Origin of the sequence: Nocardiopsis sp. NPDC006139, from assembly GCF_040614155.1 — a bacterium.
Lineage (GTDB): Bacteria > Actinomycetota > Actinomycetes > Streptosporangiales > Streptosporangiaceae > Nocardiopsis > Nocardiopsis changdeensis.
In genome coordinates, this window is record NZ_JBEXTT010000010.1 from 57,672 (window position 1) to 115,342 (window position 57,671).

The 57,671-nt window shown below is 72.8% G+C and carries 48 protein-coding genes (2 of these 48 cut by a window edge); 27 read left to right on the forward strand and 21 right to left on the reverse strand.

Translation table 11 applies throughout. The features are described from left to right. The 3 genes from ABZ249_RS15250 to ABZ249_RS15260 form a co-directional block, all read right to left on the reverse strand. Positions 1 to 687, reverse strand: partial view of a PrsW family intramembrane metalloprotease gene (locus tag ABZ249_RS15250; RefSeq protein WP_355262570.1) — the beginning only. 1,464 nt of this gene lie to the left of the window's left edge; the window shows 687 of its 2,151 coding nt (coding positions 1–687); the start codon lies at positions 685 to 687; the stop codon falls past the left edge of the window. A gap of 111 nt (positions 688 to 798) precedes the next feature. After that, positions 799 to 2,082 carry a methyltransferase gene (locus ABZ249_RS15255; RefSeq protein WP_355262573.1) on the reverse strand — a complete coding sequence of 428 codons (1,284 nt, stop codon included), beginning with the start codon at positions 2,080 to 2,082 and terminating at the stop codon, positions 799 to 801. Then, positions 2,082 to 3,044, reverse strand: coding sequence for a hypothetical protein (locus tag ABZ249_RS15260; RefSeq protein ID WP_355262945.1), 963 nt, complete (start codon positions 3,042 to 3,044; stop codon positions 2,082 to 2,084). The genes ABZ249_RS15255 and ABZ249_RS15260 overlap by 1 nt, the downstream gene beginning before the upstream one ends. 89 nt (positions 3,045 to 3,133) lie before the next feature. Here ABZ249_RS15260 and ABZ249_RS15265 point away from each other — a divergent pair, with 89 nt between their 5' ends. Continuing rightward, on the forward strand, positions 3,134 to 3,829 hold the full coding sequence (locus ABZ249_RS15265; RefSeq protein WP_355262576.1) for a TetR family transcriptional regulator: 696 nt from the start codon (positions 3,134 to 3,136) through the stop codon (positions 3,827 to 3,829). A 326-nt stretch (positions 3,830 to 4,155) separates the two neighbouring features. Then, complete coding sequence (locus ABZ249_RS15270; protein WP_220563328.1) at positions 4,156 to 4,653, forward strand: NUDIX domain-containing protein; 498 nt, start codon at positions 4,156 to 4,158, stop codon at positions 4,651 to 4,653. A gap of 402 nt (positions 4,654 to 5,055) precedes the next feature. Here the strand turns inward: ABZ249_RS15270 and ABZ249_RS15275 are convergent, their stop codons facing one another. From ABZ249_RS15275 to ABZ249_RS15285, 3 genes are all read right to left on the reverse strand, one after another. Then, complete coding sequence (locus ABZ249_RS15275) at positions 5,056 to 6,072, reverse strand: DUF3592 domain-containing protein (RefSeq protein ID WP_355262581.1); 1,017 nt, start codon at positions 6,070 to 6,072, stop codon at positions 5,056 to 5,058. A 205-nt stretch (positions 6,073 to 6,277) separates the two neighbouring features. Then, complete coding sequence (locus ABZ249_RS15280) at positions 6,278 to 7,123, reverse strand: hypothetical protein (protein ID WP_355262584.1); 846 nt, start codon at positions 7,121 to 7,123, stop codon at positions 6,278 to 6,280. Between the two features lie 105 nt (positions 7,124 to 7,228). Then, positions 7,229 to 8,710 (reverse strand): NAD(P)H-hydrate dehydratase, encoded by a 1,482-nt coding sequence (locus ABZ249_RS15285; protein WP_355262586.1) that lies wholly within the window; start codon positions 8,708 to 8,710, stop codon positions 7,229 to 7,231. Positions 8,711 to 8,853: 143 nt separating this feature from the next. Here ABZ249_RS15285 and ABZ249_RS15290 point away from each other — a divergent pair, with 143 nt between their 5' ends. Together ABZ249_RS15290 and ABZ249_RS15295 are read left to right on the forward strand one after the other, a co-directional pair. After that, the gene (locus ABZ249_RS15290) at positions 8,854 to 10,803 is read left to right on the forward strand and encodes an N-acetylmuramoyl-L-alanine amidase (protein ID WP_355262589.1); all 1,950 of its coding nucleotides are present in this window, start codon (positions 8,854 to 8,856) and stop codon (positions 10,801 to 10,803) included. A gap of 79 nt (positions 10,804 to 10,882) precedes the next feature. Further along, on the forward strand, positions 10,883 to 11,281 hold the full coding sequence (locus ABZ249_RS15295; protein WP_355262592.1) for a hypothetical protein: 399 nt from the start codon (positions 10,883 to 10,885) through the stop codon (positions 11,279 to 11,281). A gap of 267 nt (positions 11,282 to 11,548) precedes the next feature. On the opposite strand, the gene ABZ249_RS15300 is transcribed toward ABZ249_RS15295, so the two are convergent. Further along, on the reverse strand, positions 11,549 to 12,913 hold the full coding sequence (locus ABZ249_RS15300) for an aspartate aminotransferase family protein (RefSeq protein WP_355262595.1): 1,365 nt from the start codon (positions 12,911 to 12,913) through the stop codon (positions 11,549 to 11,551). 214 nt (positions 12,914 to 13,127) lie between these two features. Here ABZ249_RS15300 and ABZ249_RS15305 point away from each other — a divergent pair, with 214 nt between their 5' ends. The 6 genes from ABZ249_RS15305 to ABZ249_RS15330 all read left to right on the forward strand — a co-directional run bounded on the left by ABZ249_RS15305 (position 13,128) and on the right by ABZ249_RS15330 (position 20,490). After that, a complete protein-coding gene (locus ABZ249_RS15305; RefSeq protein ID WP_355262598.1) occupies positions 13,128 to 14,627 on the forward strand; it encodes a gamma-aminobutyraldehyde dehydrogenase in 1,500 nt (499 codons plus the stop codon). Between the two features lie 78 nt (positions 14,628 to 14,705). Next, positions 14,706 to 15,878 carry an ABC transporter ATP-binding protein gene (locus tag ABZ249_RS15310; RefSeq protein WP_355262601.1) on the forward strand — a complete coding sequence of 391 codons (1,173 nt, stop codon included), beginning with the start codon at positions 14,706 to 14,708 and terminating at the stop codon, positions 15,876 to 15,878. Positions 15,879 to 15,982: 104 nt separating this feature from the next. Further along, entirely contained in the window at positions 15,983 to 17,248 is a 1,266-nt protein-coding gene (locus ABZ249_RS15315; RefSeq protein ID WP_355262604.1) for a spermidine/putrescine ABC transporter substrate-binding protein, read from the forward strand. Positions 17,249 to 17,272: 24 nt separating this feature from the next. Continuing rightward, positions 17,273 to 18,130 carry an ABC transporter permease gene (locus tag ABZ249_RS15320; protein WP_355262607.1) on the forward strand — a complete coding sequence of 286 codons (858 nt, stop codon included), beginning with the start codon at positions 17,273 to 17,275 and terminating at the stop codon, positions 18,128 to 18,130. 101 nt (positions 18,131 to 18,231) lie between these two features. Beyond that, on the forward strand, positions 18,232 to 18,966 hold the full coding sequence (locus ABZ249_RS15325) for an ABC transporter permease subunit (protein WP_305082824.1): 735 nt from the start codon (positions 18,232 to 18,234) through the stop codon (positions 18,964 to 18,966). Positions 18,967 to 19,065: 99 nt separating this feature from the next. Then, positions 19,066 to 20,490, forward strand: coding sequence for an FAD-dependent oxidoreductase (locus ABZ249_RS15330; protein WP_355262610.1), 1,425 nt, complete (start codon positions 19,066 to 19,068; stop codon positions 20,488 to 20,490). Positions 20,491 to 20,879: 389 nt separating this feature from the next. Here ABZ249_RS15330 and ABZ249_RS15335 read toward each other — a convergent pair whose 3' ends face one another. The 8 genes from ABZ249_RS15335 to ABZ249_RS15370 form a co-directional block, all read right to left on the reverse strand. Further along, a complete protein-coding gene (locus tag ABZ249_RS15335) occupies positions 20,880 to 22,448 on the reverse strand; it encodes a polyamine aminopropyltransferase (protein ID WP_355262613.1) in 1,569 nt (522 codons plus the stop codon). Between the two features lie 62 nt (positions 22,449 to 22,510). Beyond that, positions 22,511 to 22,939 (reverse strand): DUF350 domain-containing protein, encoded by a 429-nt coding sequence (locus ABZ249_RS15340; RefSeq protein WP_355262616.1) that lies wholly within the window; start codon positions 22,937 to 22,939, stop codon positions 22,511 to 22,513. A 47-nt stretch (positions 22,940 to 22,986) separates the two neighbouring features. Further along, positions 22,987 to 23,322, reverse strand: coding sequence for a hypothetical protein (locus tag ABZ249_RS15345; protein WP_220563341.1), 336 nt, complete (start codon positions 23,320 to 23,322; stop codon positions 22,987 to 22,989). After that, positions 23,319 to 23,855 (reverse strand): DUF2617 family protein, encoded by a 537-nt coding sequence (locus ABZ249_RS15350; protein ID WP_355262619.1) that lies wholly within the window; start codon positions 23,853 to 23,855, stop codon positions 23,319 to 23,321. Before ABZ249_RS15350 ends, ABZ249_RS15345 begins: the two co-directional genes overlap by 4 nt. A gap of 8 nt (positions 23,856 to 23,863) precedes the next feature. After that, positions 23,864 to 24,472 carry a DUF4178 domain-containing protein gene (locus ABZ249_RS15355; protein WP_355262622.1) on the reverse strand — a complete coding sequence of 203 codons (609 nt, stop codon included), beginning with the start codon at positions 24,470 to 24,472 and terminating at the stop codon, positions 23,864 to 23,866. A 170-nt stretch (positions 24,473 to 24,642) separates the two neighbouring features. Further along, positions 24,643 to 25,497 (reverse strand): sulfurtransferase, encoded by an 855-nt coding sequence (locus tag ABZ249_RS15360; protein ID WP_355262624.1) that lies wholly within the window; start codon positions 25,495 to 25,497, stop codon positions 24,643 to 24,645. A gap of 49 nt (positions 25,498 to 25,546) precedes the next feature. Then, positions 25,547 to 25,975, reverse strand: a complete 429-nt coding sequence (locus ABZ249_RS15365; protein ID WP_220563345.1) for a hypothetical protein — start codon at positions 25,973 to 25,975, stop codon at positions 25,547 to 25,549. Further along, positions 25,968 to 26,330 carry a hypothetical protein gene (locus tag ABZ249_RS15370; protein WP_220563346.1) on the reverse strand — a complete coding sequence of 121 codons (363 nt, stop codon included), beginning with the start codon at positions 26,328 to 26,330 and terminating at the stop codon, positions 25,968 to 25,970. The genes ABZ249_RS15365 and ABZ249_RS15370 overlap by 8 nt, the downstream gene beginning before the upstream one ends. 139 nt (positions 26,331 to 26,469) lie before the next feature. Here ABZ249_RS15370 and ABZ249_RS15375 point away from each other — a divergent pair, with 139 nt between their 5' ends. Next, positions 26,470 to 26,655, forward strand: a complete 186-nt coding sequence (locus ABZ249_RS15375) for a hypothetical protein (RefSeq protein WP_355262628.1) — start codon at positions 26,470 to 26,472, stop codon at positions 26,653 to 26,655. Here the strand turns inward: ABZ249_RS15375 and ABZ249_RS15380 are convergent. Further along, complete coding sequence (locus tag ABZ249_RS15380; RefSeq protein ID WP_355262631.1) at positions 26,652 to 26,945, reverse strand: hypothetical protein; 294 nt, start codon at positions 26,943 to 26,945, stop codon at positions 26,652 to 26,654. The two genes, ABZ249_RS15375 and ABZ249_RS15380, sit on opposite strands and share 4 nt — an antisense overlap. Before the next feature lie 253 nt (positions 26,946 to 27,198). Here ABZ249_RS15380 and ABZ249_RS15385 point away from each other — a divergent pair, with 253 nt between their 5' ends. Further along, positions 27,199 to 28,026 carry a DUF4352 domain-containing protein gene (locus tag ABZ249_RS15385; protein WP_355262634.1) on the forward strand — a complete coding sequence of 276 codons (828 nt, stop codon included), beginning with the start codon at positions 27,199 to 27,201 and terminating at the stop codon, positions 28,024 to 28,026. A gap of 83 nt (positions 28,027 to 28,109) precedes the next feature. On the opposite strand, the gene ABZ249_RS15390 is transcribed toward ABZ249_RS15385, so the two are convergent. Beyond that, positions 28,110 to 28,565: a flavodoxin gene (locus ABZ249_RS15390; RefSeq protein WP_220563350.1), complete on the reverse strand. Its 456-nt coding sequence runs from the start codon at positions 28,563 to 28,565 to the stop codon at positions 28,110 to 28,112. A gap of 330 nt (positions 28,566 to 28,895) precedes the next feature. Here ABZ249_RS15390 and ABZ249_RS15395 point away from each other — a divergent pair, with 330 nt between their 5' ends. The 10 genes from ABZ249_RS15395 (at position 28,896) to ABZ249_RS15440 (ending at position 47,113) form a co-directional block, all read left to right on the forward strand. Next, positions 28,896 to 29,738: a nitrilase-related carbon-nitrogen hydrolase gene (locus ABZ249_RS15395; protein WP_355262637.1), complete on the forward strand. Its 843-nt coding sequence runs from the start codon at positions 28,896 to 28,898 to the stop codon at positions 29,736 to 29,738. Between the two features lie 8 nt (positions 29,739 to 29,746). After that, positions 29,747 to 31,153, forward strand: coding sequence for a dihydropyrimidinase (hydA, locus tag ABZ249_RS15400; protein ID WP_355262640.1), 1,407 nt, complete (start codon positions 29,747 to 29,749; stop codon positions 31,151 to 31,153). Positions 31,154 to 31,171: 18 nt separating this feature from the next. Next, the gene (locus tag ABZ249_RS15405) at positions 31,172 to 32,185 is read left to right on the forward strand and encodes a TIGR03842 family LLM class F420-dependent oxidoreductase (RefSeq protein WP_355262643.1); all 1,014 of its coding nucleotides are present in this window, start codon (positions 31,172 to 31,174) and stop codon (positions 32,183 to 32,185) included. 193 nt (positions 32,186 to 32,378) lie between these two features. Next, entirely contained in the window at positions 32,379 to 34,004 is a 1,626-nt protein-coding gene (locus tag ABZ249_RS15410) for an NCS1 family nucleobase:cation symporter-1 (protein ID WP_355262646.1), read from the forward strand. A gap of 462 nt (positions 34,005 to 34,466) precedes the next feature. After that, the gene (locus ABZ249_RS15415; protein WP_355262649.1) at positions 34,467 to 35,924 is read left to right on the forward strand and encodes a bifunctional cytidylyltransferase/SDR family oxidoreductase; all 1,458 of its coding nucleotides are present in this window, start codon (positions 34,467 to 34,469) and stop codon (positions 35,922 to 35,924) included. Next, positions 35,921 to 38,008 carry a glycerophosphotransferase gene (locus ABZ249_RS15420; RefSeq protein WP_355262652.1) on the forward strand — a complete coding sequence of 696 codons (2,088 nt, stop codon included), beginning with the start codon at positions 35,921 to 35,923 and terminating at the stop codon, positions 38,006 to 38,008. Before ABZ249_RS15415 ends, ABZ249_RS15420 begins: the two co-directional genes overlap by 4 nt. Before the next feature lie 337 nt (positions 38,009 to 38,345). Then, positions 38,346 to 39,758, forward strand: coding sequence for a bifunctional cytidylyltransferase/SDR family oxidoreductase (locus ABZ249_RS15425; protein ID WP_355262655.1), 1,413 nt, complete (start codon positions 38,346 to 38,348; stop codon positions 39,756 to 39,758). After that, entirely contained in the window at positions 39,755 to 41,740 is a 1,986-nt protein-coding gene (locus ABZ249_RS15430) for a glycerophosphotransferase (protein ID WP_355262658.1), read from the forward strand. Before ABZ249_RS15425 ends, ABZ249_RS15430 begins: the two co-directional genes overlap by 4 nt. Positions 41,741 to 41,765: 25 nt before the next feature. After that, the gene (locus tag ABZ249_RS15435; protein ID WP_355262661.1) at positions 41,766 to 44,459 is read left to right on the forward strand and encodes a CDP-glycerol glycerophosphotransferase family protein; all 2,694 of its coding nucleotides are present in this window, start codon (positions 41,766 to 41,768) and stop codon (positions 44,457 to 44,459) included. Between the two features lie 530 nt (positions 44,460 to 44,989). Beyond that, positions 44,990 to 47,113, forward strand: coding sequence for an acyltransferase family protein (locus tag ABZ249_RS15440; RefSeq protein WP_355262664.1), 2,124 nt, complete (start codon positions 44,990 to 44,992; stop codon positions 47,111 to 47,113). A gap of 60 nt (positions 47,114 to 47,173) precedes the next feature. Here ABZ249_RS15440 and ABZ249_RS15445 read toward each other — a convergent pair whose 3' ends face one another. Beyond that, on the reverse strand, positions 47,174 to 48,370 hold the full coding sequence (locus ABZ249_RS15445) for a DUF6716 putative glycosyltransferase (RefSeq protein WP_355262667.1): 1,197 nt from the start codon (positions 48,368 to 48,370) through the stop codon (positions 47,174 to 47,176). 241 nt (positions 48,371 to 48,611) lie between these two features. Here ABZ249_RS15445 and ABZ249_RS15450 point away from each other — a divergent pair, with 241 nt between their 5' ends. Next, complete coding sequence (locus tag ABZ249_RS15450) at positions 48,612 to 50,078, forward strand: DUF418 domain-containing protein (protein WP_355262670.1); 1,467 nt, start codon at positions 48,612 to 48,614, stop codon at positions 50,076 to 50,078. Positions 50,079 to 50,135: 57 nt separating this feature from the next. Here ABZ249_RS15450 and ABZ249_RS15455 read toward each other — a convergent pair whose 3' ends face one another. After that, positions 50,136 to 50,900, reverse strand: a complete 765-nt coding sequence (locus ABZ249_RS15455) for a crotonase/enoyl-CoA hydratase family protein (protein ID WP_355262673.1) — start codon at positions 50,898 to 50,900, stop codon at positions 50,136 to 50,138. 9 nt (positions 50,901 to 50,909) lie between these two features. Continuing rightward, complete coding sequence (locus tag ABZ249_RS15460) at positions 50,910 to 51,683, reverse strand: SDR family NAD(P)-dependent oxidoreductase (protein ID WP_220563367.1); 774 nt, start codon at positions 51,681 to 51,683, stop codon at positions 50,910 to 50,912. Positions 51,684 to 52,190: 507 nt separating this feature from the next. Between ABZ249_RS15460 and ABZ249_RS15465 the strand changes: the two genes are divergently transcribed. From ABZ249_RS15465 to ABZ249_RS15480, 4 genes are all read left to right on the forward strand, one after another. Continuing rightward, positions 52,191 to 53,396, forward strand: coding sequence for an acylneuraminate cytidylyltransferase (locus tag ABZ249_RS15465; RefSeq protein WP_355262676.1), 1,206 nt, complete (start codon positions 52,191 to 52,193; stop codon positions 53,394 to 53,396). Continuing rightward, positions 53,393 to 54,310 carry an N-acetylneuraminate synthase family protein gene (locus ABZ249_RS15470; protein ID WP_355262679.1) on the forward strand — a complete coding sequence of 306 codons (918 nt, stop codon included), beginning with the start codon at positions 53,393 to 53,395 and terminating at the stop codon, positions 54,308 to 54,310. Before ABZ249_RS15465 ends, ABZ249_RS15470 begins: the two co-directional genes overlap by 4 nt. Before the next feature lie 75 nt (positions 54,311 to 54,385). Beyond that, the gene (locus tag ABZ249_RS15475; RefSeq protein ID WP_355262682.1) at positions 54,386 to 55,363 is read left to right on the forward strand and encodes a glycosyltransferase family 2 protein; all 978 of its coding nucleotides are present in this window, start codon (positions 54,386 to 54,388) and stop codon (positions 55,361 to 55,363) included. Between the two features lie 45 nt (positions 55,364 to 55,408). Beyond that, positions 55,409 to 56,755, forward strand: coding sequence for an alpha-2,8-polysialyltransferase family protein (locus ABZ249_RS15480; RefSeq protein ID WP_355262685.1), 1,347 nt, complete (start codon positions 55,409 to 55,411; stop codon positions 56,753 to 56,755). Here the strand turns inward: ABZ249_RS15480 and ABZ249_RS15485 are convergent. Beyond that, positions 56,680 to 57,671: the 3' portion of a DUF6716 putative glycosyltransferase gene (locus tag ABZ249_RS15485; RefSeq protein ID WP_355262688.1), read on the reverse strand. The gene runs 259 nt beyond the window's last position; 992 of the gene's 1,251 nt are visible here — the last part of the coding sequence; the start codon falls outside the window, past its right edge — the gene reads right to left on this strand; the stop codon is at positions 56,680 to 56,682. The genes ABZ249_RS15480 and ABZ249_RS15485 overlap by 76 nt on opposite strands.

A 57,671-nucleotide genomic window follows, 5' to 3' on the forward strand; every position in this document is an offset into this window, starting at 1 on the left:
CACCGCCGGCAGGACCGGGGCCGCCACGGCGGAGACCGCCAGCGGTGCGATGGCCGCCACCGCCAGCGCCGTCCAGCCCGCCGCCCCGCGCAGCGCCCGCAGGCCGCGGGCGGCCCGCCCGCTCCGGACGCGGTCGGCCCCGGCGGCGACGCGTTCGTAGAGGTCGGGGCCCGGGGCGCGCCGGGGCCCCGCGCCGGAGCACCGGTACAGCGCCGCGGCCCGCACCAGGTCCGGGGTCTTCTCGATCTCCGCCCGCGACGCGAAGTGCGCCCGGGCCTGGGGGATGTCCGCCCCCACCAGTTCGCGCACGAAGTCCGCCGGGCCCGCCGCCACCGTCAGGTCGTCCGCGGTGATGAGCACCGCCGCCGAGAAGTCCTCCACGCACACCAGGAAGTCGGTGGGGTCGGGCCCCCACCCGCGCACCAGGTCGATGAGGGTGTCGGTGTGCAGCGGGATCTCGGTGACGGGCTCGTAGGAGAACTCGGGCCGGGTGCGGCACACCAGCAGCCGCTCCACCCCCATGGACCGGCCGGCGGCGATGACGGCGCGCACGAGGTTGCGGTCGCGCGGCACGAGGAACGGCGTGGTGACCTTGCCGTCGGCCCGGATCCACTGCGGGTCGAGCTCGGTCGCTCCGGCGCACACGCGCAGGACCAGGTCCCGCGCGAGCATGGCCTGTTCTTCCATCTGGGGATCCTCGGCCGTCTGGGGGTGGGGAGGTCGGGGCCGGGCGCCCGCGGGGCCCGCGGCCCCGCGGCGTTCCGGCCCGACCGAGCATAACGGCGGGACCCCGGCCCGTCAGGGGGCGGGCTCGGGCGCGGAGCCGGGCACCCGGGCGGGCCGCGGACCGGCCCCGAAGGCGTCGGCGGACAGCTGCGCGAAGTGCCGCACCCCGGGCAGGTCCAGCGCCCAGCCGGTGAACGCCCAGCCCAGGTGGAGGTGGTCGAGCGCGCGGGCCAGGGCGGGCACCCCGCTCCAGCGGACCCCCTCCGGGTTCTCGTAGGTGAGCCGGTACAGGACCTCGGAGTGTTCGTGCGCGTCCCGGATCCGGAGCGCCACCGGCGACCGCGCCTCGATCCACGCCCGCAGCCCCTGGCACAGCGAGCAGTCGGCGGCCACGTACAGGGTCCCGGCGGCCCGGTGCGGCCAGGGCCTCCAGCGGGGCAGCCAGGCCCGCACCCCGGAGCGGTAGCGGTCCCACTCGGGGCCGAAGGACTCGCGCAGCCGCTCGCCCTCGTGCCAGGCCGCGAACCCGGCGCCGTAGGCGAACGCGACGAGGGCCCCGTACAGTGGCCGCGGGTCGGCCAGGACAGCGGCCAGGACCAGGTAGACGGCGACGACGGTGGTCTGCATGGGGTTGCTCAGGTAGGCGTAGGGACCGCTGGTGACCAGGCGCTCGGGCGGGTCGTAGGGCAGCGGGGTGCCGCCGCCGACCCGGGCGAACTCGCGGGCGGCGGCCAGCCCGGGCAGGGCGGCGAACCCCAGCAGTTGCAGGGCCGCGGGGAGCCCCCCGGGTACGGCGAACCCGTCGCCGGGCAGGATGCCCAGGGCGGTGACCGGCAGCACCACCATCAGCCCGAAGGACAGCACCGCCTGCGCCCACATGCGCGCCCGCACGGCCTGGCCCCGGCGGGTCCAGTGCGCGAGCACCAGCGCGGGGATCAGGCACAGCGCCGACCCGGCGAACTCGCCGAGCAGCCAGGTGCCGTGGAGGACGACGACGGGCTCGGCCAGCGGCATGGCGATGATGTCCGCCCACACCAGCAGCGCGGTGAGCAGCGGCACCGGCAGGAACCGGAGCAGCACCGCGGGCAGGGCGCCCCACAGCAGCGCCCAGGCGAGCAGCAGGTCGACCGGGATGCCCGCCCACACGGCGCCCTCGGCGTGGAAGGACCACCAGCCCGCGTGCAGGGCGTAGAGGTTGAGCGGGATGAGGGTGAGCAGCGCCCAGGCGGTGGAGACGATCATGGCGGCGGTCTCGCGCGGCCGGGGCGGCCGCCACAGGCACAGGGCCACGAGCGGCAGGACGGGGACCGAGAGGCCGACGCCGCGGACGAGGAGGGCGGGGAGCTCGGGGCCCATCACCGGTCCTCCGCCGTGGACGCGGCGGCCCCCGCGCCGGCGGTGAAGGTCTCCGCGAGGTAGGACGCGGCCAGGTCGGTGGCGTAGGCCTGGATCGGCCCGAAGTACCAGGACGGCTCGTAGGTGCGGTCGTAGTCGATGGCCCAGTCCATGCGGGTGCCGTCCCCCTCGGCGGTCCAGGTGGCGGTGGCGCGGTGCATGTCCATCCACTTGGCGAACGCCGCGTCCTCGGTGACCTCGAACACGACCCGGCCGCCGTCGGCGCGGACCTCGCTCTCGACCACCTCCAGCTCCATGTGGCGGGGGGTGGGCTCGGAGCCGATCTGGAGGGTGGTGCGCGGGGTGAACTCGATGCGGCGGGTGTCGCCGACCTCCAGGCCGGTCCCGGTGGCGGCGACCGGCTCGGGGAAGGGGACGGCGCGCAGGAACACGGCCTCGAAGGGCCCGTAGGCGGGCGGGGCCGCCAGCGCGGCGGCGACCTCGGCGGGGTCCGCGCCGGTGGAGGCGCCGCCCTCCCCCCGGTCGGCGCGGGGCAGGAAGGAGATCCCGGCGACGCCCTCCAGGGTGAGGACGAACAGCAGCGGGACGGCGAAGAGGGCCTGGTGGGACCGGGGGCCGCCGCGGGCGATGGCGGTGGCGACCGCGGTGACGAGGGCGACCACCCCGTAGAGCAGGGGCGCGGCGATGACCAGGCAGACCATGCCCTCGCCGAGGATGACGGCGGACATGGCCAGGACCACGGTGAGGACCGCCATGGAGACGCCCATGGCGCTGCGGGGCCGGGCCGTGAACACCACGAGCAGGGCGATGCCGGTGGGCAGGCCGAGGTAGAAGAGGGCGGTCTGGTCGAGGGCTCCCCAGTGGGTCAGCCGGATCGCGACGACCGCCACCGGCAGGACCAGGACCAGGGCCGCGAGCAGCCAGCGGGACCCGCTGGCCAGGGGGTTCTCGGACACGGCGATCTCCTTCATCGTTCGGTTGAATCAACCGGTTTAATCACTTGATTAAACCGTATGATGAAGAGGATCGGCAACGGCGGAGGAGCGAGGGCATGGCCAGGAGCGGCGGCGCGGGGCGGCGGACCAGCGAGGAGACCCGGGAGAAACTGATCGCGGCGGCGGCGGAGACGCTCCGCGAGGAGGGGTACGCCGGGGCGTCGGCCCGGGCCATCGCCACGCGGGCCGAGGCCAACTCGGCGCTGGTCTTCTACCACTTCGGGGGCGTGGACCAGCTGCTGCTGGCCGCGCTGGACCGGTCCAGCGCCGAGCGCATGGCCATGTACCGGGAGCTCACCGCGCCCGCGCGCACCCTGGAGGAGCTGGTGGAGGCGGCCGTCCGGATCTACCGCACCGACCTGGAGCGGGGCTACATCACCGAGTTCTCCGAGCTGGTCGCGGCGGCGGTCACCAAGCCCGAGCTGCGCGATGAGATCCGAGACCGCGCCGAGCCGTGGATCGCGTTCATCGAGCAGGAGTGGGAGCGGGTGCTGGGCGGCTCCCCGCTGGCCCGGCTGCTGCCCGCCCGGGAGGTGGCCTACGGGGCGATCACGTTCTACCTGGGGGTCAACCTGTTCTCGGTGCTGGACGAGGACCACTCGCGCACCGAGGGGGTGTTCGAGCTGGCCGGGCGGCTCGCCCCGCGGGCGAAGCTGCTCACCCTGCGGCTGCCGCGCCGGGGGCGCGGCGCGGCGGAGCCCCCGGAGCCCGAGGGGGCCGGGGGCGGAGCCGAGGTCGACCGGATGGAGTGACCCGGGCCGCGGGGAGCGGACGCCGTCGGCTCCGGGGCCGAGGAGACCCGCGGGGACGCGGCGACCTCGCGAACGGGGACCGGACGGCCGGCGAAGGTGAACGTCCGAGCCGCCCGGGGGAAGCCGGAGGTCGGGAGGCCTCCGGTCAGGGCGGCACGGCCGAGCGCCCCGGGAAAGGGAGCGGCCAAGGGACGTTGCACGGCCGACCCGCCCTCCCCCGAAGGCGGGGGCGGCCGAAAGGCCGAGGGGGAAGATCATCCGGAAGGCCGAGGTCGGCGGCACCGGCGGACCATAGGGTGGAACCCACAGTCGAGCACGGGAGAGCCATGACGCACGGGATCGACGACATCGAGGTGGCGCCGGGGATCGTCTTCCCCGACACCTCCGACGGACGCACCCACGTGGCGGGCGCGATCATCGCCGCCCCGGACGGGCGGATCTTCGCCCAGCGGCGGTCCCCGCACCGCAAGGTGTTCCCGCACTGCTGGGACATCGTCGGCGGACACGTCGAGCCCGGCGAGACCATGCTGGCCGGCCTGGTCCGCGAGGTCGAGGAGGAGACCGGCTGGCGGCTGCGCCGGGTGGAGGCGGAGCTGTTCCGCCTCGACTGGGACCCGGGCGACGGGCTCACCCGGCACGAGGTGGACTACCTGGTGCGGGTGGACGGCGACCTGGAGGCGCCGCGGCTGGAGGCGGACAAGCACACCGAGTTCATGTGGGTGGACGAGGAGAAGGTGCCGCTGCTGCGCGACGCCCGCGACCCGGGCGACTACTTCATCACCGACATCGTCAAACTCGGCCTGGACGCCGCCCGCCCACGCTGACCCGGGCCCCCGGGCGGGCCCCCGCCCGGAGACGCGCCCCCTCGGTCGGCCACGACCCGCCGAGCACGGTGACCGGCCGGACGAAGTCACACCACGGGGAGGGACACGCCCGAGGGCCCCGGTTCGCGGTCGCTCGATGATCCGCACGCCGACGGGGCCCTCGGGTCCCGCTCGACGGGTACACCGCTCCGGACGTCAGGGCCCGGCGCCTTGGCCGGGAGGGATGCGCTCAGCGGCCGCGGGGGTGCCACAGCGGCAGGCCGCGTTCGCGCTTGAGACGTTCGAGGAGGTCGACCAGATCGGTCCGCTCCGCGGTCACCGCACCCACTCCACGTACTCGGGGGCGCCGACGGCCCACCGCACATCGATCTCACCCGCCGCTTCCAGCACCCGCAGGTCCGCTCACCGGCGGCCCTCCACGCGGACCAGGGTCGGGTCGTCGGCGTCCCAGGCCACCAGGGCCTCGTCGCCGGGGGAGAAGTCGAAGCCCACGTCGTCCGTGGTCTGGGTGTAGCGCAGGCCGTCGACCTCGTACTCCAGAGCGACCAGGTCCCGGCAGCCCCGGGAGTTGCCGATCACGTCGCCGCAGCCCGCGGCCACCACCCGGGCGGTGCCCTCCTCGGGGGTCTCCACGTCGGCCGCGACGGACACGAACACCAGCAGCACAATCGGTGCCGTGCAGGCCACGCCGAGAAGGCCCATGTACAGGCCGCCGCGGAACAGCCGGGGCGGGACCGGCTCGCGCCTGCCGGGAACGCGCTCCAGGTAGCGCAACCGCCCCTGGAAGAGCATGTCGAGGCCGGGCGGCAGCAGGGCCGCGCCGATCAGGCCGAGCACGGGGAACAGCTGGCCGTCGTCCCAGGTGTCGAACCCGTACAGGGAGGCCGCGATGAGGGCCAGGGCGCAAACCGTGAAGACGGTCCCGGAGACCGACCAGAGGACCACCGGCGGGCCGAACGCCCCCTCCGGCGGGCGGCCGTGTTGCCGGGCGCGGACCCGGGCCCGGTAGGCCCGGGCGCGGGGCCCGTTCGGGTGGCACAGGAAGAGGAGGACGGCGGCCGGGAGGAGGGGCAGCGCGAGGAAGAGCGGGGGCACCCACAGGGCGTCGCCGACCGTCGCCTCCCAGGGGTCGTGGGGCAGGTAGCGGACCGTGACTCCGAGGGGGTCGCCGCGCCGGTACTCGCCTCGCGCGGTGGCGGTCACCTCGGTCCCGTCCGCGGTGGTGAAGACCACGACGGGCCGTCCGCGTTCGACCTCCACGACGGTGCCGGAAGCGGTCGCCGAGGCGGTCTCGTAGTCCAAGCGGGTGAGCACGTCCCCGACACCGAGGGCGCCGAGGAGGGCGAGGGCGACGCCGAGGAACGGCATGAAGACGAAGATCCGCGCGAAGACCGCACCGGGCTTCGGGGTCTCTTCCACGGGGGCGGGGTGGGGGTTCAGGGGCGGGCCTCCTCGTCCACTCGACCGAAAGCAGGGGGCAATACATCCGTTTCGTCCTTATTCGTGGACGCACCGGCCATCGGAACGGTTTCCTTGTCGTTCGGGAACCCCGGCGCCCGGTGAGCACGGTGCTCCGAGGCCGAGCGCCGGAGCACTCCCCCTTCCGGGGCCGGGCCCCTGCGCCTCACCCCCCGAGGACGGCCAGGGCCACGAGGCCGGCTCCGGCCCAGGCGAGGGACAGGTCCAGCGGGAACCTGCGCTCCCGTTCGGGGCGGCGGCCGCCGATGCCCGCGGTGGCCGGGCGGGTGCGGGCGGCGAAGTCGCGCACCCGGTCGGCGGTCCACCGGCGGCGGCCCGGGGTGCGCGCCCAGGTGGTCGAGGAGACCTCGGTGCCGTCGGTGAGGTGCACGGTGATGCCGCGCCTCCCCGGTTCGACGCGGGCCACGTGCTCGACCGGGACGACCGCGGTCCCGCGACCCCCGTACAGGTAGAGGTGCGTGCCGTCCAGGAGGATGCGCGGGAGCAGCAGCCCCTGTGCGACCGCCCCGCCCGCGGCGGCCAGGACGACGATCGCCACCGCTGCGGGCCATCCGCCGACGAGGGCCCCGGCGACCGTGGCCGCGACCAGTACGGCGAGCAGGACGCTCCCGGCCACCCGGCGTCCGCGGTCGGCGAGCATGCGCGAGGGCAGCGGGCGGGGTTCGGGGCGGCCGCCCGGCCCGAGGCCGGAGCGCAGGCGGCGCAGCCGCCGGTCGACGGACGGGGAACCGAACGCCGCGAGGACCACGGGCACGGCCAGGGCCGGGTATCCGGGCACCGGCCCCAGGACCCACATCGCCGCCACCCCCAGGTAGAAGCGCGCGCAGGAACGCGGTAGCGACACGGATCTCAACAACAGGAGGCCCATCCGGCCCACGGGCAGACCGGAGAGCGCGCGGTCCCCACGGATGATCCACGCCTCCACCGCCAGGGCCGCCGCGAGCCCGAGAAGGAAGAGGGCGGCACCGATCAGGGTGGGGGCGGGAGGCATGGGGGATCCGTTCCGTCGGTCGTCGTCCCCCATCGTGCCAGGACGGGGCGGGCCGCCCGGAGCCGCGCGGTGCCGGTCCCCCGAGCCCCGTGCGCCGGGGCGGGGTCAGGGGGTGGCGGAGGCCCGGATGGCGAGGAGGGCGGCGGGGATGCCGTCGAGGAGGTCCGAGGCGCTGACGGGGGCGCCCGCGCGGACCAGGGTGGCGGCGCGCCCGTGCAGGTGGGCGCCGCAGACGGCGGCCTCCGTGGCGGGCAGGCCCGCCGCCATGAGCGCCCCGACGATCCCCGACAGGACGTCGCCGGAGCCCGCGGTGGCCAGCAGCGGGGTCCCCGTCGCGTTGACGGCGACCGGCGAGCCCGGGTGGGCGACGAGGGTCGTCGAGCCCTTGAGCAGCACCGTGCAGTCCAGTTCGCGCGCCGCCCGGGTGGCGTGCTCCAGGCGCCGCGCCTCCACCTCCTCGCGGTCGGTGCCCAGCAGCCGGGACAGCTCGCCCGCGTGCGGGGTGACCAGGGTCGGCGCCGTGCGCTCGCGCACCAGGTCCGCCAGGGCGTCATCGGCCAGGAGCGTGATGGCGTCGGCGTCCGCGAGGACCGGCAGGTCGCTCTCCAGCACCACGCGGAGCTCGTCGGCGTTGCCTGGCCGGGTCCCGCGCCCCGGGCCGATGACGGCCGCCGCGGCCCGGCCCGGGTCCAGGCGGGTGCTGCTCAGCGGGTCGTTGACCTCGGCGACGACCTCGGGCCAGCGGGCGAGCACCTGGTCGACGACCGGCTCGGCCCCCGCGTAGCGGACCATGCCCACCCCGGTGCGCAGCGCCCCGCCGACGGTGAGGACGGCGGCGCCCCGGTAGGGGGCCGAGCCCGCCCGGACGGCGAGGACGCCGCGCCGGTACTTGTCGGACTCCGGCCCCGGGGCGGGGAGCAGCGCGGCGACGTCGGCGTCGTCGAAGGACAGCAGGGCCGGGCCCGGCAGCTCGGGCCCCAGGCCGATGTCCACCGGGTGCACGCGCCCCGCGCGGGCGGCCCCCGGGTCGACGAGCAGGCCCGGCTTGTGGGTGCCGAACGTGACGGTGACGTCGGCGCGGACGGCGGCCCCGGCCACCTCGCCGGTGTCGGCGTCCACCCCGCTGGGCAGGTCGACGGCGACCACCGGCGCCGGGGCGTTGGCGGCCAGCACCGCGAGGGCGGCGAACGGGGGCCGCAGCCCGCCGCGGCCGCCGATACCGAGCAGGCCGTCGACGATGAGGTCGGCGTCGAACAGGGTGTCCTCGGCGCGGTCGGCCGGGACGACGCGCCCGCCCGCCGCCCGCAGGGCGGCCAGGCCCCCCTCGTGGGCGCGTCCGGCGGCCGGGACGGCGCGGACGGCGGCTCCCCGGGCGGCCAGGGCGGCGCCCGCGTAGAGGGCGTCTCCGCCGTTGTCGCCCGGGCCGACGAGCAGCACGACGCGCGACCCGTACACGCGCGGGAGGAGGCGGGCGCATTCCACCGCGAGGCCGGCGGCGGCGCGGCGCATGAGCGCCCCTCCGGGCAGCCGGGCCATGAGCGCGGCCTCGGCCTCGCGGACGACGCCGACGGTGTGTGCGTAGCGCACGGGCGGACCTCCCGGGAAGGTGGCGGAAGCACCATCGTGCCGTATGAGAGCGGTGGGGCACAGGGGGCGCCACGCGGGGGATTTTCCGACCGGATATCACCATTCCGCTACACAACGGAGTGTCTTCTTGACACACTGGAGTCATGCCACGACCGAGCAAGTACGTCTCCCGGTCCGACCTCGGCTGGGGTCCCTCTCCCGCCGGGCACGCCGATCCCAAGAGCGGCCTGGTCGTCCACTACGACAGCGTCGACCAGAACCTCGCGAACAGGGACCACTCGGCCTGCATCGCCTATTGGAAGAGCACCCGCCGCTTCCACACCGGCCCGAGCAGGGGCTGGGCGGACATCGGCTACTGCGTGGACGAGGACACGCAGATCCTCACCGAGGACGGGTGGCGCCCCTTCGACGCCATCGCCCCCGGCGACCTCGTCCTGACCCTGGACCACACCACCGGCCTGTCCCGCTGGCAGCCCCTGCTGGCGGTGAACGTCTTCCCCGCGGTGCCGCGCGAGCTCCTCCTCATGGAGGGCCGCGGCCACTCCTCCCTCAGCACCCCGGGCCACCGCTGGCCGGTGGAGCGCAGGGCCGGCAGACCGGGTCGCGACCCGCGGCCCGGCAGCGGGTTCGCCCCCGCCTGGACGACCAGCGGGGAGCTGACCGTCCGCGACCGCATCCGCACCGCCGCCCCCTGCGCGGACCTGCCCGGCCAGGCCAAGTGGTCCGACGCCCTGGTGGAGCTGGTGGCCTGGGCGTGGTCGGTGCCGGGTCCGGGAACGGTGATCCGGCGTCCGCTGCGGCGCGGCGCCGAGGACGCGGCCCGGGTGCGCGCCCTGCTGCACGGCCTGTTCGGCGCCGCGGCCGCGGGCGCCCCCGAGCGGCCGGACGCGGTGGCCTGGTGGGAGGAGCACACCTCGGCGGAGGCGGTGTTCCGGCTGTCGGCGGGCGCCGAGGGGGCGCTGGCCGAGCAGATGCCGGGGGGTGTGCCCTCGCACGGGTTCCTGAGGTCGCTGACGCGGGCCCAGCTCGACCTGTTCCTGCGGGTCGTCATGGCCTCGGCCGGCCGGGACGACCGGTTCCTGGACCTGCCGGACGAGGCGGGCGCCGAGGCGTTCCGGTTCGCGGCGGTCCTGGCCGGGCGGACGGCGTCGGTGCGCGGCATCCCGCTCGGGGGGTGGCGGGTGGAGCTGTCGGCGGAGCAGACCTTCAGCCCCAGGGCGGTGGCGGCCCGCACCGACGGGTTCACGGTCGAACGCGTCCGCCACACGGGCCGGATCTGGTGCCCCACCACCCCGGACGGCACCTGGCTGGCCCGGCGGGCGGGCACCGCCTACTTCACCGGGAACTCGTTCATGGCCTGCCCGCACGGCCATGTGCTGGAGGGCCGCGGGCTGTACCGCGTCCAGGCCGCCCAGCCCGGCGGCAACTCCTCGCACTACAGCGTCACCCTGGCCACCGGCCCCAAGGACCCCGTCACCCCGGAGCAGATCGAGGCGGTCCGGCAGCTGCGGCAGTGGCTGATGGAGCCGGACACCTCCATCTCCGGGAAGGTCCTGGGGCACCGGGACTTCATCGCCACCTCCTGCCCCGGAGACAAGGCCTACCGGATGGTCCGGGACGGCACCTTCAGCAAGCCCCCGAGCGGATCCGAAGGAGACGACGACATGCCCAGGCACCGCAGGTTCGAGAAGGACAGCGCCCAGGAGCTTCCCGCCGGGACGTGGACGTCCCTGAAGTTCGACCGGCTCCACGACGGGCGCACCGGGGAGCTGTACTCGCTGGTGGGTGTGGACGAGCCGGACGGTGCCCTGTACGACCTGTCGGTGGGGGTGGTGCTGGAGGACCTGCCGGCGGGCACCGAGGTGCAGCTGCGCGCCACCGAGTACGAGCAGGACGGGGACGGCGGCTGGAAGGTGGCCCGCAACCGGCCGATCGACTCCCCCCTCCAGGCGGCGGGGTTCGGGCACTTCACCTACACGTGGAAGGGGAACCTGGCGGCGGGCCGCCGGGTCCGGGTGCGCGTGGCCCAGTACGGCGAGCGGCCGGCGCGGATCAAGGAGGCCACCGCCGAGGTCTTCTACTGGCCCAAGTGACACGGGCGCGGGGTGGTTGATCGGTGACCCCGGGGGCCGGATGCTGGACCCGACCGGCGACCGGCCCCGAGGAGTCCGCATGCCCGAGCACCACCGTTTCACGAAGGACACCCGCGTCACCCTGGCCCCGGCGACCTGGCACGACATCGGGTTCGACCACCGCGGGGACGGGACGGCGGACGTCCGGGTGCTGGCGCTGGAGGGGCGCTACGACCTTTCGGTGGGGGTGACCCTGATGGGGGTCACCCCGGGTACCGAGGTGCAGCTGCGCGCGGTCGAGTTCGACGCGGGCGGCGGCGCGCTCTCCGAGCGGCCGGCGGGCAGCGCCGTGCACGCCATCGGCCGGGGCCGGTTCGCGTACTCGTGGAAGGGCACCGTCCCCGAGGGCGGCTGGGTGGGGGTGCGGGTGATCCAGTTCGGCCAGTCCGACGCCCACATGGTGTCCGCCGAGGCCGACGTCTTCACCTGGCCCGCCTGACCCCGGGCGCCACTCGCGGCCGCCCCGTCGTCGTCCCGGCCCGGGTGCCCCCTGGCCCGGGCCCCCGCGCCGGACGGGCACCGCGGTTCCGGTGGTACCCGGGGGCTCCGCACCAGGCACCCGCGGCCGCCCCGCACGGGAACACCCCCGCCGCCTGTCGGCGGACGGCCCCGCACGCGAAGGCCGCCGCTCCCCGCGCCGGTGGCGGGCACGGGGACGCCCCCCGCCCGAGGGGAACGGGGGGCGTCCGCGGGGAGGGGCGGGGGCCTACAGCCGGTCCCAGGCCTCGGTGAGGACCTTGCGCAGGATCGACTCGATCTCCACGAAGTGCTCCGGGCCGCAGGTGAGCGGCGGGGAGAGCTGGATGACCGGCTCGCCTCGGTCGTCGGCGCGGCAGATGAGCCCGGCGTCGAACAGCGCGCCCGACAGGAAGCCCTTGAGGAGGCGGTGCGACTCCTCGTCGCTGAACGTCTCCTTGGTCTCCTTGTCCTTCACCAGCTCGATGCCGTAGAAGTACCCGTCGCCGCGCACGTCGCCCACGATCGGCAGGTCCAGCAGCTTCTCCAGGGTCGCCCGGAACACCGGGGCGTTGCGGCGGACGTTGTCGAGGATGCCCTCGCTCTCGAACAGGTCGAGGTTGGCCAGCGCCGCCGCGGCCGCCACCGGGTGGCCGGCGAAGGTGATGCCGTGCAGGAAGGAGGACCCCTTCTCCTTGAACGGCTCCATGAGCTTCTCGCGGGCGATCATGCCGCCCAGCGGGACGTACCCGCTGGTGGCGCCCTTGGCGAAGGTGATCATGTCCGGCACGTAGCCGTACCTGGTGGCGCCGAAGTACTCGCCCAGGCGGCCGAACGCGCAGATGACCTCGTCGGACACCATGAGCACGCCGTACCGGTCGCAAATCTCGCGGACCCGCCGGAGGTACCCGGGCGGCGGCGGGAAGCAGCCGCCGGAGTTCTGGACGGGCTCCACGTAGACCGCGGCGATGGTGTCCGGGTCGTTCTGGACGATCGCCTCCTCGATCTGGTCGGCGGCCCAGCGGCCGAACGCCTCGATGTCGTCGCCGTGCCGGGGCGCCCGGTAGAAGTTGGTGTTCGGCACCTGGAGGGTGCTGGGGACCAGCGGCTCGAACGGGGTCTTGATGCCCTGGAGGCCGGTGATGGACAGGGCGCCCATGCTGGTGCCGTGGTAGGCGATGCGCCGGCTGATCACCTTGTGCCGGGTGGGTTCGCCGATCGCCTTGAAGTACTGGCGGGCCAGCTTCCAGGCGGACTCCACGGCCTCGGAGCCGCTGGTGGTGAAGAAGACGCGGTTCAGGTCGCCGGGCGCCAGGGAGGCGATCCGCTCGGCGAGCTCGACGGCCTTGGGGTGCGCGTACGTCCAGATGGGGAAGTACGCCAGTTCGCGGGCCTGCTCGGCGATGGCGTCGGCGATCTCGGCGCGGCCGTGGCCGACCTGGCTGACGAAGAGTCCCGCGAGCCCGTCGAGGTACCGCTTGCCCTTGTCGTCGTAGACGTACACGCCCTCGCCGCGGCTGATGACGGGGACGTCGGCGTCGTTGTAGGCGGCCATCTCCGTGAAGTGCATCCACAGGTGGTCCTTGGCGGCCTGCTGGAGGTGCTCAGGACTCATGTGCGCTGCCACTTGATGCTCCAAGCTCGTCGGTAACGCGGGGACCACGCTCGGGTCGACCCGGGGGTCACATGCTCGACCCTCTCAATAGAAATAGTCGCACCGTTCCATGTTCTGTCAAGTATCCGTTGGGAAATCTAATCTTTACAACGGAATCCATTGGCAGATCTTGATCTCGCCGTTGCCGGATGGCAGTGTGACAGATCACAGCGCTATGCGCGCGCGCATCAACAGCCAGTCGGCGCACCGACGCGCCCGACCGACCCGGGAGCAGAGCACCGTGACCCAAGACCTGCGCAACTTCGTCAACGGCGAGTACGTGGACACGGCCGACGGGATCCGCAGCGACCTCGTCGACCCGGCCACCGGGAAGGTCTTCGCCACCGCCCCGGTCTCCACCGCCGAGGACGTCGACGCGGCGTTCCAGGCCGCCCGCACCGCCTTCGAGAAGGGCTGGCGCGACTGGACCCCCGCCGAACGGCAGATCGCCCTCAACAGGTTCGCGGACCGGGTGGAGGAGCGCGCGGACGAACTCGTCGCCGCCGAGGTCCGGAACTGCGGCAAGCCCGTCGAGCTCACCAAGAGCGAGGAGATCGCGCAGGTGCTGGACGCCCTGCGCTTCTTCGCGGGCGCCACCCGCAACCTGGAGGGCCGCGCCGCCGGGGAGTACCTCGCCGACCACACCTCCTGGATCCGCCGCGAGCCCATCGGCGTCGTCGGCCAGATCACCCCGTGGAACTACCCGATGGCCATGGCGGCCTGGAAGATCGGCCCCGCCCTGGCCGCGGGCAACACCATCGTCCTCAAGCCCTCCGACACCACCCCGGTCTCCACCCTGCTGCTGGCGGAGATCGCCGCCGAGTTCCTGCCGCCGGGAGTGTTCAACGTGGTCGCGGGCGACCGCGACACCGGCCGCGCCCTGGTCGAGCACCCGGTCCCGGGCCTGATCTCCCTCACCGGCTCCACCCGGGCCGGGTACGAGGTGGCGCAGTCCGGGTCCAAGGACCTCAAGCGCCTGCACCTGGAGCTGGGCGGCAAGGCCCCGGTCATCGTCTTCGACGACGCCGACATCGAGCGGGCCGCCGCGGGCATCGCCGAGGCGGGGTACTTCAACGCCGGCCAGGACTGCACCGCCGCCACCCGGGTGCTGGCCGCGCCGGGCGTCCACGACGACCTGGCCGCCGCCCTGGCCGAGCAGGCCCGCAACACCGTCACCGGCCCGCCGAGCAACGCCGACGCCGCGTTCGGCCCGGTCAACAACGCCAACCAGCTGGCGCGGGTGAGCGGCTTCCTGGACCGGGCGCCCGACCACGCCGAGGTGCTGGCGGGCGGCTCCCGGGTGGGCGACGAGGGCTACTTCTACGCCCCGACCGTCGTCTCGGGCCTGCGCCAGGGCGACGAGCTGGTCACCGACGAGATCTTCGGACCGGTCATCACGGTGCAAAGGTTCACCGATGAGGACACCGCGGTCGCGTGGGCCAACTCGGTGGAGTACGGGCTCGCCTCCAGTGTGTGGACCAGGGACCACGCCCGGGCCCTGCGGGTCTCCCGCCGCCTCGACTTCGGGTGCGTGTGGATCAACACCCACATCCCGATCACCGCCGAGATGCCGCACGGCGGCTTCAAGCACTCGGGGTACGGCAAGGACCTGTCCATGTACTCCTTCGACGAGTACACCCGCGTCAAGCACGTCATGAGCTACATCGGCGAGTGACACGCCCCGGCCGGTCCGCCCGGGCGGACCGGCCGCCTCCCGGTACGGCAACGAGCAAGCGACAGGACCACCCCCACCATGGCCACTACCAGCACCACAGCACCGGAGACGCCCGACGTGGAGACCGCAGCCGCGCGGCAGCCCGCGATCAGCCTGGAGGGGGTGTCCAAGTCCTTCCGCTCCGGCTCCGAGACCGTGAACGCCGTCGACGGCGTCGACCTGGCCATCGAACAGGGCGAGTTCTTCTCCCTGTTGGGCCCCTCCGGCTGCGGCAAGACCACCACCATGAGGATGATCGCGGGTTTCGAGGAGCCCACCCGGGGCGTCGTCCGGCTCAACGGGCAGGACGTCACCGGGGTCCCCGCCAACCGCCGCGACGTCAACATGGTCTTCCAGAGCTACGCGCTGTTCCCGCACATGAGCGTCGCGGACAACGTCGCCTTCGGCCTCAGGCGCAGGGGCGTCGCCAAGGACGAGATCAGGCGGCGCGTCGGCGAGATGCTCGAACTGGTCGAACTCGGGCACCGGGCCAAGCACCGGCCGTCCCAGCTCTCCGGCGGGCAGCAGCAGCGGGTGGCCCTGGCCCGCGCCCTGGTCAACCAGCCCGCCGCCCTGCTGCTCGACGAGCCCCTGGGCGCCCTGGACCTCAAGCTCCGCCAGGCGATGCAGGTGGAGCTCAAGCGCATCCAGCGCGAGGTCGGCATCACCTTCGTCTACGTCACCCACGACCAGGGGGAGGCGCTGACCATGTCCGACCGGATCGCGGTGATGAACCACGGCCGGGTCGAGCAGCTGGGCACCCCGGCGCAGGTGTACGAGCGGCCGGCCACCCGGTTCGTGGCCGACTTCATCGGCACCAGCAACCTCATCAAGGGCACGGTGCTCGGCGGGGCCGACGGCGCGTGGCGGGTGGAGGTCGCCGACGGCGCCACCGCCCTGCTCGCGGAGCTGCCCGCGGCGCTGGCCGCGCAGGGGTCGGAGGCGGCCGGATCCGCGGTCTGCCTGACCGTGCGCCCGGAGAAGATCCGCATCGGCGCCGAACGGCCGGACGAGGGTGTCAGCGCCGTTCCCGGCACCGTCACCGAGACCGTCTACCTGGGGTCGGCCACCCACTACCAGGTGGACATCGGCGGCGGCGAGACCGTCACGGTGTACCTGCAGAACTCCTCCGACTCCACCCTGGCCGCCGACCGCGGCGACCGCGTGTGGCTGTCCTGGCCCGCCCACCACTCCTACCCCCTGCTGGCCTGACCTCTGCGGCCCCCACTCCCCCGAGGCGCCGACCGGGACCGGCGCCACCGGCCACGAACCCCCCGCTCTCCCCGGCGGAACACCGGAAGACCAAGGAACGACCCATGAACAACCGCTCGCGCGCCGGCATCGACCCCGCACTCCTCCGCGGCCTCACCCGGGCACGCCGCAGCCCCCTCGGGCCGCCCGGCCTGACCCGGCGGCGCACCCTCCAGGCCGGCGGAGCGGCGGCCGCCGCCCTCGCCCTGTCCGCGTGCGGGGTCGGGGGCCAGCAGCGCGACCCCGCCGCCGACGCGAACTTCTGGGAGGGCAAGGAGCGCACCGGCAACCTGCGCTGGGCCAACTGGCCGCTGTACATGGACTCCGAGCGCACCCAGATCCAGCAGTTCACCGAGGCCACCGGCATCGAGGTCGAGTACAAGGAGGACGTGCAGGAGGCGGCCTCGTTCTTCGGCCAGATCCAGCCCAAGCTCGCCAGCGAGGACGACCTCGGCTACGACCTGATCGTGCTGCCCAACGGGTTCGAGCTGGCCAAGCTCATCGAGCTGGGGTACCTGATCCAGCTCGACCACTCGCAGCTGCCGAACTTCGCCGAGTACGCGGGCGAGATCTACAAGAACAGCGCCTTCGACCCGGGCAACAAGTACACGGTCCCCTACGCCTCCGGCATCACCGGCATCGCGTACAACCCCGAGTTCATCGACCGGGAGATCACCAGCGTCCAGGACCTGTGGGACCCGGCCTTCGAGGGCAAGGTCGGCATGTTCTCCGACCCCCAGGAGATCGCCAACTTCGGTCTGCTGGCCACCGGCGTCACACCGGCCGACTCCACCTCCGCGGACTGGGAGGCGGCCGCCGACAGGCTCCGCGAGCAGCGCGACTCCGGCATCGTGCGCGCCTACTACGACCAGGACTTCATCCAGCCGCTCACCAACGGCGACCTGTGGATCACCATGGCCTGGTCCGGCGACATCTACCAGCAGAACTCCGAGGAGGGGACGAACCTGAAGTTCGTCATCCCCGAGGAGGGCGCCACCCTGTGGACCGACAACCTCATGATCCCGTACACCACCCAGGCCCCGGTGGACGCGATCGAGCTGATGAACTTCCTGTACGAGCCGGAGATCGCCACCGGCCTCACCGAGTACATCGCCTACATCTCCCCGGTCCCCCACGCCCAGGAGGTCATGCTGGAGTGGGCGGCGGCCGAGGGCGACAGCGACCGCGGCGCGGCGCTGACCGAGATGGCCGAGAGCCCCCTGGTGTTCCCCACCGAGGAGGACTACCAGAGGCTGCACAACTTCGTCGTCCTGCCGACCGAGGAGCAGGACGGGTTCTCGTCCCTGTTCCAGGCCGTCACGCAGAGCTGACACCGAGCGATCCCGAGTCTCCCCATGAGAAACCGCAAGCTGACGCCCTACGTGCTGGTGCTCCCGGCGTGGACCTGGTTGGCGCTGTTCTTCGTGGTCCCCATCGGCGGGATGCTGTCGCTGTCGCTGACCACGGGCAACGTGATCACCGGCTTCCAGCAGACCTTCGAGGTGGGCAACTACGCCGAAGCCATCGGGACCTACTGGGAGCAGATCCTGCGCTCCCTGTTCTACGGCGGCTGCGCCACCCTGGTGTGCATCGCCGTCGGCTACCCGATGGCCTACTGGATCGCCTTCCGCGGCGGTGCCTACAAGTCCACGTACCTGCTACTGCTCCTGCTGCCGTTCTTCGTGTCGTTCGTGCTGCGGACGATCTCGTGGCGGTTCTTCCTGTCCGACAACGGCGTGGTGCTGGGGCCCCTCAAGGACCTGGGGCTGCTCCCGGACGGGTTCGCGGTGCTCAACACGGCGCCCGCCGTGATCCTGGGGCTGGCCTACAACTTCCTGCCGTTCATGGTGCTGCCGATCTACGCCGTGCTGGAGCGGATGGACCCGCACCTGGTGGAGGCGGCGCACGACCTGTACTCGAACCGGCTGCGGGCGTTCGCGCACGTGATCCTGCCGGTGTCGCTGCCGGGCGTGTTCGCCGGCGTGCTGATGACCTTCATCCCGACCAGCGCCGACTACGTCAACGCGTCGGTGCTGGGCGGCACGCACAACACGATGATCGGCAACGTCATCCGGACCCAGTACCTGGTCAACAACAACTACCCGATCGCCGCGTCGATCACCTTCGTGCTCATGGGGCTGCTGCTCGTCGGCATCTTCAGCTACGCCAGGGCCCTGGGCACCGAACGGGTCATGGAGGTGCACACGTCGTGAGCGCCACGTTCGAGACCGAGGGCCGGACCGGCTCCGCGCCGCGGCCCCCCGCACCCGCGGTCCGGCGCCGGACCGACTGGGGCCGCTGGTACACGTGGGCCGTGCTGGCCTGGCTGTTCGCGCCGATCCTGTTCATGATCGTGTTCAGCTTCAACGACCCGGCCGGCCGGCACAACATCACCTGGCAGGGGTTCACCCTGGAGTGGTACGCGAACGCGTTCGCCTACCCCGACCTCAACGAGGCGATGTTCAACTCGGTGACCATCGCGCTGCTGACGATGGTCATCGCCGGGGCGCTGGGCACCCTGCTGGGGATCGCGCTGGGGCGGTTCACGTTCCGCGGCAAGCAGCTCACCAACCTGGTGATGTTCGCGGCGATCAGCGCGCCCGAGGTGGTGCTGGGCGCGGCCCTGCTGTCCACGTTCCTGATGCTGAACATCACCACCGGGTACTGGACGACGGTCATCGCGCACGTGATGTTCTGCGTGTCGTTCGTCGCCATCACGGTGCGGGCGCGGGTGATCACCCTGGACCCGAGCCTGGAGGAGGCCGCTCGCGACCTGGGCGCCGGGCCGTGGGAGACGTTCCGGCTGGTGACGCTGCCGATGCTGTTCCCCGCGGTGATGGCGGGCGGGCTGCTGGCGTTCGCCCTGTCCATCGACGACTACATCATCACCACGTTCGTGAGCGGCGACGTGAACACGTTCCCCCTGTGGATCTGGGGCGCCACGCGCGTCGGAATCCCCCCGCAGGTGAACGTCATGGGCACGCTGTTGTTCGCGGTCGGGCTCACCATGGCCGTCATCAACATCATCGCGGCCAGGCGCCGGGCCTGACGTCCGTCCCCGGGGCACCGGTCGGGCGCTCTCGCCCGGCCGGTGCCCCGTTCCGTATCCGAGTCCTTTCCCACGACCGACGAAAAGTGTGTGATACCCATGGCCGACGCGGTCACCGCAGGGGCCCGCGAGGCGCTGAAGGGCGCCCGCCCCCGGGTCTTCTGGCTCGATCCCGACGTGCCCGGGCACGATGTGCCCGAGGCCGCCCCGGCGCTGGAGGGCGACGCCTTCGCCGACCTGGCCGTGGTCGGCGGCGGGTTCAGCGGGCTGTGGACGGCGCTCATCGCCAAGGAGCGCGACCCCGGCCGGGACGTGGTCCTGGTGGAGGCGCGCACCGCCGGGTGGGCGGCCTCCGGGCGCAACGGCGGGTTCTGCGCCGCCAGCCTCACCCACGGGTACGACAACGGCGCCGAGCGGTGGCCGGAGGAGATCGCGGAGCTGGAGCGCCAGGGGTACGCCAACCTGGACGCCATCGGCGAGGCGGTGGAGAAGTACGGGATCGACTGCGAGTTCGAGCGCACCGGCGAGCTGCTGGTGGCCACCGCGCCCTGGCAGGCCGAGGGGTTCGCGGAGTCCGCCGCGGCGATCACCGCCCTGGGGCACCGGGCCGAGGTGTGGGACGCCGCGCGGACCCGGGCCGAGATCGACTCCCCCACCTACGTGGGGGCGCTGTACGAGCCCGACGGGGTGGCGATGCTGCACCCCGCCAAGCTGGCCTGGGGGCTGCGGGCGGCGTGCCTGCGACTGGGGGTGCGGATCTTCGAGAACACCCCCGTGCGGGCGATCCGGTCCACCCCGGCGGGGCTGCGGCTGGAGGCGCGCGGCGGGTCGGTGCACGCGCCCCGGGTGGCCTGGGGCACCGGTGCCTTCCCCGGGCCGCTGCGGCGGCTCAAGCACTACCTGGCCCCGGTGTACGACTACGCGCTGATGACCGAGCCGCTGAACGGGGCGCAGATGGAGTCGCTGGGGTGGAGGGGGCGCCAGGGGGTGGGGGACGCGGCGAACTTCTTCCACTACTACCGGCTGACCGCGGACGACCGGATCCTGTGGGGCGGGTACGACGCGGTCCACCACTACGGCGGGAAGGTGCGGCCGGAGTACGACCAGCGGCCGGAGACGTTCCGGACGCTCGCCGAGCACTTCTTCGAGACGTTCCCGCAGCTGGCGGGGGTGCGCTTCACCCATTCCTGGGGCGGGGTGATCGACACGTGCAGCCGGTTCTCGGCGTTCTTCGGGACCGGGTACGGGGGCAGGCTGGCCTACGCCGCCGGGTACACCGGGCTGGGCGTGGGGGCGACGCGGTTCGGCGCCCAGGTGATGCTGGACCGGCTCGACGGGCTGGACACCGAGCGGACCCGGCTGCGGATGGTGCGGGAGAAGCCGCTGCCGTTCCCGCCCGAGCCGGTGCGCTCGATCGGCATCGGCCTGACGCTGCGGGCCACCGCCGCCGCCGACCGCAACGAGGGCAGGCGCAACCTGTGGCTGCGGACCCTGGACGCGCTGGGCATGGGCTTCGACAGCTGACGTTATGCGGCGGTTCGTGCGGTGTGTCGGGAAAAGGGTCGGTAGGGCGGGGTAAGGGATTGCCCGGGGCGGCGCGGCGTACGCGCCCCCATCCCGCGGTGGGACAGGATGGGTCCGGTCACGGGACGTCTCCCGTGCCCGCCCCCGCAGACCACCGCGCGGCCGCCCACCGGCCCGACACGTGAGGCTGCGCGGTGTCGGTCCGCTCCGGCCCGGGTGCGCCCGGGCCGGAGCGCCGGACCGGCACACGGGCCCCTGGGCACCGGCCGCCCGTGGGAGGCCCGTCGGCCGCAGGCCGTCCGTCGAGGGTGGTGGCGGGTGACCGGTGGGTGATGGCGGGTGACGGGCGGGCGGTGGAAGGCACCGGAGCACCAGCCCGGAAGGGACGGCTAGTAGCCGCGCCAGGCGCCCTGGTGGTAGGCGATGATGCGCGGGTGCATGAGCGTGGACGCCTCGACCTCCCCGTCCTCGCGGCGGTCCCGCGGGAAGACCTGGGCGGCCTCCAGCAGGGCCTCGTCCAGGAAGCGCAGCGGCGGCGCGTCCTCGGGGATGTCCAGTTCCGGGGCGCTCCGCACGGACGTCAGGTAGAAGCCCCAGTTCCCGAACGAGGGCACGTCCACGTTGTAGGGGGTGCCGAACAGGCCCGCCTCCTCCAGGGAGCGGCCCACGCTCCAGTAGGCGTCCGGGGCGAAGAACGGCGACCCGGCCTGCACCACCATCCGCCCGCCGTCGGCCAGGGAGTGGCGGGCCAGGGAGTAGAACTCCACCGAGTACAGCTTGGACGGGCCCACGTCCTGGCCGTCGGGCAGGTCGGCGACGATCACGTCGAAGTCGCCGCGGTTTTCGCGCAGCCACTGGAAGGCGTCGGCGTTGACCACCTCCACCCGCGGGTCCCGGAAGGAGTCCTCGTTGAGCTCGGTGATGACCGGCTCGCTGGAGGCCAGCTCGATCACCGCCGGGTCCAGGTCCACCAGGGTCACCGACTCCACGTCCTCGTAGGCGAGGATCTCGCGCAGCGCCAGCCCGTCGCCGCCGCCCAGCACCAGGACGTCCTCGTGCGGGCCGGCCATCGCCGGGTGGATCAGCGCCTCGTGGTAGCGGTATTCGTCCAGGGTGGAGAACTGCAGGTCGCCGTTGAGGAACAGCCGGACGTCCCGGCCGTCGATCGAGCGGGTGAGCACGATCTCCTGGTAGGCGGTGCGCTCGGCGTGCACGATCGGGTCCCGGTACATGGCCTGGCGCGCGTCCACCTCGAACCGGTCGGCGTACAGGTACGCCAGGCCCAGGAAGCCGAGGATGAAGGCCAGGCCCACCGCCAGCCCCGCGTACGCGCGGCGCGACAGCTCGGCGCGGAACAGCCACAGCACCACGGCCATGCCCACCACCGCGTTGAGCGCGCCCACCGCCAGCGCGCCCTTGGGCAGGCCCAGCAGCGGCAGCAGCAGGAACGGGAACGCCAGACCGCCGATGAGGCCGCCCACGTAGTCGGCGGCGAAGAGGTCGGCGACCGCCTCCGACGCGTCCTGCCTGCGGATGCGCTGGATGAGCGTCATCAGCAGGGGGATCTCCATGCCGATGAGCACGCCGATGGCGAACGCCAGGAACACCAGGGCGGGCTGGTAGGCGGAGAACCACGCGAACGCCCCGTACAGCAGCAGCACCGACAGGCCGCCCACCAGCGACAGCAGGCCCTCGATGACCGCGAACGACACGGCCGGGCTGCCCTGGAAGCGCTTGGACAGCAGCGACCCGATGCCCATGGCGAACACCATCACCGACAGGACCACGGAGGCCTGGGTGATGGTGTCGCCCAGCAGGTAGCTGCCGATGGCGACCAGGGCCAGCTCGTACACCAGGCCGCAGGCGGCGCACACGAACACCGCGGTCAGGACGAGGAACCGGGCCACCCGCGGCGGTACCGGAAGTCGGGGCCGCTGCGGGGCCGGTGACTCGATCACGATGGGGTGCTGCTTTCTCTACGGGCGGGGCCGGACGGGCCCCGCGAGGGGGCGCGCCGCCGTCAGGTCAGTGCGGCGGCGACGACCGCCGCGATCGCGAGGTGGGCGGAGGCGCTCACCCAGGTCGCGGGGTGCGGTTCGGGGTTGCTGATCATGTGGGCGATCTTGGCCGGGATGAGCAGGTCGATGAGCACGAAGGCCAGGGCCATCACGCCCAGGCCGATCAGCCCGTACACGGCGGTGGACAGCAGGCCGGCGCCCAGGCCGATCTCCGAGTCGCTGGAGAGGATGGCCGTGGTGACGATGACGGCCACGCCCAGGGTGTTGGCCGACACCAGGATGACCGCGTTGGGGTTGCGCTCCTCCCAGATGAGCTTGTGCAGCTTGCCCGGGGTGAGCAGGTCGATGAGCAGGTAGCCGACCGCGAGGACGACCACGCCGACCCCGGCGTAGGCGAGGGCCGCGAGGCTGTTGAAGAGGATCTCGTTCATTGTCCGGTCTCGTTAGGGGATGGGGGGTTCGGTTCTGGTCGGATGGGTCACTTGCCGAAGCCGCTGCCGCCGCCGCGGAAGCCGCTGCCCCCGCTGGAACCGCTGGAGCCGCCGCGGTAGCCGTCGTCGTACCTGCTGCTGGTCCCGCCGAAGAAGAAGAACCCGCCGCCCCCGGAGGTGCCGGAGGACGACTGCTCGCACTCGTCGTCGTCGTAGGCGGGGTCGGAGACGTAGTCGTCGTCGGGGCAGTAGGTGTTGTTGGAGCTGTTGTCGCAGGCCGCCAGCAGGATGAGCAGCAGCACGATACCGCCGATCACCACGAACAGCGTGACCACGGTCTTGTTGTTCTTCGCCGGCTCTGCGTGGCCGTGCTGGTGGGTCATCTGGTCTCTCCGCATGGGTGGGCGGACACGGTGGAGTGGGTGGTCACGAGTTCTCCGCTCTGGGGGTAGACGTGCCAGGTGCGCCAGTGGAGCGGGTTCCCGTCACCGTGTGCGCCACCGGGGTCCAGGTGCAGCGCGGTCACGGCCAACGGGTCGCCGGGGAAGGCGACGAGGAGGCCGCCGGGGTCGTCGGCGACCTCGCGGTGGAGGTCGTCGACCCGGCGGGCGAGTCCGGTGCGGGTGAGGTTCTCCACCCGCGAGTCGAACCGGTACCGGCCCGTCCCGTGGGAGCGCTCGGCACTGCCCGGCAGGGCGCCGTCCACTCCCGGCAGGCAGGCCACGGTCTCCACCAGGACGCCCGCCGCCGACGTGACGACGACCTGGTGGGAGGCGCCGAGCACGCGCAGCTCGACCCCGGCGCCGCCGACCCGCAGGGAGCGGACGGCGAGGGGGTCGATCAACGGGTGCCCGAGCGCCCAGACCAGGTCGTCGGCCCGGGTGTCGACGAAGGGTGCGCTGATGCCGACTCGCATGGGGTGGATCAGCTCCCCGGGTAGATGGTGAAGGTGCCCTCGGCGACCTTGGTGCCGGTGCTGACCTCCCAGGGGCCGTGGTCGAAGCGCTCGAAGGAGAGCAGGCTGCCGTCCGCGGCCTCGTAGTCGGCGTAGTCGAAGCCGCCCTCGGCCTTGAGGCCGGTGGTGCCCTCGGAGCGGTAGGAGCCGCTGCCCTTCTCCTCGAGGTGGTAGGTGGTGCCCTCGAGTTCGATCTTCTTGCCGTGGGGGGTCAGGTCGAGGTCGGGGCGCCCGGTCCACAGGGCCATCTCCAGGTCGGGGTCCTCCTCGGTGGAGAGCCAGCGCTTGCCGCCCTCGACCTCCAGGAAGTGCTCGGCCCAGACGTAGCCGCCCTGGGACAGGCGCAGGGTGCCGCGGATCCAGGTGCGTTCGGTGCCCCAGTCGATCATGTCGCCGGCCTTGAGGCTCCGGGGGTCGCCGGAGGTGCTGTCCCCGGTGTCGGCGAAGGGGTCCTTGGGGGTGGGCGGGGGCTGCGGGGGCGGGGTGCTGCTGCGCCGTGCGGCGCGCACGGCGAGGGCGATGGCGGCGACCGCCACCGCAAGGGCGGCGATCACCAGGAGCACGATTTCGATGGCCACTGTTCCTCTTTCGCGTGGGGGGAGCCTCGTCATCGACCCGACCCCGGGCCGGGCAATCCTACTGGCTGGTCAGACGCGTGCACCGGCCGGGAGGTTCCCGGCCGGATCCGGACACGCCGAAGAGGCCGCCCGTGTGCGCGGACGGCCTCCCGGAACACCTGATGGCCCGGCTAGCCGGCGGCGGGGTCCCCGGTCTCGACGGGCAGGGAGTCGTCGCCGCCCCACAGGCTCCAGGAGCCGGGGTAGAGGCGGGGGGCGGTGTAGCCCGCGTGCTCCAGGGCGAGCAGGTCGTGGCAGGCGGTGACCCCGGACCCGCAGTAGGCGGTGATGGTGACGGCGTCGTCGGCGCCCAGGGCGGCGAAGCGCTCGCGCAGCTCCTCCGGGGCGGCCAGCAGGCCGTCGGGGCCGAGGTTGCCGGTCCACTCGGCGCTGCGGGCGCCGGGGACGTGGCCGGGCCGGGCGTCCACCGGCGCGGGCTGCTCACCGGTGTAGCGGCCGTACGCGCGGGCGTCGATGACCAGCTGGCCGGGCTCGCCCGCCGCGGCCCGGACGGTGTCGGTGTGCACGACCCGGTCGGCGGGCCAGTGCTGGGGGGTGCGGTGCGCGGGCTCGGCGACGTGCTCCCCCTCCTCCAGCGGCCCCGTCCAGGTCCGCAGGCCGCCGTCGAGGAACGCGGCGGGGGTGCCCAGGACGCGGAGCATCCAGACCAGGCGGGCGGCGACGGATCCCCCGGCGTCGTCGTAGACGACCACCCGGGAGTGGTCGCCGATGCCCAGGCGTCCCAGGGTGCGGGCGAAGTCGGCGGCGGCGGGGAGCGGGTGCCGCCCGCCCTCGGGGCTCGCCGGGGCGGCCAGGTCGGCGTCCACGTCGGCGAACACCGCTCCGGGGAGGTGTCCGGCGAGGTAGGCGTCGCGGCCGGAGCGGCCGTCCAGGTACCACCGGGAGTCGACCACGACCACACGGTCGAGGTTCTCTTGGAGCCAGTCGGCCGAGACGGCCACCGGCAGGGGAAGGGGCTCTGACATGGGCCCAGGGTAGCGGTGGGGTCACGCCCGGGTCACGGCCCGGGCGGGGTCAGTCGCGGTCCAGGCGGTGCACGTGCAGGATCCACCACAGGCCCAGGGCGGGCAGGACCAGGGGGATGAAGAAGTAGCCGCTGCCGAACCCGGACCAGACGGTGTCGTCGGGGAAGACCCCGGGCAGGAGCAGGCTCGCCGCGCCCACGACCAGGACGCCGACCATCTCGACGCTGCACGAGACCAGGGCGACCCGGCGGGAGGTCCGCCCGGCGCGGGCCAGGCCGACGGCGGCGACGAGGTAGATCACCCCGGCGAGCACCGACAGCAGGTAGGCGACCGGGGCCTCGTCGAACCTGGTGGCCAGCTGGTAGGCGCCCCGCGCGGTGGCGGCGAGGGCGAACACGCCGTAGACGGCCACCAGCAGGCGGCCGGGGCCGGTGCGCAGGGTCTTCGCGGCGTCGGAGGCCGGGGCGGTGTCAGGCAACGGGGCTCCAGAGCTGTTCGAGGCGGACGAACAGGACGGGCAGGATCAGGCAGGCGAACGCGATGACGGCGGGGCCCCACTTGCTGCGCTCCATGAACCCCCACACGGCGCAGGCGGGCGGCAGCAGGACCACGGTGGCCAGGTAGGAGACGAACATCGCCGTCTCGGCGGGCCGCTCCCCGCCCACCATGGCGGCGACGGTGGCCACGGCCTGGCCGATCACCAGCAGCCACAGGACCCCCATGCCGACCAGGTGCGGGACGAGCATGGGCTGGTCGCGGAAGGTCGACACGAGGCACCACCCGGCCATCGCCAGGGAAGCCATCTGAATGGTCATGGTCAGCCACTCGACCACGGCGCCTCCTCCCGCCCCTCCCGTCCGCCCAGGTGGGCGGCGCGTTCTACGACACACGGTAGTACGACCGGCGGACCGCACGGCACGGCCCTCCCCCGAACCGCTTCCGGGTGGGAGCGGGTTCCGCTACGGTGCGGGCATGAGCGCAGTCCGCGATGACACCGCGATGAAGCCCTCGGGGATCTGCCGGGCGGGACGCCACCGTTGGCGGCACGACCCGCCGGGCGGCAGGCGCCGGATGTGCGTGCGCTGCCGGTCCATGTCGATGATCAACTACCCCTGCGGGACCGACTGCCTGGAGTGCCACCCCGAGGAGGAGTCCTAGATCCTCTTGGTGAGGGGCAGCAGCAGGGCGTCGCGGACCTTGTTCCACTCCACCGCGGCCAGGCCGCCGACGCCCATGTCCTCCACGACCGCGCCGATGGAGCGCAGGTCGTACTCGTCGCCGAGCTCGCGGTCCCCGTCACGCTGCTCGTGGACGAGCCCGGTGACGTAGCGGCGCAGCTCGTCGGAGCCGGCGGCGGCGGCCGCCCGGGCCGCCTCGTGCCAGCGGGCGTCGTGGGGGATCCAGGAGGCCACGACCTCGGTGGGGGTGGGGTGGTAGTCCGTGCGCATAGCCGCAAGTTACCAAGGCCGGGCGGCCCCATCAGGGCTTTCCGTGGCGAAGGCCACCGGCCCCCGCGCGAACCGTTCGAGTACCGGACACCATCCGATGCGACGGTGAGGGTAGGGTCACAGGGCGGCCCCCAGCCCCGCCGCCCGTGCGCGGGCGGTGCACCCTCCGCCACCGCGTGTGTTCCGTTCGAGGTACACGACGCATCCTTCCGCGGCGCACGCCGTCCCGCATCCGAGAACCGGAGCACTCACGATGTCCTACCCCAACGACCCGTCAGGTCCCCAGCCCCCGTACGGCGGTCAGCCCCCGGGCGGCCAGCCGCCCTACGGCCCTCCCGGCGGGCAGCCCCCGTACGGTCCCACCGGCGGCCAGCCGCCCTACGGGGACCACACCGGCGGTCAGCCGTCCTACGGCGCCCCGACCGGGGGCCAGCCCTCCTACGGGGACCCGTCCGGCGGCCAGCAGCCCTACGGCGGCCCCGGCGCGCCCTACGACCCCTACGGCTCGACGGGCGCCCCGCAGCAGAAGCAGGGCATGTCCACCGGCGCCAAGGTCGGCATCGGCGTGGGCGCGGGCTGCCTGGTCCTGGTCGTGATCGCGGTGGTGATCATCGTGGTCATCGCGATGTCCTCCTCCGGCGGCGACGACAGCGGCACCACGACCACCTCCCCCACGACGACGGAGACCACCGAGCCGGGCGGCGGCGAGGAGGGCGGCGGCGACGCCCCCGTCGAGGCCCCGGCCGAGGACGGTGTCACGCTGACGGCGACCAACGCCGGCACCGTGAGCGGCACCCTCGACCCCAACGAGACCTACACGGCTCTCGACGTGACGTTCGTGAACAACTCCAGCGAGCCGCTGTCGATCAACCCGCTGTACTTCACCTTCATCCTGGACGACGGCACCGAGGTCGTCGACTGGGAGCTCTTCGCCGACATCACCCAGCTGGAGGCCGCGGACCTGGCGCCGGGCGACCAGGTCAGCGGCCAGGTCGCGGTCGCGGGCGAGGTGACCGTGGTCGAGGTGAGCTACGACCCCTCCTTCGGCATGGAGGAGCCGATCGTGGTGCCCGTCCAGTAGGACGCGGCGCCCGCCCGGCAGGGGCGGGCGCGCACCACGGCGGCTTCGGGCCCCGGTCCGCGCGGCGCGCGGGGCGGGGCCCTCTACATGCCCAGGGCGGCCAGGGCGGTGACGGCGCCCAGCTCCCGGCAGGCGTCGCGGTCGGCCGCGGCCGGGGCCCCGGTGACGGAGACCGGCGGCCGGTGGCGGGCCCAGCCCATGCCCTTGGCGGCGCCCTCCACCGCGCGCACCGCTCCCGCGGTGTCGTCGTTGCCGTGCACGTACAGCGCGTAGGGCACGGAGCGGCCGGCCGACAGCGCCGGGTAGTAGACGAGGTCGAACCAGTACTTGAGGGCGCCCGACATGTACCCGATGTTGGCGGGCGTCCCCAGGACGACGGCGTCGGCCGACAGCGTGTCGGCGACCGAGGCCGCCAGCGCCGGCCGGGCGACGACCTCCACGCCCTCGATCTCGTCGTCGCGCGCCCCCTCCAGCACCGCGTCGAGCAGTTCCTGGGTGGCCGGGGAGACGGTGTGGTGAACGATGAGCAGTCGTGCCATGCCCTCACCCTAGGGGTGTCCGCCGGACGCCGGGGGTGTGGAGGGAAGTATGAAATCCTTCCCCGGAAAGCGTGGAAACATGGATTTTCCTCCAAATAGTTACACCCCGAAAAAGGGACATCGGCCACCATCGGGTGTTTTTGCGAAATCGCGCAACACGGAGGAATCCTGTTCGCAAGGATGTCGGATATTGACCCGCCATTCCCCTCTCTCTATGGTGCGATTCTCATAGCGCACCGCCCTGCCGGCACCCCGCGTGCCAGCAGGGCATACGCGGACGCACCGACCGTTCCGGGCCGACCGCGACGGCCACGGAGGAACGAGGGAACCATGCCGCAGATCGTCCGTTCCGCACTCGTCCAGACCGAGTGGACCGGCGACACCGATTCCATGCTCGCCGCCCACGAGAAATACGCGCGCGACGCCGCCGCCCAGGGGGCGCGCGTCATCGGCTTCCAGGAGGTGTTCAACGCCCCCTACTTCTGCCAGGTCCAGGAGGCCGAGCACTACCGGTGGGCCGAGAGCGTCCCCGACGGGCCCACCGTCACCCGCTTCCGGGAGCTGGCCCGGGAGCTGAACATGGTGATGGTGCTGCCCGTGTTCGAGGTCGAGAAGCCCGGGTTCTACTACAACACCGCCGCCGTCATCGACGCCGACGGCACCTACCTGGGCAAGTACCGCAAGCACCACATCCCGCAGGTCAAGGGGTTCTGGGAGAAGTACTACTTCCGCCCCGGCAACCTGGGCTGGCCGGTCTTCGACACCGCCGTCGGCCGCGTGGGCGTCTACATCTGCTACGACCGCCACTTCCCGGAGGGCTGGCGGGCGCTCGGGCTGGCCGGGGCGCAGCTGGTGTACAACCCGTCGGCGACCAGCCGGGGCCTGTCCGCGTACCTGTGGAAGCTGGAGCAGCCCGCCGCCGCGGTCGCCAACGAGTACTTCGTCGCCGCCATCAACCGGGTGGGCCGGGAGGAGTACGGCGACAACGACTTCTACGGCACCAGCTACTTCGTGGACCCGCGCGGGCGGTTCGTCGGCGAGGTCGCCTCCGACACCGCGCCCGAGCTGGTCGTGCGCGACCTCGACTTCGACCTGATCGACGAGGTCCGCACCCAGTGGGCCTTCTACCGCGACCGCCGCCCGGACGCCTACGGGCCCCTGGTCGAGGGTTAGGGGACGCCATGGGACGCACCCTCATCACCGGCGGCCTGGTCGTCACCGCCGCCGACGAACTGGAGGCCGACGTCCTCGTCGAGGACGGGACGGTGGCCGCCCTGGCGCTGCGCGGCGGCGACACCGCCCGCTCCTGGGCGGAGAGCGGCGCCGAGGTCGTCGACGCCGCCGGGCACTACGTCATCCCGGGCGGGGTGGACGCGCACACCCACATGGAGCTGCCGTTCGGCGGCACCTTCGCCTCCGACACCTTCGAGACCGGGACCCGGGCGGCCGCCTGGGGCGGCACCACGACCATCATCGACTTCGCGGTGCAGAGCCCGGGCCGGCCGGTGCGTGCCGGGGTGGACGCCTGGATGGCCAAGGCCGAGGGCAACTGCGCGATCGACTACGGGTTCCACGCGATCCTGTCCGACGTCAACGAGTCGTCGCTGAAGGAGATGGACGCCCTCGTGGACGAGGGCATCACCTCGTTCAAGATGTTCATGGCCTACCCGGGCGTGTTCTACAGCGACGACGGGCAGATCCTGCGGGCCATGCAGCGCGGCGCCGCCAACGGCGCGCTGACCATGATGCACGCCGAGAACGGCATCGCCATCGACGTGCTCGTCGAGCAGGCGCTGGCGGCCGGCCGGACCGACCCCCGCTACCACGGCGAGGTCCGCAAGGCCCTGCTGGAGTCCGAGGCCACCCACCGCGCCATCCAGCTGGCCCGGGTGGCCGGGGCCCCGCTGTACGTGGTGCACGTGTCGGCGGGCGAGGCGGTCCAGGAGCTGGCCCGCGCGCGCGACATGGGGCTCAACGTGTTCGGCGAGACCTGTCCTCAGTACCTGTTCCTGTCCGCGGACGACCTGGCCCGGCCCGGCTTCGAGGGCGCCAAGTACGTGTGCTCGACCCCGCTGCGGCCCGAGGAGCACCAGGAGCTGCTGTGGCGGGCGCTGCGGACCAACGACCTGTCCGTGGTCTCCACCGACCACTGCCCGTTCTGCTTCACCGGGCAGAAGGAGCTGGGCCGGGGCGACTTCTCCAAGATCCCCAACGGCCTGCCCGGGGTGGAGAACCGGATGGACCTGCTGCACCAGGCGGTCCTGGACGGCCACATCGACCGCCGCCGGTGGATCGAGCTGGCCTGCGCCACCCCGGCGCGCATGTTCGGGCTCTACCCGCGCAAGGGCACCATCGCCCCGGGCGCCGACGCCGACATCGTGGTCTACGACCCGAACGCCGAGCACGTCATCTCCGCGCGAACCCACCACATGAACGTGGACTACTCCGCGTACGAGGGCAGGCGGGTGACGGGCCGGGCCCGCACCGTGATCTCCCGCGGCCGGGTCGTCGTGGACGGCGGCGAGTACCTCGGCGCGGCCGGGCACGGCCGCTACCTGTCCCGCGGCACCTGCCGGTACCTGATCTGAGATCTGAGAGGAGAGCACATGGACATCGGACTCGTCCTCCAGACCGACCCGCCCGCCGACCTGCTGGTGGACCGGATGGCGCGGGCCGACCGGCTCGGCTTCACCCACGGGTGGACGTTCGACTCGGTGGTGCTGTGGCAGGAGCCGTTCGTCATCTACAGCCGCGTCCTGGAGCGCACCGAGAACCTCGTGGTGGGTCCGATGGTGACCAACCCGGGCACCCGCACCTGGGAGGTCACGGCCTCCCTGTTCGCGACCCTGAACGACATGTTCGGCAACCGGACGGTGTGCGGGATCGGCCGCGGCGACTCCGCGATGCGGGTGGCCGGGCGCAGCCCCGCCACCCTGGCCCGCCTCTCCAGGGCCATGACCGCGATCAAGGACCTGGCCGAGGGCCGGGAGGCGGACGTGGACGGGGCGTCCTTCCGCCTCCCGTGGGTGCGCGACGGGTCGCTGCCGGTCTGGATGGGCGCCTACGGCCCCAAGGCCCTGGAGCTGGTGGGGCGGCAGGCCGACGGGTTCATCCTCCAGCTGGCCGACCCGTACCTGACGGAGTGGATGGTCAAGGCCGTGCGGGCGGCCGCGGCCGACGCGGGCCGCGACCCCGCGGAGATCACGGTGTGCGTGGCCGCACCGGCCTACGTCACCGACGGGTCGGCGCAGGGCCTGGCGCACGCGCGCGAGCAGTGCCGCTGGTTCGGCGGAATGGTGGGCAACCACGTCGCCGACCTGGTGGCGCGGTACGGGCACACGGGGGCGGTCCCCCAGGAGCTGACCGACTACATCGAGGCCCGGCAGGGCTACGACTACAGCCACCACGGCCGGGCGGACAACCCCGACACCGCGTTCGTCCCCGACAGCGTGGTGGACCGGTTCTGCCTGCTGGGCCCTGTGAAGGAGCACGTGGCCAAGCTGGAGCGGCTGCGCGCGGTGGGCGTGGACCAGTTCGCGGTCTACGCGATGCACGACGACGTGGACGGGGTCATCGACGCCTACGGGCGCGACGTGGTCCCCGCCGTGTCCGGGATCTGACCCGGCCGGAACACGGAAGTCACACGGGGCGCGCACACTGCCGGGACGGGTGCGGCGGCGGCCACCACCGGCCGCCGCCGCACCCGCGGTGACGTGCGAGGATGTTCGACGGCCCGAAACGGGTCCGCGACCCCCGCACGCCCCGCCGCGCCCACTCCCCGATCCCCCGTACCACCGAAGAATCAGGTGCCCCGTGACCCAAGCCCCACCCTCCCCGGAACCGAGAGCCGTCACCCACCCCGACGGCCGCGTCTCCCTGGCCGAGGGCGTGTCCATGCCCGAGAGCCCCTACGTCAACGAGGACCTCCAGCCGGTGCCGATGTCCCGGCGCACCTGGGGCACCGGCAGCTTCACCGCCCTGTGGGTGAGCATGTCGGTGAGCATCCCCGCCTGGACCCTGGCCAGCGGCCTGATCGCCGCGGGCATGGACTGGCGCCAGGCGATCCTGTGCGTGGTCCTGGGCAACGTCATCGTGCTGCTGCCGATGGTGCTGACCGGCCACGCGGGCGCCAAGTACGGCATCCCCTTCCCGGTGTTCGCCCGCGCCTCCTTCGGCCTGCGCGGCGCCAACCTCCCGGCGCTGCTGCGCGGCGCCGTCGCCTGCGGCTGGTTCGGCATCCAGACCTGGGTGGGCGGCCAGGGCGTGCACGTGCTCGCCGGGCGGCTGTTCGGCGAGGGCTGGCTGGACGCCGCCGCGATCGGCGGCAACCCGTGGACCCTGTGGCTGTCCTTCGCCGTCTTCTGGGTGGCCCAGGTGGCCATCGTCCTGTGGGGCATGGAGGGCGTCCGCAGGGTGCAGGTGTGGGCGGCCCCGCTGATGATCGTCGGCGGTGTGGCCCTGCTGGTGTGGATGGCCGCGGAGGCCGGCGGCCCGGGCGTCATGCTCGCGGGCGACCCGGACGGTCTGGACTGGGGGCCGTCGTTCTGGGCCCTGTTCTTCCCCTCGCTCATGGGCGTCATCGGCTACTGGGCGACGCTGACCCTGAACATCAGCGACTTCACCCGGTTCTCCGACTCCCAGCGCGCGCAGGTGCTGGGCCAGTCGCTGGGCCTGCCCACCACGATGACGCTGTTCTCGCTGCTGGCCGTCATGGTGACGGCGGGCACCGCCGCCGTGTACGGCGAGCCGCTGTGGAACCCGATCGACATCGTGGCGCAGATGGGCAGCGGCCTGGGCCTGCTGTTCGCGATCTTCATCGTGCTGCTGGCGACGGTGTCCACCAACATCGCCGCGAACCTGGTGGGCCCGGCCTACGACCTGGCCAACCTCGCGCCGCGCCTGATCGGTTTCCGCACCGGGGCGATCATCACCTGCTTCCTGGGCGTGCTCATCTTCCCGTGGAAGCTGCTGGAGAACGAGAGCGTCTACATCTTCACCTGGCTGGGCACCGTCGGCGGCGTCCTGGGCACGGTGGCGGGCATCCTGCTGGCCGACTACTGGCTGGTGCACCGGACCCGGCTGGACCTGCCCGGCCTGTACCGGCGCGGGTCGCGGTACTGGTACGGCGGCGGCTGGAACTGGCGGGCGCTGGCCGCGTTCGGCGTCGGCACCCTGCTGGCCGTGGGCGGCTCCCACTCGGGCGTGGACGCGGAGACCGGCGCCAGGCTCGGCCCGTTCCCGGAGGACGGGCTGATCCCGCTGCTGTCCCCGCTGGCCGACTACGGCTGGGTGGTCGGGCTGGTGGCGTCCTTCCTCCTGTACTGGGTGTTGAACCTCGTGGCGCCGGTCCGCGCCGGGGACGGCGGTGAGGCCACGGTCACGGCCGCCGACGGCGACGACCGGCCGGAGCAGGGCGAACCGGAGAAGCCGGGCGCCTGACCCGCCCGGCACCGCCCCGATCCGCTCCCACGGGGGCCGCACCGCACGGTGCGGCCCCCGCGCCGTTCCGGGCCGCCGGGTCCGGTGTCATCGTGACGCGGAGCATGCGTTATCCGGTCGTGACCAGTGCCCGGGCGCGGGTACCGTCGAGAACCAGAATGTCCTCTCCGGCATCCGACCAGGTCAACAGGGGTTCTCTTCGGACAGTGCCCGGCGGGGGCGACCCGGCGCGACGAAAACCTCCTACGGAGGCGGTCAACCCGCCGGCAGGGATCTTCGTCCCATTCACACCGGAACCCGAACAACGGGTTAAGGCGATAGGAACAGCGAACCGATCTACGACGAACGGCGCGCGCCCCGCCGGGGCGGCCCGCGCCCCTCGGCCTCCGTGCCCGGAACCCGCACGTTTCCCCCAAGGTCGGGCAGTACATCCCCCAACTCTTCACGAAGAGGGAGACGACCTTGCCTGAGAGCAGTACCTTTCCACGGCCGGCGCCCGCCACAAGGACGGTCGCGGTCGTCCTGGCCGGCGGCAGCGGCCAGCGCATCGGCCTGGCGACGCCCAAGCAGCTCCTGAAGATCGCCGGGAAGACGATCCTGGAGCACACGCTCGACGTCTTCGAGCAGGCCCCGCGCGTGGACGAGGTCATCGTGATGATGAACCCCGGCTTCGTCAACGACGCCGAGGCCATCGTGCGCAAGGCCGGGTTCACGAAGGTGACCCGGGTGCTGCCGGGCGGGACCTCACGCAACGCCACCACCCGGCTCGCCCTGGACGCCCTGTCGCACCTGCCCGCCGACACCACCAACCTGCTGTTCCACGACGCGGTCCGGCCCCTGCTCTCCCAGCGGGTCATCGACGACTGCGTCACCGCCCTGGAGACCTACCGGGCCGTGGACGTGGCGATCCCCTCCTCGGACACCGTCATCGAGGTGGACGACGACGTCATCACCGACGTCCCCACCCGCGCCCGGCTGCGCCGCGGCCAGACCCCGCAGGGCTTCCGCCTGTCCGCCATCCGCGACGCCTACGAGCGCGCCTGGGCCGACCCGGACTTCGAGGCCACCGACGACTGCACCGTCGTCCTGCGCTACTCCCCCGGCACCCCGATCCACGTGGTCGCCGGCGAGGAGCAGAACATGAAGGTGACCCAGCCGGTCGACATCTTCATCGCCGACAAGCTCTTCCAGCTCTCCTCGGCGGACACCCCCGAGTTCACCGACCAGGACCGCGACCGACTGCTCGGCGGGCGGACCGTGGTGGTCTTCGGCGGCAGCCACGGCATCGGCGCCGAGGTCGCCGACCTGGCGGAGAAGCACGGCGCCCGGGTCTTCCGCTACTCGCGCAGCGCCACCCGCACCGACGTGGCCGATCCCGCACAGGTCGCCGCCGCCCTGGAGCAGGCGCACAGCGCCACCGGCCGCATCGACCACGTGGTCAACACCGCCGGGGTGCTGCGCATCGGACGGCTGGACGCCACCGGCCCGGAGGCGATCGAGGAGGCGCTGCGGGTCAACTACCTGGCCCCGGTGCACATCGCCCGGGCGGCCTTCCCGTACCTCGCCCAGACCAAGGGCCAGCTGCTCCTGTACACCTCCAGCTCCTACACCCGGGGCCGGGCCGAGTACAGCCTGTACTCCTCCACCAAGGCGGCGACCGTCAACCTGACCCAGGCCCTGGCCGACGAGTGGTCCGAGGACGGCGTGCGCATCAACTGCATCAACCCCGAGCGCACCCGCACCCCTATGCGGGTGAAGGCGTTCGGCGAGGAGCCCTCGGGCACCCTGCTCAGCGCCGAGAAGGTGGCCCGCACCTCCCTGGACGTGCTGCTGTCCGACCTCACCGGCCACGTCGTCGACGTCCGCCGCGAGGACCCGGTGGCCGCCGCCCGGGCGCGCCGAACGGAGGGGGCGAAGTGAACCGGCTCCGCCATCTGGGGGTGAACGGCACCGCGCTGGCCGTCCTTGCGGCCATGGGGCTCTCCTTCCTGCTCCAGGCCGTCGAGGTGGCCATGGCACAGGTCTGGGTGTTCGGGGTGCTGGCCCTGGTCCTGTACACCACCGAGTGGATGGTCGCCCAGCGCGTCACCGTGCTGACCAAGGTGCTCAGCCGCATTCGGGTGGGGCTCACCGTGCGGATGCTGCTGCGGCAGATCCTCCTGATCGCGCTGTACGTGTCCGTGGGGGCGATCGGCACCCCGGCCTACTGGTCGACGTTCGCGGGGCTGGCCGCGTTCTTCGTGCTGTCCCTGGGCTACGACCTGATGCGGATGCAGATCCTGCGCCGCTCCCGGCTGCCGGTGCGGACCCGCAACCTGGACCTGTCGGCGCTGAACCTGCCGCAGGTCCCCCGGTTCGTGCGCGAGCTGCCGATGAACCGCGTGTTCCTCGCCGACTTCGCCCTGGTGGCGGGCGGTGTGGCGCACCTGGCCGGCGGGCCGGAATGGCTCGCGGTCGGCGGTGCCGCGCTGAGCGCGGGCGCGGTCCTGGTGCTGGCGCTGGCCACCGTGCCGACGCTCCTGGCGCACCTGCGCTTCCCCTCCGACGCCGAGGTCATCGAGGAGGTCAACGAGCGGCTGCGCGCGTACCGGCCCGAGGTGGTCCTGTACTTCACGTTCGGCGTGGGCAGCCAGAACGGCGTCTACCAGGCCAACATGTGGCTGGAGGCCGTGGAGCGGCTGGACCGGCGGGCCCTGGTGGTGTTCCGCGAGCACGCCAACCTGCCGCACCTGGAGCCGACCCCGCTGCCGGTCGTGTGCGTCCCGCGCGCCGACGACCTGGCCGCCCTGGACCTGTCCACGGTGCGGGTGGCCCTGTACCCGGGCAACGCGGGCAAGAACATCCACCTGGTGCAGCGCGCCGAGATCAAGCACGTGTTCGTCGGGCACGGCGACAGCGACAAGCTGCCCAGCAGCAACCGGGTCAGCCGGATCTTCGACGAGATCTGGGTGGCCGGCCGCGGCGGACGCGAGCGCTACCGCAGGGTCCGGCACGCCATCGACGACCGCGACGTGGTGGAGGTGGGCCGCCCCCAGCTGGACGTGGTCGAGGGTCCGAGGTCGGCGGCCGAGCGGTCGGTGCCCACCGTGATCTACGCGCCCACCTGGGAGGGCGTGGACGACAACAACTACCTGACCTCGGCCGACACCGTCGGCGTGGAGCTGGTGGAGCGGCTGCTGGCCGGCGGCGGACCGGTCCGGCTCATCTACAAGCCGCACCCGCTGCTGGGCAAGCGGTCCCCCCTCGCCGCGGCGGCGCACCGGCGGATCGTGGAGGCGATCACCGCGCACAACCGCCGCCTGGACCCGGTGCCCCCGGAGGCCGAGCGGCGGCTGGCGGAGCTGCGGGCGCGGATCGAGCACTTCCGGCGGGAGTCCTCGGAGCGGAGCCTGACCCCGGGCGACCTGGCCGGGTACCGGGACCTGCTGCGGCAGTGGCACGACCTGTACTGGACGTCGGCGGGGCCGCTGCGCCACCACGTGGTCACCGACCCGTTCCCGACCCTGTTCTCGTGCTTCAACGAGTCGGACGCGATGGTCAGCGACATCTCCAGCGTGGTGGCCGACTTCATCGCGAGCGGCAAGCCCTACGCCATCGCGGACCTGTGGGACACCGCCGACGACGAGTTCCGCGCGCAGTACCCGTCCGCGGGGGCCGGGTACCTGCTGCGCCCGGGCCTGGCCGGGCTGGACGAGGTCCTGGCGGCCGCCCGGGAACCGGCGGGCGACGCCATGGCCCGCCGCCGGGAGGTCCTCAAGGAGTACCTGCTGGGACCGGACGAGCCGGACGCCCAGACCCGGTTCTCCGCGGCCGTGGACGACCTCTACGAGCGGGGTCTGCGGGACTTCCCGCTCGGCACCTTCGCCGAGCCGGTCCCGGCCGACCCGTTCCGCGGGGACGGTCCCGGCGGATTCGCGGAGGGGCCGCCGGCGAGCGGCGGGGACGCCGTCCCGCCGCGCCTCCGGGAGGCGCTGCGCCCCCGGGAGACGGGGGCGCCCTCCTGAGCAGGGCCGACGGCGGAGGGCCCGGGTGCGGAGCACGTCCCCCGACGTGTTCCGTGACACCGGGCCCCGCCTCCGCGAATCCCTGTCCCCCGACCAGATGACTTCTCGGAAATCCTTTGCGAACCGATCCCCCTTGGTGAGTCAACCAACCGACTAACCCTAGGTAAACCCCATATCCTGTTAAAACGTCCTTTATCTGCCCGTAGAGTCTGGTCCTGGACGTATCAGAGTCGAACCGAGACCGACTCCACCGCCCATCACCTGCGGGAACACCCGCTCTTTTCCCTCACCGGAGTCCAGCTTGCCCAGTCATGCCACCGAGCCCGTCGCCCGTCCCGTGACCAGAACCGTCGCCATCGTCCTGGCCGGTGGCAGCGGTCAGCGAATCGGTCTGGCGACGCCCAAGCAGCTGCTGAAGATCGCCGGGAAGACGATCCTGGAACACACCCTGGAGATCTTCGAGCAGGCTCCGCGCGTGGACGAGGTCCTCGTGATGATGAACCCCGGCTTCGTCAACGACGCCGAGGAGATCGTGCGCAAGGCCGGGCTCACCAAGGTGGCCCGGGTACTGCCGGGCGGGACCTCACGCAACGCCACCACCCAGCTCGCCCTGGACGCCCTGTCGCACTACTCGGCGGAGAACACCAACGTGCTCTTCCACGACGCGGTCCGGCCCCTGCTCTCCCAGCGGGTCATCGACGACTGCGTCACCGCCCTGGAGACCTACCGGGCCGTGGACGTGGCCATTCCGTCCTCGGACACCATCATCGAGGTGGACGACGACGTCATCACCGACGTCCCCACCCGCGCCCGGCTGCGCCGCGGCCAGACCCCGCAGGGCTTCCGCCTGTCCGCCATCCGCGACGCCTACGCCAAGGCGTGGGCGGACCCGGGCTTCGAGGCCACCGACGACTGCACCGTCGTCCTGCGCTACACCCCGGACGTGCCGATCCACGTGGTCGCCGGCGAAGAGCAGAACATGAAGGTGACCCAGCCGGTCGACATCTTCATCGCCGACAAGCTCTTCCAGCTCTCCTCGGCCGCCACCCCGGAGTTCACCGAAGAGGACTACGCCGCACGGCTCGTCGGCAGGACGGTGGTCGTGTTCGGCGGCAGCTACGGGATCGGCGCCGGGATCGCCGACCTGGCGGAGAAGCACGGCGCCCGGGTCTTCCGCTACTCGCGCAGCGCCACCCGCACCGACGTGGCCAACCCTGCCGACATCGCCGGGGCCCTGGAGCAGGCGCACAGCGCCACCGGCCGCATCGACTACGTCGTCAACACCGCCGGGGTGCTGCGCATCGGCCGCCTCGACCAGACCGACGACGCCGTCATCGAGGAGGCGCTGCGGGTCAACTACCTGGCCCCGGTGCACATCGCGCGCGCCGCCTTCCCCTACCTCGCCCAGACCAAGGGCCAGCTGCTCCTGTACACCTCCAGCTCCTACACGCGCGGACGCGGCGAGTACAGCCTGTACTCCTCCACCAAGGCCGCCACGGTCAACCTGACCCAGGCCCTGGCCGACGAGTGGTCCGAGGACGGCGTGCGCATCAACTGCATCAACCCCGAGCGCACCCAGACGCCCATGCGGGTCAAGGCGTTCGGCGAGGAGCCCGCCGGGACGCTGCTCAGCGCCGAGAAGGTGGCCGTCACCTCGCTGGACGTGCTGCTGTCCGACCTCACCGGCCACGTCGTCGACGTCCGCCGCGAGGACCTGCCGGGCATCGGCGCCACCGGGGGCGCCAAGTGAACAAGCTCCGCGAACTGAGCCGGGAGACCCTCTTCGGAGCGGCCCTGCTCGGCCTCACCTACCTGGTCATGCTCGCGGGTGTCATCACCGAGTCGTGGTGGGTCTTCGCGATCGGCGCGATCGGCAGCTACGCCATGGACGCGCTGCTGCTGCACCGGATGCACGAGCTCGCCAAGCTGATCCAGCAGATCCGGCTGGGCATCACCCCCCGCGCGCTGCTGCGCCAGCTGCTCGTCCTGGGCCTGCTCATCACCACGACCAGCGCCACCTCCACCGGCATCGGCATGGTCCTGCTGGCGTTCCTGCTGCTCTTCGGCCTCCAGCTCGTGGCCGGCATCGCCGCCCGGCTGCTGCGCGTGGAGCGCAAGCTGCCGATCGTCACCCGCAACATCGACCTGACCGCGCTGAACATCCCCGACAGCCCGCCGATGCCCCTGGTGCGCGAGCCCATGAGCCGGCTGCTGCCGCTGGACGCCTTCCTGGTGTTCGGCGTCGTGGGGTACGTGGCGCTCGGCTCGGCGTGGATCGTGGCGGCCGGCGCCGTGCTGACCCTGGGCATCACCGTCCTCGGGCTGCTGATGCTGGCCTGGCACATCCGGCGCGCCCGCGCCATCCCCTCCCCCGAGCGGGTCATGGAGTTCACCCAGTCCTGGCTGGACTCCTACCGGCCCGAGGTCATCCTGTACTTCTCCGGTTCGGCCGACTCCACCTACCAGGTGAACATGTGGCTGGACACCATGGCCCGGCTGCCCCGGCGCGGGATCATCGTGCTGCGCGAGCGCGCCATCGCCGCCCAGCTGGCGCCGACCGCCGTCCCGGTGCTGTGCGTCCCGACCTCGACCGACCTGATGGCGCTGGACTTCGGCCCGGCGCGGGTGGCCCTGTACCCGGCCAACACCGGCAAGAACATCCACATGCTGCGCAACCCGATGATCAAGCACGTGTTCATCGGCCACGGCGACAGCGACAAGATCGCCAGCGTCAACCCGTTCAGCAAGGTCTACGACGAGGTGTGGACCGCGGGCCGGGCCGGGCTGGACCGGTACGTGCGCGCCCAGGTGGGCGTGCGCACCGACGAGGTCGTCGAGGTGGGCCGCCCCCAGCTGGACTCGATCCGCACCGACACCGCGCCCAACGCCGTCCGGACCGTGCTCTACGCGCCCACCTGGGAGGGATGGACCGACGAACCCGGCAACACCTCCCTGATCGACGCCGGCCCCGCCCTCATCGCGGGCCTGCTCAAGGCCGAACCGCGGGTACGCGTCCTGTACAAGCCGCACCCGTTCACCGGCATCCGCTCGGGCCGGGCGCGCCGCGCCCACCAGAAGATCGTCGCGCTGCTGGAGGCCGCGAACAAGGCCGCCGGCCACAGCGAGCGGGACACCCGCGAGCTGGCGGCGCTCGACCGCCGCCTGGCCGCCTTCGACGACGACCGGGGCGCCACCGACGAGGCCCACAACTCGCGCGAGGAGGGCAAGGCCGACCCCGCGCTCATCGAGGAGCTGGCCGCCCTCACCGAGGAGTGGCACCGGGTGTACTGGGAGGGCCAGCCCGACACCGCGCACCTGGTCATCCAGGGCCCGCGGCCGTCGCTGTACTCCTGCTTCAACCAGGCCGACCTGCTCATCAGCGACATCTCCAGCGTGGTGGCCGACTTCGTCGCCACCGAGAAGCCCTACGCGATCACCAACTGCGAGGGCATCACGCACGACGAGTTCCGCGTCAAGCACCCCACGTCGAGCGCGGCCTACCTGCTCGACCCCGACGGCACCGGGCTGGACACCGCCCTGGCCGCCGTGCACCTGGACGGCGCCGACGAGATGGAGGAGCGCCGCCGGGAGCTGCGCACCTACCTGCTCGGACCGTCGGACACCAGCTCCATGAGCCGCTTCACCGCCGCCGTGGACGACCTCTACGAACGCGCCGCCGAACTGCGGCCGCTGGACTCCGCGGAGTCGGACAGCACGTCCGTCGCCGTGTGACCACCCGGAAGGAACAACTCTGCCCATGGCAGCGAAGACGTCGGTGCCCGACGACCTGCAGCGGCTGATCCGCTACCTCCCCGAGTCGGACCAGGAGGAGCGGGACCGGGCGGGCGAGGCCGCCCGCTCCTTCGTCGACGGCCTGCCCGCGGGCGCCCTGGCCTCCCTTCCCCCCCTGACCCGGAGCAGGCTGTGGCTGACCGCCCACCGGCGCTGGGACGAGGCCGTCGCCCTGGTGCGGTTCGAGCGCGACAACCCCGGGGCCTTCCACGTGCGGGGACTGCTGTCCCCGGTGCTGGAGGTCCCCGGGGTGGCCCCCGGTATCCTGCCCAAGGAGGTGGCCGGGCTCTCCGACAAGGAGATCCCGCTGGTCACCCGGCTGACCGAGATGGTGTGGGAGAACGGCGTCCTGGTCCTGCGCGGCTACGCGCACGTGCTCAACGTCCCCGTCCCGGGCCGCCCCCGCCTGCCGGTGCTGGCCTGGCTGACCCGGAAGGGGTCCCGCAAGCGGGTGCCCCTGAAGACGGTGCACCGGCGGGAGCCGCTGGCGACCCTGCACTCCAAGCAGGGCCTGCACTGCTACGACGGCTCCGGGTTCGAGATCGTGGTCGACCCCGCGCGGCTGCGCTCGGGTGCCGGCTGGGAACCGGGCACGTGGTCGCTGACGCTGGCGGTGTGGGCGTTCGGCCGGGCCCGCAGGGGCGGCCTCGCCGCCGGCGAGGTCGGCACCGCGGGGCACGCGCACGCCCGCGGCCTGGACGACCGCACCCTGTGGGTGAGCGGGTTCACCAAGAAGCGCCTGGAGTTCCGGGTCGAGCCGCTCCGCGCCGAGCTGCGCGGCCACCGGCGCGAGGGCGACGACCTCGTGCTGGACCTCTCCGCGCCGGTGGACCGGCTGGTCGTCTCCCGCACCGAGGACGGCACCGAGGTGGAGACGGAGCACCCGGTCGACGGCACCTCGGCGCGCGTCCCGCTGGACGCCCTGCGGGTGTCCACCGGGGCCACCCGAGAGCTGCGCGTGCGCACGGTGACCGGCCGGGACCGGTCCCCCGTCACCGTCCTGGACGGGTCCGTGACCGGGGCGCACCCCGTGGGCGACGACCGCGAGATCTCGGTGGGCGCCAGTGCCGAGGGCCGCCTGGTCCTGCACGACCGGGTGCGCCAGCCCGTGGTGGAGGCGCTGCGCTGGGAGCAGGGCATGCTGCACCTGTCCGGCACCTACACGGGGCCGTCCCGGGACCGCGTGCTGGTGCTGCGGCACGGCGAGCGGTTCGAGGAGATCCGGGTCCCCGTCACCATCGGGGACGGGCGGTTCGAGGCCGTGATCGACCCCGACCACCAGGACTTCTTCGGCGCCCTGCTGCCGCTGCGCCAGGGCCGCTGGTACCTCTCGCTGCGGGCGGCCGACCGGTGGGACCACCACGAGGACGTCCCCGTCAAGATCAGCCCCGCCCTCATCGGCTCGCTGCCCCTGCGGCACGCCGGGAAGCACCGCGGGTACACGGTGGACCGGAGGTTCCACGACCGCGTCTTCCTGGCCCCGGACAGCATGCTGACGCTGGAGGAGAAGGGCGCCTACCGGCAGCGGCTGCTGCGCGAGGAGTACCTGCGGGCGCGCCGGGAGGAGCCGCTGCGCGAGGCGGTGCTCTACACGAGCTTCACCGGCTCGCAGTTCTCCGACTCCCCGCGCGCGGTGTACGAGGAGCTGGCCCGGCGCGGCGTCGATGTGGAACACGTGTGGACGGTGCGGGACGGCCAGGTCGCCCTGCCCGAGGGGGTCACCGGCGTGGACTACTCCAGCCGGGAGTGGTACGAGGCCCTGGCCCGCTACCGCTACATCGTGACCAACGTGAAGATGCCGGACTGGTTCCTGCGCCGGGAGGGGCAGACCGTCGTCCAGACCTGGCACGGCACCCCGCTCAAGAAGATCGGCGCCGACCTGCTGGGCACGCCCAAGGCCAACCGGGCCTACATCGCGAACCTGCCGCACATGTCGCGCCAGTGGGACTTCCTGGTGTCGCCGAACACGTTCTCGACCCCGATCATGCGCAACGCCTTCAGCTGCGAGGCGGAGATCCTGGAGTCGGGCTACCCGCGCAACGACGTCTTCCACGCCCCCGACCGGGACGTGCGCGCCAAGCGGGTCCGCCAGGCCCTGGGGCTGCCGGAGGGCAAGCGCGTGGTGCTGTACGCGCCGACCTGGCGGGACGACCAGCGCTACGGCGGCAAGCGGTTCAAGCTGGACCTCCAGATCGACCTGCCCGCGCTGCGGGAGGAGCTGGGCGAGGACCACGTGCTGCTGTTCCGCAAGCACCCCAAGGTCCTGGACAGCATCCCCGGGGCGGGCCAGGGGTTCGTCTGGGACGTGACCAAGTACCCGGACATCGCCGACCTCTACCTGATCGCGGACGTCCTGGTCACCGACTACTCGTCGGCGTTCTTCGACTTCGCCCACTCGGGCCGGCCGATGCTGTTCTACACCTACGACCTGGAGCACTACCGGGACACGCTGCGCGGGTTCTACTTCGACCTGGGCGAGAAGGCCCCGGGGCCGCTGCTCAAGACGTCCGAGGAGCTGATCGCGGCGCTGAAGGACCTCGACGGGATCGTGGAGGAGTACCGGGAGCGGTACGAGGAGTTCGTGCGCGACTTCTGCGACCCGTCGGACGGACGGGCCACGGTCCGCGTGGTCGACCGCATGCTGAACGGGCGCGGCTGAGCCCGACGCCGACGAACGGGGCCCCGGACCTGCACGGTCCGGGGCCCCTCGTCCGTTCGGGGGTCACCAGCCGCCGTCGGGGTCGTCGGCGTCCAGTGGTGCGAGTACTCCGAAGGTGCCCTCGTCGTCGTAGAAGTGCTCCTCCCCCTCCTCGTACTCGTCCTCCTCGAAGTGCGGCGCCATGGGTGCCCTCCTGTCGTGCCGGTCGGCTGTGATCAGGACGCCGGTTCTGGCAAACGGGTTGCCATAAAAACCCCATACGTTTACAAAAGGCACATGTCGCCGCGGGGCCGCCGAGGGCCGGGCATGTGAACTGGGACACTGTTTCCGCAGCTCAGGGCTACGCCGCGACACAGATTTCATCTCGACTGGACAACGTCAACCCTTTTATGGCCAGATCCGGACAAAGCCCCCGGATACTGAAGCGGCAGGGCATTCCCCGGGCGCCGTCATCCCTCCGGCGCCCAGCCGCGCGCCCGGACCACGGCCGCCGCCCCCTGCCCCACCTTCACCGAGCCCAAGGCACACCCTTGTCCTCTTCTGTCCAGAGCCCCGTGCTCAACACCCTGCGCGCGCCCGTGTCCCGGCGCCGCGACGACATCGAGGGGCTCCGCGCGGTCGCCGCGGTCCTCATCGCCGTCTACCACATCTGGTTCGGCACGGTCTCCGGCGGCGTCGACGTCTTCCTGCTGCTCACCGGCTTCCTCGTCACGGGGTCGATGGTGCGGGCGCTGGAGCGCGACGGCCGCATCGGCGTCGGCGCGTTCTGGAGCCGCACCGTCCGGCGGCTCTTCCCCGCCGGGGCGGTGGTGCTCGCGGCGGTGCTGGCCGGGGCGTTCCTGTTCATGCCGCGCTCGTCCTGGACGGCCGTCATCGCCGACGTGCAGGCCGCGGCGCTGTACCACGCCAACTGGCACCTGGCGCTGGGCTCGGTCGACTACATGGCGCGGGACTCCTCCTCCAGCCCCGTCCAGCACTTCTGGTCGCTGGGCGTGCAGGGGCAGTTCTACCTGCTGTGGCCGCTGCTGCTCACCCTCGCGGCCCTGGTGGCCGCGCGGCTGGGCGTTCGGGTGCGGGCCGCCGCGGTGGGCACCGCCGCCGCGGTGTTCGCCCTGTCGTTCGGGTACTCGCTGTGGATCACCGCCACCGAGCCGACCTGGGCCTACTTCGACACGGGCGCCCGCCTGTGGGAGCCCGCGCTGGGCGGCCTGCTGGCCCTGTTCCTGCCCTTCCTGCGGCTGCCCCGCGCGCTGCGCCTGGCGGCGGGCTGGATCGGGCTGATCGCCCTCGTCGCCTGCGGCGCGGTCATCGGGGACTCGCTCCCCTACCCCGGGGCCGCCTCGCTGTGGCCGGTGCTGGCGGCAGCCCTCGTCCTGGCCGCGGGCGCCGGGGAGGCGCCCGGGCGGTGGTCCGCCGGGCGGCTGCTGGGCCTGCGCCCGCTGGTGTGGCTGGGCCGGCACTCGTTCCCGCTGTTCCTGTGGCACTGGCCGGTGCTGGTCTTCTACCTGGAGGTCACGGACCGGGTGCGGCCGTCGTTCACCGGCGGCCTGATGGTGCTGGGCGCGTCCCTGGCCGCCGCCCTGGCCACCTCGTGGATCCTGGAGGGCGGCATCGACCGGGTGCTGCGCGACCGGCGGACCCCGTCGTGGTCGCTGGCCGCGGGCGTGCTGTTCGCCGTCCCGGTCCTGGTCGGCTCCCTGGCCTGGGGCGCGGGCATCGAGCACGAGCGGGAGGTGCGCGCCCGGCTCAGCCAGGACCCGACCGCCTACCCCGGCGCCGCCGTGCACCTGAGCCCGGACCTGGCGGCGAACCTGCCGCCGCTGCCGGTGTACCCGGACACCACCACGGTCAAGCAGGACACCATCGCGCAGACCAGCGAGTGCAACGTGACCATCCCCTCCACCGAGCTGATCTCCTGCGAGTTCGGCGACGTGGACTCGGAGTACACCCTGGTCCTCACCGGCAGCTCGCACGCCCGCCACTGGTTCCAGGCGCTGCGGCCGATCGCCGAGCACCACGGCTGGCGGCTGGTCATCATGACCAAGAACGCCTGCCAGTTCAGCGCCGCGGAGCAGGAGCTCGAGGGCCGGGTGTACGAGGAGTGCGCCACCTGGAACGCGCAGGTCGCCCAGGAGATCGAGCGGACGGCCCCGGACGCGGTGTTCTCCCTGGGCACGCTGTCCCAGCAGGGCGACGGGTCGCAGGAGCACGTGCCCGACGGGTTCGTGCGGCGGTGGGAGTGGCTGGAGGGGCTCGGCGTCGACGTGGTCGCCGTCCGCGACACCCCCCGCTTCTCGTTCGACGTGGCCGACTGTGTCGACCGCGGAGGCCACTGCGCCCAGGACCGGGGGTACACCCTGGCCGACTCGTCACCGCTGGCGGCCGCCGCCGAGGCGGGGCGCCTGCCGGGCAACGTGCGGGCCGTGGACATGACCGGCTACCTGTGCGGCGACCGGGAGTGCCCGGGGGTGATCGGCAACCAGCTGGCCTACTACGACGACAACCACTTCTCGTTCGCGTTCTCGTCGTCGCTGTCGGTCCTGCTGGAGCCGCTGCTGCTGGAGGCGCTGCCGGACGCCCCGGTCGCCGACGCCACCCTCGCCGACCGCACCTCCACGCTCATCGACGGCGTCGAGGAGGCCGCCGCCGGCTGACGGGCCCGCCCGCAGGGCGGCAGGGGCCGCCGGACCCGCGTCCGGCGGCCCCTCGGGCGTTCAGGGGGCCGACCACTGGGCGCGGGGGCCCTGCCGGAGCAGGGACGGGGCGGCGCCCAGGTCGGCCAGCACCCGGCGGCGGGCGCGGCGGTGCACCCCCGCGTCGAGCAGGGCCGGGCGGGCCGGGAGGTCGCCCAGCCGGGCCCGGTGCACCAGCGCCGCCAGGCGGCGGGTCCAGTCCTCCCGCTGCGGCGGGTGGAAGTGGTTCTCCCGCGCCCAGGCCGGGTAGGGCGCCCGGAAGCGCAGGGCGCGCAGGTCGTCGAGGGTCCCGAAGACGCCACCGTCCTGGAACACCGTCGCCCCCGGGTCCTCGCCGACGTCGCCCAGGATGATCACCGGGACGTCCAAAGCGAGGGCCTCCAGGGCGGCCGGGGAGCCGACGGTGACCAGGCCGCGGGCCCGGTCCAGCTGGTCGGCCACCGGCCCGGGGCGGAAGAGCACCGTGTGGTCGTGGACCCGCCCGGCGGTGACCAGGCCGCGCCACAGCTCGGCGTAGTCGCTGCCCGGCGCCTCGGTCCGCCGTTCGCCCGGACACACCACGACCTCCAGGTCGGGACGGCTCTCGGCCAGGTCCGCCAGCGCCTCCAGGATGCGCTCGCGCTGCCGCGCGGTGCCCGGGGCCCGGTCCTGGGCGGCGAACACGACCCGGTGCGGGCGCCCCCGGCGGCTCTCGCGGGCCGCGGGCAGCGGCAGCCCCGCCAGGGCGACCCCGGTGCCCACCCCGAGCTTCTCGCCCAGCTCGGAGAACGCCGCGACCTCCCGCAGGCTGTGCAGGACCAGCAGGTCCGCGCGGGCCCGGTGGAGCCACTCGTGCTCCCCGGCGGGCAGGGCGGGCCCGGGCAGGGTGGTGACCACCACGGGCCTGCGCCGCCCCGTCGGCAGGATGTCGCCCAGGGCGTCGGTCACCCGGGCGGTGCAGTTGAGCATGACGACGTCGGGCACCCGGCGGCGGATCAGGCGGCGCAGCTCGGGCAGCGTCAGGACGGGGACCCGGCGGCCCGCGAGCCCGCTGTCGGCGACGGCCCGGCGCAGCTGCGCGGGGGCGGGGGTGATCGGTGACCGCACGACGGCGAGGCCGACGGTGTGACCGTGGCCGGGCAGGGCGTCGAACATGGCCGCGGACAGGCGAACGTACGGTTCGGAGTCCGCAACGGCCACGACCGTCAGGTCCATACCGCCGAGGTCGGGGTCGGTCACGTCGGTCCTCCTGGGTGGGTCCGCGCGGCACCGGGAACGCCGAAGTGGCCGCGGTGGGTTCGGGATACGCCGACAGACTACACACCCGGAGTATTGGCCTGGATACCCTTCGCAGTAATGACTGTTCGTCGGGGTGGTCATCATCTCCCCTGGAGGAATCGGGCCGTCCGGCCGAACCGCCGCCCGCCCCGCCCGCGTTGACCGCTGTGCAAACGGACGACCGACCGCACGGGGGATGTGCATGGCCGCAGTCGAGGGAGTGGGGACCGCCGCGGACGACCGGCCGCCGGGCCCGGCGGTACCCGGTCCGGCGGGGCCGGGGACGGGGCCGGGGCCGGGCCCGGGGCGCGGGGGGCCGCGCGAACGCCTGCTCGGGGTGGACGCGGCGCGGGGCCTCGCGCTGGTCGGGGTCTTCGTCGCGCACATGGGGGTGCCGCTGACCCTGCTGCTGACCGGGGCGCCCGACGTCCACGCCGTGTGGGAGGAGGACTACTCCGGCCCCGGGATGCTGGTCGTGGAGGCGGTGGGCGGTCTGGTCAGCGGCCGCTCGGCGGCGCTGTTCGCGTTCCTGGCCGGGGCGTCCCTGGTGCTGCTGGCCGGACGCGCCCGGCCCGGGACGCGCGTGGAACGCAACCGGGTCCGGGTCCGGATCGCGGTGCGCGCGCTGCTGCTCGTCGCCATCGGGTACGCCCTGGCGACGCTGGGCTCGCTGTCGGTGATCCTGCACTTCTACGGGGTGTACTTCCTGCTGGCGATCCCCCTGCTGTGGCTGCGCACCCGCCACCTGGCGGCGCTGGCCGTCGCGGCCGCCCTGGTCGGTCCGCAGGCGACGCTGGCCGTCCAGCACCTGCCGGCCGAGCTCGGCTGGTCCGGCGCCTGGGCCGGCGAGGAGGAGTGGACGGCCGAGGACGAGGCCGAGTGGGAGGCCACCTGGGGCGACCCCGAGTGGGTGGCGGAGAAGGAGGAGTACTGGGCCTCCCTCGAGGAGAGCGGCGAGGACCCCCTCGCCACGGAGGAGGGGTTCGCGGAGGACATGCCCCTGTTCTCCCTCGAAGCGCTGGAGGACCCGCTGGACCTGCTGGTGTTCGGCCTGTACCCGGCGACGGTGTTCCTCGCCTACGTCCTGGCCGGGATGGTGGCCGCCCGCACCGGACTGCGCTCGCGGAGGGTGCGGTGGTGGCTGGTGGGCGGCGGGGCCGGGCTGGCCGTCCTGGGCTACGGGTCGTCCTGGCTGCTGCTGGGTCCGCTGGCCCGGTTCCTGCCCGGCGAGGACGAGTACTCGCTGTGGCGGATGCCGCTGGAGGCCGGCTCGCACAGCAACACCACCTTCGAGGTGCTGGGCAACACCGGGGTGGCGATGGCCGTGCTCGGCCTGTGCCTGCTCCTGGCCGGAACGCGCCCGATGCGGGTCGTGCTCTACCCGGTGGCGGCCATGGGCGCGATGACCCTCACCCTGTACACCGCGCACGGCGTCGTGCTGTGGGCGGTGTACGGCGGACTCCTGCCCGGGTGGGCCGGGTGGGTGGAGACCTACACGGTGGAGGCCGTCCTGGCCTGCTCCCTGGTGACCGCCACGGTGTGGCGGCTCACCCTGGGCGCCGGGCCGATGGAGAGGCCGGTCACCGCCGTCTCCCGGGCGGTCGCCCGGTGGACCGTGCGCGACCGGTCCGCGGCGCCCCGGGAGGGCGCGGCGGGGATCCCGTCCTGACGTGACGGAGGCCGCCCCGGCCGGGGCGGCCTCCGGATCGCCGTACCGGTGGCGGGGCTACTCGCCCTTCCACACCGGGGCGCGCTTCTCGGCGAAGGCCGCCGCGCCCTCCATGGCGTCCTGGCTGACGAAGACCGGGCCCGCCAGCTCGTTCTGCTTCTCCCACATCTCCGACGTGGACCAGTCGTCCGACTCGGTGATGATCTGCTTGGAGACCCGCACGGCGAGCGGACCGTTGGCGGCGACCCGCGCGGCCAGCTCCCTGGCGCCCTCCAGGGCGCCGCCCTGCTCGGTGACCCTGTTGACCAGGCCCAGCTCGGCCAGGCGCGGGGCGTCGACGAAGTCGCCGGTGAGGGCGAACTCCATCGCCAGGTTGCGGGGGATGCGGTGCTGCAGGCGCAGCAGGCCGCCCGCGCCGGCGACCAGGCCGCGCTTGGCCTCGGGGATGCCGAACTTCGCGTCCCGGGCCGCCACGACCAGGTCGCAGGCGAGGACCGCCTCGAACCCGCCGGCCAGGGCGTAGCCCTCGACCGCGGCGATCAGCGGCTTCTTGGGCGGGGCTTCGGCGAAGCCGCCGAACCCGCGGCCCTCGACCAGCGGGACCTCGCCCTTCATGAACGCCTTCAGGTCCATCCCGGCGCAGAAGGTGCCGCCCGCGCCGGTGATGATGCCCACCGTCAGGTCCTTGCGCGCGTCCAGGTCGTCGAGCGCCTCGGCGATCCCGCGTGCGACCGCGGCGTTCACCGCGTTCTTGGCCTGCGGACGGTTGATGGTGATGACGGCGACGCCGTCCTCGGCCGTGTAGAGAACCTCGTCGGACACGGTCTCCCCCTACTTCGGCGGCATGCGGAGGGCGCCGTCGATGCGGACGACCTCGCCGTTGATGTAGCTGACCTCGAGCAGGGTGCGGGCCAGCTTGGCGAACTCGGCGGCGGTGCCCAGGCGCTTGGGGAAGGGCACCGGCGCGGCCAGGCGCTGCTTGAACTGCTCGGACGCCTCGCCCTCGCCGTAGATCGGCGTCTCCAGGATGCCGGGGGCGATCGTGTTGACCGTGACGCCGACGGCCGCGAGGTCGCGGGCCGCGGGCAGGGTCATGCCGATGACGCCGCCCTTGGAGGAGGAGTAGGCGATCTGGCCGATCTGGCCCTCGATGCCGGCCAGGGAGGCGGTGTTGACGATGGAGCCGCGCTCGCCGTCCTCGTTCACCGGCTCGGTCTTGGCGATCTCGGCCGCGGACAGCCGCAGCACGTTGAAGGTGCCGATGAGGTTGACCTGGATGACCTTCTGGTAGCTGGCCAGGTCGTGCGGGTTGCCGAACTTGTCGACGGTGCGGGTGGCCCAGCCGATGCCCGCGCAGGAGACGGCGACCCGGAAGGGGGCGCCGGTGTCGACGGCGGCCTGGACGGCCGCCTTGACCTGCTCTTCGTCGGAGACGTCGGTCGCGACGAAGACGCCGCCGATCTCCTTGGCGATGGCCTCGCCGCGTTCGGCGTTGAGGTCGGCGATGACGACGGTGGCACCGGCGGAGGCGAGTTCCCTGGCGGTGGCCTCACCGAGGCCACTGGCGCCGCCCGAGACGAGGGCGGAGATTCCGTTCAGATCCATGGGCCGCACTCTACAGAGGATGTGACCCACGCACTAGAACCGGGTTCGGTCAACCGGGTCCGACCCGGAGCCGGAGGCGCGCACCCCCGCCCGGACACGCTCCGCACCCGAAAGGACACGAATATCGCCGGTGATGCGGATCACAGGAAAAGAAATCCCCTCGCCCCGCCCAGGAGATGCCGCCCGCCCACCGCGGAACATAACGAATCAGTCTACCCCGTAAACCGCACGGCCCCGTTCGGCGTACTACAAGAAGCCCACCCACAGGAAGCGTCCTCGGAAAACCTTTGACCGCCCCCGGGAAAACCCGGAAAACCCGCGCCCAGCAGCCGGTACGACCAGTAGTAAGCCTTGCCCGAAAGGCGTTGCCGAGCGTAGGCGAACGCTCACGATACATCCTGGCGGGCGTACGCATAAAGACGATTTCCACGGTGCGAAGAATGGCGTAATCTAAGCCGACCAGTCTCGGAACACCGTTCCACCCCCTCGTTCACCCGGAGTTGTGCCTTGCGCGTCACCGCCATCATTCCCGCACGGGGCGGTTCCAAGGGAATTCCCCTCAAGAACATCGAACCCGTCGGCGGTGTCCCCCTCATCGCACGCGCCGTGCGCTCCTGCCTGGCGGCGGAGGGCGTCACCGAGACCGTCGTCTCCACCGACCACCCCGCGATCGCGGCCGCCGCCCGCGCCGCCGGAGCCCGCGTCCTGGAGCGCCCCGCCGACCTGGGCGGCGACACCGTCTCCTCCGAGGCCGTCCTCCTCCAGGCCCTGGACACCCTGGAGGCCGCCGGAGAGCTGCCCGACGCGACCGTGTTCGTGCAGTGCACCAGCCCCTTCATCGACCCCGCCGACCTCGACGCCGCGGTCGCCCGCGTCACGGGGGGCGAGGCCGACAGCGTCTTCTCCGCGGTGCCCACCCACGCCTTCCTGTGGGCCCGCCGCCCCGAGGGCGCCCGCGGGGTCAACCACATCCACACCCACCGGCCCCGCCGGCAGGACCGCGAACCCCACTACCGCGAGACCGGCGCGTTCTACGTCGTCGACACCGCCGGGTTCCGCTCCCACGGCCACCGGTTCTTCGGCCGCATCGACCTGTGCGAGGTCCCCGAACTGCACGCGTTCGAGATCGACACCCCCGACGACCTGCGCCTGGCCCGCGCCCTGGCCCCCGTCGCCGCGCCCGAGACCGCACCCGTCGACATCGACGCCCTGGTCACCGACTTCGACGGCGTCCACACCGACGACCGCGTCACGGTCTCCCAGGACGGCACCGAAGCGGTCTCCGTCAGCCGCTCCGACGGCATGGGCGTGCGCCTCCTGCGCGAGGCGGGCGTACGGGTGCACATCCTGTCCACCGAGGTGAACCCGGTCGTGCGCGCCCGGGCCGACAAACTCGGGGTCACCGTCCTGCACGGCCTCTCCGACAAGCGGGCGGCCCTCGCCGCCTGGCTGACCGAGGAGGGCCTGGACCCCTCGCGCGTCGCCTACCTCGGCAACGACGTCAACGACCTGGGCTGCATGTCCCTGGTCGGCTGGCCCGTCGCCGTCCCCGACGCGCACCCCGACGTGCTGGCCGCCGCGCGGCTCGTCCTGACCCGCCCCGGCGGGTCCGGGGCCGTGCGCGAGCTGTGCGAGCACGTCCTGGACTTCCGCGCGCGGAGCGCGGACCACGACTCCCCCACGGACGAAACGAACGAGAAGGATGCCACATGAGCAACGGCACCGCCACCGCCCCCGTCGACCTCAGGGCCGAGATCCCCGCCCTGCGCATCGGTCGCCACATGGTGGGCCCGGGCCACCCGGTGTACGTCATCGGCGAGATCGGCATCAACCACAACGGCGACCTCGACATCGCCAAGAAGCTGATCGACGTCGCCGCCGAATCCGGCTGCCAGGCCGTCAAGTTCCAGAAGCGCACCCCCGAGATCTGCGTCCCCGTCGAGCAGCGGGACAAGATCCGGCAGACGCCCTGGGGCGAGATGACCTACATGGAGTACAAGCACCGCGTCGAGTTCGGCGAGGCCGAGTACACCGAGATCGCCAAGTACTGCGACGTCCTGGGCCTGGACTGGTTCGCCTCCCCGTGGGACGTGCCGTCCGTCGAGTTCCTGGAGAAGTTCGACGTCCCGGTGCACAAGGTGGCCTCCGCCTCCATCACCGACCACGAGCTGCTGCGCGCCCTGGCCGCCACCGGCAAGCCGGTCCTGCTGTCCACCGGCATGTCGACGCTGGACGAGATCGACGCCGCCGTGAGCATCCTGGGCGCCCGCAACCTCGTCATCATGCACTCCACCTCCACCTACCCCATGCCCCCGGAGGAGGGGAACCTGCGCACCATCGAGACGCTGCGCGACCGCTACCGCGTCCCCGTGGCCTACTCCGGCCACGAGCGCGGGCTCCAGATCTCCGTGGCCGCCGCCGCCCTGGGCGCCGTCGCCATCGAGCGGCACATCACCCTGGACCGCACCATGTGGGGCTCCGACCACGCCGCCTCCCTGGAGCCCACCGGCCTGCGCAACCTCGTCCGCGACATCCGCGTGGTCGAGCAGGCCCTGGGCGACGGCGTCAAGAAGGTCTTCCCGGGCGAGGAGGAGCCCCGCAAGCGCCTCCGCCGCACGACCGTCTGACCCCTCCCCCGCCCCGCCCATCCCCCATGGACCGCGCCCGGGGGCCCGCACGGGTCCCCGGGCCGAGGAGTACCCGTGACCGCCCTGTCGGTGATCATCCCCGCCAAGGACGTGGCGCCCTACATCGGCGACACCCTCGCGAGCCTGGTGCGCAACGACCGCCCCGACTTCGAGTACATCGTCATCGACGACGGCTCCGCCGACGACACCCCGAACATCGTCGACGACTTCCGCAGGCGCCTGCCCAACCTGCGCATGCTCCGGAACCCGGCGCCCACGGGGCTGTCCTCGGTCCGCAACCAGGGCGTCGCGGACTCCAGCGGCCGCTACATCACCTATCTGGACGGCGACGACTGGTTCGCCCCCGGCTACCTTCCGACCGTGGTGGAGGCCGCCGACCGCCTCGGGGTCGACTTCGCCAAGACCGACCACGTCCAGGTGAACGGAGGCCAGCGATCCGTCCACCTCGTCCCCGAGGGCCGGGTGAACCGGGCGCTGGACCCCCGGGAGGGCATTCTTCCCGCGACCACCGCGAGCATGGTGAACTACCCGTTCACTTCCGCGGGCATCTACCACCGGCGCCTCGTCGAGGCCGGGCTGATGGACTTCGACCCCGCCCTGCACACCTGTGAGGACCAGCCCTGGGCCTGGCGCCTGCACCTGCGCGCCGACTCCTTCGCCCGGATCCCCGTCCTGGGCCTGTTCTACCGGCGCGGGCTGACCGGCTCCCTCACCCAGGTCGGCGACACCCGCCAGCTCCACTTCCTCAACGCCTTCCGCACCATCCTGGACGACGTCCTGGCCGACCACGAGGCCGAGCGCTACCTGCCCAAGGCGGTGCGCACCTTCTGCGCCATCCTGCTCAACCAGGCCGAGAAGGCCGACCGGCTCTCCCCGCAGGACCGCCGGGAGATGTTCGCCCGCGGCCGGGAGCTGCTGACCTCCCTGCCCGCCCAGCACATCCTGGAAGCGACCATTCGCGAGATGGGCGGCAAGCGCGAGCGCAGGCTCCGCAAGATCCTGGCCGGGTCCTCCCGCCCCCTGGCCGTGTGACCAGACGGCCCGGAACCACGACCACGACCAGCCAGGGGTAGACCCATGACCCAGATCTTCGTGTCCTCCCGCCTCTTCGGGGTGATGAGCCTCGCAGCGGGGATCGACTCCGGCGTGTTCGGCGACGACCGCCGCATCCTGTTGACCGTCGACAACGCCGACATCCCCGAGATCGCCACGCCGCTCGCAGAGACTGCGGGCTTCGCCGCCGTCAGGGACCGCTTCCACCAGGTGATCTCCTACAACGAGCTCATCTGGCCGCACCACCCGTCGCACTGGCGGGCGCACAGGAACGACCAGCCGCTCATCCGCAGACTCCTGAACTCGTACCTGGAACTCGGCGACGGCCCGCTCGAACTGGTCCTCGAAGCCATTCAGGGAGACCCCTCGCGGGGGCTGGCCGAGCTTTTCGAGAACGCGCGGCTCACCGTCATCTCCGACGGCCTGGCCAGCTACAGCCCCACCCGTCACGTCCTCCCCAAGCAGATCTCCGGTCGCCTGGAGCGGCTGGTCCACCTCGACCTGGTGCCCGGGTTGGCCCCCCTGGTCCTGTCCGAGCACGGAGTCGAGCGGTCGATCATCGACGGCAAGGCGTTCCGAGCCGTCATGGCCGAAGTGACCCGGTCGGTCCCCGGCCTGCTCACCCCCCTGGCCGCGGCTGAGCCTGCGCCGCCGCTCCTCGTAGGCCAGTACCTGGCGTCATTGGACCTGCTCACCTCCGAGGAGGAGACCGACATCTCCCTGCGCGCGCTCACCGCGTGCGCCGGCGCCGGGTACCGGACGGTCGCCTTCAAACCCCACCCCATGAACGCTTCCGGAATGGTCCCGGCGATGCGCGCGCAGGCCGAGCGGCTCGGCCTGGAACTCCAGGTCCTGGAGTCCTCGCTGCCGGTGGAGGCATGGTTCGAGGTCGATCCGCCGAGCCTGGTCGTGGGGTGCTTCTCCACCTCGCTCAGTACCGCGGACAAGATCTACGGGATCCCCGTGGCCACCATAGGCACCGAACTCGTCCTGGAGCGGCTCACCCCGTACGAGAACAGCAACCGCATGCCGGTGACCATCGCCGACGTCACCATGCCCCGGCTGCTGGACTCCGGCGAGGTCCAGGCCCCCCTCATCGCTCCCGAGCGCTACGCCGAGGACCTCGGTCCCCTCGTCCGGGCGGTGGGCTACTGCATGCAGGCCGCCGCCTACCCGCACCTGCGGGAGGAGGCGGCCGCGTACCTGCGCGACTACGACGGCGACCTGCTGCGCCACTTCAAGCGCAAGCGCATCGCCGCCCTGGGCCTGACCGCCCCCGGGGTGCGCCCCTCCGCTCAGCCCCGCGAGGCCAGCGTCCCGCGCAGGTTGGCGCGCAGGGCGCGCAGCCTCCTGCGGGCCCGGCCCAGCTGACGCACGGCCGTCGGGGGCAGCGACAGCCGCATCAGGGAGCGCGTGCGCCTGCGCTGCTGCTCGGGGCCCGTCAGCAGGGACCCCCTCCGCGGCAGCTCCCCCCGGCGTGCGGCGGCCACCAGCGCGGTGAGCCGCCGCACCCAGTCGTTCTCGTGGACCGGGTGGAAGTAGTTGGCCCGCAGCCAGCCGCGGTCCACCCGGCGGAACCGGGCGGCGCGCACGTCGTCCAGGGTGCCCAGCACCCCGCTGCCCTCGAACACCAGGTTGATCTGCTCGGCGTTCAGCCCGAAGTCGGTGAGCACCAGCGTCGGCACGTCCAGCGCGAACGCCTCCAGGGCCGCGGTCGAGCTGACCGTCACGAACCCCGCCGCGTCCTCCAGGTACTCCACCATCGGCCCGGTGCGGAACGCGACCGCGTCGGGGCGGACCTCCCCGCGGGCGGCCATGTACCGCCACAGGGCCTCGTAGTGGTACCTCTCCTTGTGGGTCTGCGCCTCGTCCTCGCGGGCCCGGAGCTTGACCACCACCTCCAGGTCGGGGCGCGCCTCGGCGAGCGCGGCCAGCCCCAGCAGCACCTGCTCGCGCTGCCCCTGCTCCGCGGGCACCTTGGCCTGGGAGGCGAACACCACCCGCGGGCGCCCGCCGCCGGCCCGGGGCCGGGGCTCGGGCAGGAACGGCAGGGTCGCCAGGCCGATCCCCCCGGTGGCGCCCAGGCGGGCGCCCAGCTCGGTGAACTCGGCGACCTCCCGGTGGCTGTGCAGCACGAACAGGTCGACCGTCGAGCGGTAGAGCCAGGCGCGCTCGGTGGCGGGCACCGAGATCCCGGGCAGCCCGGAGACCAGCACCGGGCGCCACTCGCCGACCAGCGCGTGGGCGAGGGCGTCCACCACCGGCCCGGTGCAGTTGAGCATGAGCA

Bases quoted from the DNA above. Each gene is read 5' to 3' on its own strand.
- ABZ249_RS15290 (WP_355262589.1), top strand. From the start codon at position 8,854: ATGCCACGACCGAGCAAGTACGTCTCCCGGTCCGACCTCGGCTGGGGT.
- ABZ249_RS15315 (WP_355262604.1), top strand. From the start codon at position 15,983: ATGAACAACCGCTCGCGCGCCGGCATCGACCCCGCACTCCTCCGCGGC.
- ABZ249_RS15390 (WP_220563350.1), bottom strand. From the start codon at position 28,565: ATGGCACGACTGCTCATCGTTCACCACACCGTCTCCCCGGCCACCCAG.
- ABZ249_RS15310 (WP_355262601.1), top strand. From the start codon at position 14,706: ATGGCCACTACCAGCACCACAGCACCGGAGACGCCCGACGTGGAGACC.
- ABZ249_RS15480 (WP_355262685.1), top strand. From the start codon at position 55,409: ATGACCCAGATCTTCGTGTCCTCCCGCCTCTTCGGGGTGATGAGCCTC.
- ABZ249_RS15295 (WP_355262592.1), top strand. From the start codon at position 10,883: ATGCCCGAGCACCACCGTTTCACGAAGGACACCCGCGTCACCCTGGCC.
- ABZ249_RS15395 (WP_355262637.1), top strand. From the start codon at position 28,896: ATGCCGCAGATCGTCCGTTCCGCACTCGTCCAGACCGAGTGGACCGGC.
- ABZ249_RS15435 (WP_355262661.1), top strand. From the start codon at position 41,766: ATGGCAGCGAAGACGTCGGTGCCCGACGACCTGCAGCGGCTGATCCGC.
- ABZ249_RS15330 (WP_355262610.1), top strand. From the start codon at position 19,066: ATGGCCGACGCGGTCACCGCAGGGGCCCGCGAGGCGCTGAAGGGCGCC.
- ABZ249_RS15340 (WP_355262616.1), bottom strand. From the start codon at position 22,939: ATGAACGAGATCCTCTTCAACAGCCTCGCGGCCCTCGCCTACGCCGGG.
- ABZ249_RS15270 (WP_220563328.1), top strand. From the start codon at position 4,156: ATGACGCACGGGATCGACGACATCGAGGTGGCGCCGGGGATCGTCTTC.
- ABZ249_RS15350 (WP_355262619.1), bottom strand. From the start codon at position 23,855: ATGCGAGTCGGCATCAGCGCACCCTTCGTCGACACCCGGGCCGACGAC.
- ABZ249_RS15460 (WP_220563367.1), bottom strand. From the start codon at position 51,683: ATGGATCTGAACGGAATCTCCGCCCTCGTCTCGGGCGGCGCCAGTGGC.
- ABZ249_RS15280 (WP_355262584.1), bottom strand. From the start codon at position 7,123: ATGCCTCCCGCCCCCACCCTGATCGGTGCCGCCCTCTTCCTTCTCGGG.
- ABZ249_RS15405 (WP_355262643.1), top strand. From the start codon at position 31,172: ATGGACATCGGACTCGTCCTCCAGACCGACCCGCCCGCCGACCTGCTG.
- ABZ249_RS15385 (WP_355262634.1), top strand. From the start codon at position 27,199: ATGTCCTACCCCAACGACCCGTCAGGTCCCCAGCCCCCGTACGGCGGT.
- ABZ249_RS15255 (WP_355262573.1), bottom strand. From the start codon at position 2,082: ATGGGCCCCGAGCTCCCCGCCCTCCTCGTCCGCGGCGTCGGCCTCTCG.
- ABZ249_RS15470 (WP_355262679.1), top strand. From the start codon at position 53,393: ATGAGCAACGGCACCGCCACCGCCCCCGTCGACCTCAGGGCCGAGATC.
- ABZ249_RS15345 (WP_220563341.1), bottom strand. From the start codon at position 23,322: ATGACCCACCAGCACGGCCACGCAGAGCCGGCGAAGAACAACAAGACC.
- ABZ249_RS15300 (WP_355262595.1), bottom strand. From the start codon at position 12,913: ATGAGTCCTGAGCACCTCCAGCAGGCCGCCAAGGACCACCTGTGGATG.
- ABZ249_RS15265 (WP_355262576.1), top strand. From the start codon at position 3,134: ATGGCCAGGAGCGGCGGCGCGGGGCGGCGGACCAGCGAGGAGACCCGG.
- ABZ249_RS15320 (WP_355262607.1), top strand. From the start codon at position 17,273: ATGAGAAACCGCAAGCTGACGCCCTACGTGCTGGTGCTCCCGGCGTGG.
- ABZ249_RS15380 (WP_355262631.1), bottom strand. From the start codon at position 26,945: ATGCGCACGGACTACCACCCCACCCCCACCGAGGTCGTGGCCTCCTGG.
- ABZ249_RS15360 (WP_355262624.1), bottom strand. From the start codon at position 25,497: ATGTCAGAGCCCCTTCCCCTGCCGGTGGCCGTCTCGGCCGACTGGCTC.
- ABZ249_RS15450 (WP_355262670.1), top strand. From the start codon at position 48,612: ATGGCCGCAGTCGAGGGAGTGGGGACCGCCGCGGACGACCGGCCGCCG.
- ABZ249_RS15305 (WP_355262598.1), top strand. From the start codon at position 13,128: ATGCGCGCGCGCATCAACAGCCAGTCGGCGCACCGACGCGCCCGACCG.
- ABZ249_RS15375 (WP_355262628.1), top strand. From the start codon at position 26,470: ATGAGCGCAGTCCGCGATGACACCGCGATGAAGCCCTCGGGGATCTGC.
- hydA (WP_355262640.1), top strand. From the start codon at position 29,747: ATGGGACGCACCCTCATCACCGGCGGCCTGGTCGTCACCGCCGCCGAC.